The organism is Erwinia sp. ErVv1 (genome assembly GCF_900068895.1).
Classification (GTDB): domain Bacteria; phylum Pseudomonadota; class Gammaproteobacteria; order Enterobacterales; family Enterobacteriaceae; genus Erwinia.
Genome location: NZ_CDPK01000019.1, coordinates 1335 through 58581 on the forward strand (window position 1 = coordinate 1335; position 57247 = coordinate 58581).

Annotated in this window: 54 protein-coding genes and 3 pseudogenes (1 of these 57 running past the window's edge); 14 read left to right on the plus strand and 43 right to left on the minus strand. The window is 53.7% G+C overall.

Going from position 1 to position 57247, the window contains the following annotated elements; genetic code table 11:
- Positions 1–10: 10 nt before the first annotated feature.
- From A1830_RS21835 to A1830_RS19420, 3 genes and pseudogenes are all read left to right on the plus strand, one after another.
- A pseudogene (locus A1830_RS21835) lies at positions 11–607 on the plus strand (RHS repeat-associated core domain-containing protein); the annotation flags it as partial.
- A 24-nt stretch (positions 608–631) separates the two neighbouring features.
- Positions 632–967: a DUF7716 domain-containing protein gene (locus tag A1830_RS19415; protein ID WP_067709996.1), complete on the plus strand. Its 336-nt coding sequence runs from the start codon at positions 632–634 to the stop codon at positions 965–967.
- Positions 968–1925: 958 nt separating this feature from the next.
- Positions 1926–2678, plus strand: coding sequence for an NAD-dependent epimerase/dehydratase family protein (locus A1830_RS19420; RefSeq protein ID WP_067709998.1), 753 nt, complete (start codon positions 1926–1928; stop codon positions 2676–2678).
- A 142-nt stretch (positions 2679–2820) separates the two neighbouring features.
- Here the strand turns inward: A1830_RS19420 and A1830_RS19425 are convergent, their stop codons facing one another.
- On the minus strand, positions 2821–3285 hold the full coding sequence (locus A1830_RS19425; protein WP_067710108.1) for a winged helix-turn-helix transcriptional regulator: 465 nt from the start codon (positions 3283–3285) through the stop codon (positions 2821–2823).
- A gap of 129 nt (positions 3286–3414) precedes the next feature.
- On the opposite strand from A1830_RS19425, the gene A1830_RS19430 reads away from it, so the two are divergent.
- From A1830_RS19430 to A1830_RS19440, 3 genes are all read left to right on the plus strand, one after another.
- Positions 3415–4626 (plus strand): MFS transporter, encoded by a 1212-nt coding sequence (locus A1830_RS19430; RefSeq protein WP_231877681.1) that lies wholly within the window; start codon positions 3415–3417, stop codon positions 4624–4626.
- Positions 4623–5510 carry an EamA family transporter gene (locus tag A1830_RS19435; protein WP_067710003.1) on the plus strand — a complete coding sequence of 296 codons (888 nt, stop codon included), beginning with the start codon at positions 4623–4625 and terminating at the stop codon, positions 5508–5510. The genes A1830_RS19430 and A1830_RS19435 overlap by 4 nt, the downstream gene beginning before the upstream one ends.
- 244 nt (positions 5511–5754) lie before the next feature.
- Positions 5755–6318, plus strand: a complete 564-nt coding sequence (locus tag A1830_RS19440) for a DUF4142 domain-containing protein (RefSeq protein ID WP_067710005.1) — start codon at positions 5755–5757, stop codon at positions 6316–6318.
- 294 nt (positions 6319–6612) lie between these two features.
- Here the strand turns inward: A1830_RS19440 and A1830_RS22330 are convergent, their stop codons facing one another.
- On the minus strand, positions 6613–6891 hold the full coding sequence (locus A1830_RS22330; RefSeq protein ID WP_067710007.1) for a carboxymuconolactone decarboxylase family protein: 279 nt from the start codon (positions 6889–6891) through the stop codon (positions 6613–6615).
- A gap of 161 nt (positions 6892–7052) precedes the next feature.
- Between A1830_RS22330 and A1830_RS19450 the strand changes: the two genes are divergently transcribed.
- On the plus strand, positions 7053–7409 hold the full coding sequence (locus A1830_RS19450) for a MarR family winged helix-turn-helix transcriptional regulator (RefSeq protein ID WP_231877672.1): 357 nt from the start codon (positions 7053–7055) through the stop codon (positions 7407–7409).
- Between the two features lie 144 nt (positions 7410–7553).
- Here the strand turns inward: A1830_RS19450 and A1830_RS19455 are convergent, their stop codons facing one another.
- A complete protein-coding gene (locus A1830_RS19455) occupies positions 7554–8090 on the minus strand; it encodes a GNAT family N-acetyltransferase (RefSeq protein WP_067710011.1) in 537 nt (178 codons plus the stop codon).
- A gap of 251 nt (positions 8091–8341) precedes the next feature.
- Between A1830_RS19455 and A1830_RS21845 the strand changes: the two are divergent.
- A pseudogene (locus tag A1830_RS21845) lies at positions 8342–8449 on the plus strand (CGNR zinc finger domain-containing protein); the annotation flags it as partial.
- Positions 8450–8569: 120 nt separating this feature from the next.
- Here A1830_RS21845 and A1830_RS19465 read toward each other — a convergent pair.
- The 13 genes and pseudogenes from A1830_RS19465 to A1830_RS19520 all read right to left on the minus strand — a co-directional run bounded on the left by A1830_RS19465 (position 8570) and on the right by A1830_RS19520 (position 24064).
- The gene (locus tag A1830_RS19465; protein ID WP_067710014.1) at positions 8570–9763 is read right to left on the minus strand and encodes a zinc-dependent alcohol dehydrogenase; all 1194 of its coding nucleotides are present in this window, start codon (positions 9761–9763) and stop codon (positions 8570–8572) included.
- Positions 9764–9892: 129 nt separating this feature from the next.
- On the minus strand, positions 9893–10798 hold the full coding sequence (locus tag A1830_RS19470; RefSeq protein WP_067710021.1) for a manganese catalase family protein: 906 nt from the start codon (positions 10796–10798) through the stop codon (positions 9893–9895).
- A 1123-nt stretch (positions 10799–11921) separates the two neighbouring features.
- Positions 11922–12992: a hypothetical protein gene (locus tag A1830_RS19475; RefSeq protein WP_231877673.1), complete on the minus strand. Its 1071-nt coding sequence runs from the start codon at positions 12990–12992 to the stop codon at positions 11922–11924.
- Between the two features lie 51 nt (positions 12993–13043).
- On the minus strand, positions 13044–13250 hold the full coding sequence (locus A1830_RS24110; protein ID WP_369815728.1) for a FimD/PapC C-terminal domain-containing protein: 207 nt from the start codon (positions 13248–13250) through the stop codon (positions 13044–13046).
- Positions 13251–13260: 10 nt separating this feature from the next.
- A pseudogene (locus tag A1830_RS19480) lies at positions 13261–15570 on the minus strand (fimbria/pilus outer membrane usher protein); the annotation flags it as partial.
- Positions 15515–16303, minus strand: a complete 789-nt coding sequence (locus tag A1830_RS19485) for a fimbrial biogenesis chaperone (protein ID WP_231877675.1) — start codon at positions 16301–16303, stop codon at positions 15515–15517. The gene A1830_RS19485 and the pseudogene A1830_RS19480, both read right to left, overlap by 56 nt.
- Positions 16303–17010, minus strand: coding sequence for a fimbrial biogenesis chaperone (locus A1830_RS19490; RefSeq protein WP_067710023.1), 708 nt, complete (start codon positions 17008–17010; stop codon positions 16303–16305). Before A1830_RS19490 ends, A1830_RS19485 begins: the two co-directional genes overlap by 1 nt.
- Before the next feature lie 10 nt (positions 17011–17020).
- Positions 17021–17584 (minus strand): fimbrial protein, encoded by a 564-nt coding sequence (locus A1830_RS19495; RefSeq protein WP_067710025.1) that lies wholly within the window; start codon positions 17582–17584, stop codon positions 17021–17023.
- Positions 17562–18275: a fimbrial biogenesis chaperone gene (locus A1830_RS19500; RefSeq protein WP_067710027.1), complete on the minus strand. Its 714-nt coding sequence runs from the start codon at positions 18273–18275 to the stop codon at positions 17562–17564. Before A1830_RS19500 ends, A1830_RS19495 begins: the two co-directional genes overlap by 23 nt.
- Before the next feature lie 87 nt (positions 18276–18362).
- Positions 18363–18914 carry a fimbrial protein gene (locus A1830_RS19505; protein ID WP_067710029.1) on the minus strand — a complete coding sequence of 184 codons (552 nt, stop codon included), beginning with the start codon at positions 18912–18914 and terminating at the stop codon, positions 18363–18365.
- A gap of 771 nt (positions 18915–19685) precedes the next feature.
- Complete coding sequence (locus A1830_RS19510) at positions 19686–20303, minus strand: helix-turn-helix domain-containing protein (RefSeq protein ID WP_067710031.1); 618 nt, start codon at positions 20301–20303, stop codon at positions 19686–19688.
- Between the two features lie 1068 nt (positions 20304–21371).
- The gene (locus A1830_RS19515; protein WP_067710033.1) at positions 21372–22805 is read right to left on the minus strand and encodes a glycoside hydrolase family 32 protein; all 1434 of its coding nucleotides are present in this window, start codon (positions 22803–22805) and stop codon (positions 21372–21374) included.
- A 14-nt stretch (positions 22806–22819) separates the two neighbouring features.
- The gene (locus tag A1830_RS19520) at positions 22820–24064 is read right to left on the minus strand and encodes an MFS transporter (RefSeq protein WP_067710035.1); all 1245 of its coding nucleotides are present in this window, start codon (positions 24062–24064) and stop codon (positions 22820–22822) included.
- Between the two features lie 243 nt (positions 24065–24307).
- Between A1830_RS19520 and A1830_RS19525 the strand changes: the two genes are divergently transcribed.
- Positions 24308–25303 carry a LacI family DNA-binding transcriptional regulator gene (locus A1830_RS19525; protein WP_067710117.1) on the plus strand — a complete coding sequence of 332 codons (996 nt, stop codon included), beginning with the start codon at positions 24308–24310 and terminating at the stop codon, positions 25301–25303.
- A gap of 129 nt (positions 25304–25432) precedes the next feature.
- On the opposite strand, the gene A1830_RS19530 is transcribed toward A1830_RS19525, so the two are convergent.
- Positions 25433–25615 (minus strand): hypothetical protein, encoded by a 183-nt coding sequence (locus A1830_RS19530; RefSeq protein ID WP_067710037.1) that lies wholly within the window; start codon positions 25613–25615, stop codon positions 25433–25435.
- A 240-nt stretch (positions 25616–25855) separates the two neighbouring features.
- Here A1830_RS19530 and A1830_RS19535 point away from each other — a divergent pair, with 240 nt between their 5' ends.
- From A1830_RS19535 to A1830_RS19550, 4 genes are all read left to right on the plus strand, one after another.
- Positions 25856–26617 (plus strand): hypothetical protein, encoded by a 762-nt coding sequence (locus A1830_RS19535; RefSeq protein WP_067710039.1) that lies wholly within the window; start codon positions 25856–25858, stop codon positions 26615–26617.
- Positions 26618–26690: 73 nt separating this feature from the next.
- Positions 26691–27329, plus strand: coding sequence for a TetR/AcrR family transcriptional regulator (locus A1830_RS19540; protein ID WP_067710041.1), 639 nt, complete (start codon positions 26691–26693; stop codon positions 27327–27329).
- 156 nt (positions 27330–27485) lie between these two features.
- The gene (locus A1830_RS19545) at positions 27486–28868 is read left to right on the plus strand and encodes a D-arabinono-1,4-lactone oxidase (RefSeq protein ID WP_067710043.1); all 1383 of its coding nucleotides are present in this window, start codon (positions 27486–27488) and stop codon (positions 28866–28868) included.
- 18 nt (positions 28869–28886) lie between these two features.
- A complete protein-coding gene (locus tag A1830_RS19550) occupies positions 28887–29708 on the plus strand; it encodes a glycosyltransferase family 8 protein (protein ID WP_067710045.1) in 822 nt (273 codons plus the stop codon).
- 49 nt (positions 29709–29757) lie between these two features.
- Here the strand turns inward: A1830_RS19550 and A1830_RS19555 are convergent, their stop codons facing one another.
- From A1830_RS19555 to A1830_RS19660, 23 genes are all read right to left on the minus strand, one after another.
- Positions 29758–30195 carry a lysozyme gene (locus tag A1830_RS19555; RefSeq protein WP_067710047.1) on the minus strand — a complete coding sequence of 146 codons (438 nt, stop codon included), beginning with the start codon at positions 30193–30195 and terminating at the stop codon, positions 29758–29760.
- Complete coding sequence (locus tag A1830_RS23045; RefSeq protein WP_067710049.1) at positions 30179–30514, minus strand: phage holin, lambda family; 336 nt, start codon at positions 30512–30514, stop codon at positions 30179–30181. Before A1830_RS23045 ends, A1830_RS19555 begins: the two co-directional genes overlap by 17 nt.
- 70 nt (positions 30515–30584) lie before the next feature.
- On the minus strand, positions 30585–30971 hold the full coding sequence (locus tag A1830_RS23515) for a carbohydrate-binding protein (protein ID WP_231877676.1): 387 nt from the start codon (positions 30969–30971) through the stop codon (positions 30585–30587).
- The gene (locus tag A1830_RS19565; protein ID WP_082804216.1) at positions 30946–31782 is read right to left on the minus strand and encodes a lytic polysaccharide monooxygenase auxiliary activity family 9 protein; all 837 of its coding nucleotides are present in this window, start codon (positions 31780–31782) and stop codon (positions 30946–30948) included. The genes A1830_RS23515 and A1830_RS19565 overlap by 26 nt, the downstream gene beginning before the upstream one ends.
- A gap of 27 nt (positions 31783–31809) precedes the next feature.
- The gene (locus A1830_RS19570; RefSeq protein ID WP_067710051.1) at positions 31810–33045 is read right to left on the minus strand and encodes a glycosyl hydrolase family 18 protein; all 1236 of its coding nucleotides are present in this window, start codon (positions 33043–33045) and stop codon (positions 31810–31812) included.
- 519 nt (positions 33046–33564) lie between these two features.
- A complete protein-coding gene (locus A1830_RS19575; RefSeq protein ID WP_067710053.1) occupies positions 33565–34410 on the minus strand; it encodes an oxidoreductase in 846 nt (281 codons plus the stop codon).
- Positions 34411–34450: 40 nt separating this feature from the next.
- Positions 34451–36244, minus strand: a complete 1794-nt coding sequence (locus A1830_RS19580) for a thiamine pyrophosphate-requiring protein (RefSeq protein ID WP_067710055.1) — start codon at positions 36242–36244, stop codon at positions 34451–34453.
- A gap of 93 nt (positions 36245–36337) precedes the next feature.
- Positions 36338–36844, minus strand: coding sequence for an Lrp/AsnC family transcriptional regulator (locus A1830_RS19585; protein ID WP_067710057.1), 507 nt, complete (start codon positions 36842–36844; stop codon positions 36338–36340).
- Between the two features lie 138 nt (positions 36845–36982).
- Positions 36983–38299 carry a 4-aminobutyrate--2-oxoglutarate transaminase gene (gabT, locus tag A1830_RS19590; RefSeq protein ID WP_067710059.1) on the minus strand — a complete coding sequence of 439 codons (1317 nt, stop codon included), beginning with the start codon at positions 38297–38299 and terminating at the stop codon, positions 36983–36985.
- A gap of 118 nt (positions 38300–38417) precedes the next feature.
- Positions 38418–39545 (minus strand): M20 aminoacylase family protein, encoded by a 1128-nt coding sequence (locus A1830_RS19595; protein ID WP_197473377.1) that lies wholly within the window; start codon positions 39543–39545, stop codon positions 38418–38420.
- Between the two features lie 130 nt (positions 39546–39675).
- Complete coding sequence (locus A1830_RS19600; protein ID WP_067710061.1) at positions 39676–40602, minus strand: 2-hydroxyacid dehydrogenase; 927 nt, start codon at positions 40600–40602, stop codon at positions 39676–39678.
- Complete coding sequence (locus A1830_RS19605) at positions 40602–41447, minus strand: GNAT family N-acetyltransferase (RefSeq protein ID WP_067710063.1); 846 nt, start codon at positions 41445–41447, stop codon at positions 40602–40604. Before A1830_RS19605 ends, A1830_RS19600 begins: the two co-directional genes overlap by 1 nt.
- 8 nt (positions 41448–41455) lie before the next feature.
- Positions 41456–42787, minus strand: coding sequence for an NAD(P)/FAD-dependent oxidoreductase (locus A1830_RS19610; protein ID WP_067710065.1), 1332 nt, complete (start codon positions 42785–42787; stop codon positions 41456–41458).
- 66 nt (positions 42788–42853) lie between these two features.
- Positions 42854–44518: an ABC transporter ATP-binding protein gene (locus A1830_RS19615; RefSeq protein WP_067710067.1), complete on the minus strand. Its 1665-nt coding sequence runs from the start codon at positions 44516–44518 to the stop codon at positions 42854–42856.
- Entirely contained in the window at positions 44515–45366 is an 852-nt protein-coding gene (locus tag A1830_RS19620) for an ABC transporter permease (protein ID WP_067710121.1), read from the minus strand. Before A1830_RS19620 ends, A1830_RS19615 begins: the two co-directional genes overlap by 4 nt.
- A gap of 2 nt (positions 45367–45368) precedes the next feature.
- Positions 45369–46322, minus strand: coding sequence for an ABC transporter permease (locus A1830_RS19625; RefSeq protein ID WP_067710069.1), 954 nt, complete (start codon positions 46320–46322; stop codon positions 45369–45371).
- A gap of 29 nt (positions 46323–46351) precedes the next feature.
- Complete coding sequence (locus tag A1830_RS19630) at positions 46352–47953, minus strand: ABC transporter substrate-binding protein (RefSeq protein WP_067710071.1); 1602 nt, start codon at positions 47951–47953, stop codon at positions 46352–46354.
- A gap of 31 nt (positions 47954–47984) precedes the next feature.
- Complete coding sequence (locus A1830_RS19635) at positions 47985–49262, minus strand: NAD(P)/FAD-dependent oxidoreductase (RefSeq protein WP_067710073.1); 1278 nt, start codon at positions 49260–49262, stop codon at positions 47985–47987.
- Between the two features lie 20 nt (positions 49263–49282).
- On the minus strand, positions 49283–49951 hold the full coding sequence (locus tag A1830_RS19640; protein ID WP_067710075.1) for a haloacid dehalogenase type II: 669 nt from the start codon (positions 49949–49951) through the stop codon (positions 49283–49285).
- A gap of 240 nt (positions 49952–50191) precedes the next feature.
- Complete coding sequence (locus A1830_RS19645; protein WP_067710077.1) at positions 50192–51661, minus strand: aldehyde dehydrogenase family protein; 1470 nt, start codon at positions 51659–51661, stop codon at positions 50192–50194.
- Positions 51662–52037: 376 nt separating this feature from the next.
- The gene (locus tag A1830_RS19650) at positions 52038–53498 is read right to left on the minus strand and encodes an NAD-dependent succinate-semialdehyde dehydrogenase (RefSeq protein ID WP_067710078.1); all 1461 of its coding nucleotides are present in this window, start codon (positions 53496–53498) and stop codon (positions 52038–52040) included.
- A gap of 127 nt (positions 53499–53625) precedes the next feature.
- Positions 53626–54582 (minus strand): HTH-type transcriptional regulator Cbl, encoded by a 957-nt coding sequence (gene cbl / locus A1830_RS19655; RefSeq protein ID WP_067710079.1) that lies wholly within the window; start codon positions 54580–54582, stop codon positions 53626–53628.
- 232 nt (positions 54583–54814) lie between these two features.
- Positions 54815–55345, minus strand: coding sequence for an O-acetyl-ADP-ribose deacetylase (locus A1830_RS19660; RefSeq protein ID WP_067710081.1), 531 nt, complete (start codon positions 55343–55345; stop codon positions 54815–54817).
- A 181-nt stretch (positions 55346–55526) separates the two neighbouring features.
- Here A1830_RS19660 and A1830_RS19665 point away from each other — a divergent pair, with 181 nt between their 5' ends.
- Positions 55527–55736, plus strand: coding sequence for a SymE family type I addiction module toxin (locus A1830_RS19665; RefSeq protein WP_067710083.1), 210 nt, complete (start codon positions 55527–55529; stop codon positions 55734–55736).
- A gap of 284 nt (positions 55737–56020) precedes the next feature.
- On the opposite strand, the gene A1830_RS23520 is transcribed toward A1830_RS19665, so the two are convergent.
- The 3 genes from A1830_RS23520 to A1830_RS19675 all read right to left on the minus strand — a co-directional run.
- Positions 56021–56176 carry a hypothetical protein gene (locus A1830_RS23520; protein ID WP_231877677.1) on the minus strand — a complete coding sequence of 52 codons (156 nt, stop codon included), beginning with the start codon at positions 56174–56176 and terminating at the stop codon, positions 56021–56023.
- Between the two features lie 651 nt (positions 56177–56827).
- Positions 56828–57151, minus strand: a complete 324-nt coding sequence (locus A1830_RS19670) for a type II toxin-antitoxin system RelE/ParE family toxin (RefSeq protein ID WP_067710085.1) — start codon at positions 57149–57151, stop codon at positions 56828–56830.
- Positions 57148–57247 carry the end of a type II toxin-antitoxin system ParD family antitoxin gene (locus A1830_RS19675; RefSeq protein WP_067710087.1) on the minus strand. Its footprint extends 164 nt past the window's final position, so only the last 100 of its 264 coding nucleotides appear in the window; its start codon lies off the right edge, out of view; the stop codon is at positions 57148–57150. The genes A1830_RS19670 and A1830_RS19675 overlap by 4 nt, the downstream gene beginning before the upstream one ends.

Genomic DNA, 57247 nt, shown 5'->3' on the forward strand with positions numbered 1-57247 from the left:
CGCGCAGCAAACTGCCCTACACCATCAGCCACTGCGCTATGCCGGGCAGTACGCTGACAACGAGACCGGACTGCACTATAATCTGTTCCGGTATTACGATCCGCAGGTCGGACGCTTTACGGTACAGGATCCGATTGGGCTGGCAGGTGGCTGGAACCTTTATCAGTATGCGCCGAATCCGCTGGGCTGGATTGATCCGTGGGGATTAGCTAATAGGCCAAATAATGGTGAGTATCATATTTTTCATGATTATTCACTTGATCCGCAATATAGGTATTCTAGTGATGCAGTCCAATTTAACAGGGCCAATGTAGATTTTGTTCAGAAAATGGAAGCGGACCCGGAATTCCGAAAAGATATGCTTAACCGATATCCAAAACTGGATGACTGGCTCAAAAATGGAGATATGAGTAGAAGTCCTTCAGGATTAACATGGCATCATCATGAAGATATAAACAAACTGACTCTGGTTGATAGAGCAGATCATAGATTTAACCATGCTTTATATCATCCAACTGGTAAAGGTGGACGTGATATATGGGGAGGTGGAAAAGCTGGGCGACAAGGAAAGCTTGATGGCCCTGGTGGTAAGGAAATTTGTAGCTAAGACTTAAATATAAAAGAGGATACTATGTCGATTAAAGGTAACCATGTAAAATTGGATGACATAATAAAAATAATGATTGAAACGCGTTGCGAGGATGATAATTTTTGTATTTATGGTTTAGATGGAAAATTATTCGAAGACAAAGAATATTTGGTCTCCGGTTATCCGCAGGTAGATGAAAATGATAATGAAGTATATCCGCAGGACGCAGTTGCCAAAGGTTTATCATATATTTATTCTGGAGAGCAGTTTGCTGATGTAATCTTATCGGTAATGGAACAAAAACCTTCTGCGAAAAACCAAGATTTTATTGATGCTCTAAACTATTATCTTGAAAATGATGATTTTCTAGACCTTTGATATTTACCCAGACAGCCTGCACATAGTTTTCTATGCTAGTGGGCTGTAATATAAAACTTTTAACTCTTTTCCCAGCTCTATCACGAAGTATCTTGCCATTTAGGCAGGAATTAGTCATTCTATGTACAATCACTTGCAGCAAAATAGCAACGTCAGACGAAAAGAGTATTCAAATTCCCTTCGGTATAAAACTTTGCAAAAAAGGAAATGTTAATAAAATTATCTGTTAACTTGCACAACCCCCTAATCCATAAGATAAAATAATTTAAATGACCTCAGGATATTACGATAATAGAAAATTGGCTTGTGATTTTTCTTGTAACTATCACCCTAGTTTAATTATTCCAGGTGAAGGTAATTTCGCTAAAATATATGATTATGTATAGTTTTAAAAATTGGGTAGTGACGCTAATTTCGTGTTGATGTATTCTTTGCCCTTTGAGTTGTAAGCATACCCGTTTTAGTTCCACGCACTTTTTTAGATTTCCCGTTTCTCAGCCATCAAACGCATTTCGTACGCCATCCCTTTCGGCATGAATTTCGCCATGCTTGCTTCAAATGCATCCGCAATCCATTGTCAGCCGACAACGGTAAAAAGCAGAACGTGTGTGCTGGGGAGAGGCCGACACGTTTACTGAACGCTGGGTGTGCATACTTCCCGTCGGCCTGGGCATCACCAGGTGGTGTAGGTTTATTGATCAATAACTTTACGTCGTCTTAAGCTATCCGCATTTATAACCCTATTCTTCATCACCTACCGTCAGGGTCTGCCGTGAGCGAACAGCGTACGTATGCCTTAAAAAATTGTTGGGAAAGAACGTCTCACAGGCAAACCCTGCCCGCGAATTACTCGTTATAAAGCCCAGTCGACATACATTTTCAGGCCAATATGATATAGCTTTACTGCGTTTAGTTATCAACCCGACGATGCCGTTAATGAAATAAGGATCCCGACGTTATGACAGTGAAAAAAATACTTCTTACAGGTGCCAGCGGCCGTATTGGACGAACTTATTTTAAGGCGATGTGCAATACCTATGACTTCATCCTTACCGACCTGAACAGGCCGGATTATGAGATCAATTCTCCTCACCTCTTTTTACAGGCAGACCTTTCAAAGCCGAACGCGGCAGAGGCGCTACTGAATGCGTCGGAGCCTGACGCAATAGTCCACCTGGCAGGGATCCCTCACGCCGATGCCCCATTCGAACAGCTGTTGCCGGCTAACATTTTGTCCATTACCTGGCTGCTTGAAGCGGTTGCTGCCACATCTTGCCAACGCTTTGTTTTTGCCAGCAGTGCGCAGACGATTGAGGGTTATCCGGTTGATATACAAATCCATCCGGGTCTGCCCGTGGCACCAGCCAATATCTATGGCGTAACGAAATGCTATGGTGAGGCGCTCTGTTCCTTTTATGCCACTCAGCATGGGCTTTCCTGCGTAGCGCTCAGAATAGGCGCTTTTGAACCCAAAGATGCCGATGCGCTTAAGACTGCCCGGGATTACAGCGCCTGGCTCAGCCCGCAGGATGCAGTTAGCCTGATAACCAGCGCTATAGAAGCTGCAGATATAACCTTTTTTGTCGGCTATGGGATTTCAGATAACAGGTTTAAACGATTTGATCTGTCACATACCAGGAAGGTATTGGGTTATCATCCAGTCGATGATGCCTTTCGGGAATTTAAACCGGGTCCGGATCTGTTTAAATAACATATCTAGCATGAGAACGTCTTCATGCTTAAAAAATAAAGATAGCCGAAATTATGCTGCTGGCATGTAGCTTTGCCTGTAACAGTACCTGGCGCAAAACGGACGCTATCTCTGGTTAATTCTTCATCAGGAAATATTAAGGTCACTCTTGTTTTTTTCCTGATATCACGCGCTGACGATAACAATCGGCTGGCTCAAGTTTATGGCCCTGCAATGAGTATACTTCTAAAGGTTGCAAAGGCTCTCCATTCACATTATCCAGTAATACAGAATGTGTCTCGCCCTCTTTAAACATATAACGTTCGCCCCATTGCCGCATGGCGACAACAATTGGAAAAACAGAACGGCCCCTTTCGGTCAGGATGTATTCCTTATACGCGCTGCCATCTGAAGCAGGACAAATCTCAAACAAGCCGAGCTCAACCAGGTGCTTAAGGCGTGAAGCCAGAATATTTTTCGCCAGGCCCAGATTCTTCTGGAACTCACTGAATCTGCGTACATCATCAAACGCCTCACGAATGATCATTAAACACCAGCGCTCGCCTATCGATTCCAGGGTCCTGGCGACGGGGCATTCACTGGTTCTCAGCGATTCCTGCTTTGCCATCTTTACTCTCTCCATACTCACGCTTAGTGACGCCAGCATACTCTGCCTGAAAAGTAGTTGCAAAAAAAAACCGTTACTGATAATTATGCCCCTTTCTGGTTGCAAAAAAAAACCAAAAAGGAAACCAATATGTGCTGTGCAGCAGGTAAGGATTCTGGCTCCCGGGCAGACAGGCTTTCAGTAGAAGCTTCGATGCCATCATCTCGGATAGTATTTCTGTTTTCACTTACGTGTGCGCTGGCGGTGGCCAATGTTTATGCCACTCAGCCCTTACTGGAGTCGATATCCGCGAGCCTGCATGTCTCGCCCGGAATAATGGGCACTGTTGTCACCGCGACGCAGACAGGCTATGCAATAGGTTTACTTTTTCTGGTACCGCTTGGCGATCGGTTTGATCGTAAAAAGCTGGTTATTGCCCATCTGCTGCTTTCAGTTCTGGCGTTAACAGCGGCAGCGCTAGCACCTAATCTGATAACTCTGCTGTGCGCTATGCTGCTGGTTGGTTTGCTGGCTGTGGTAGCACAGCTGCTGGTGGCGTGGGCCGCAATGTTGGCAGCACCCGGGCAGCGTGGCCAGGTCGTTGGCAGCGTGACCAGCGGCATTGTGACGGGAATACTGTTAGCTCGCTTCGTATCAGGAACCATTGCCGATATGGCTGGTTGGCGGGCGGTTTATCTGACGGCAGCCTGCCTGATGTTGCTTATCTCCCTGGTGATGGCAAAAGTGATGCCTGCTACAGCAACGCAGTTGCCGCGTACCTCATACCTTTCCCAGATATTGTCTGTTTTTCAACTTTTCATCACTGAGCCGCAGTTGCGTAAGCGAGGGATTCTGACGCTGCTGATTTTTGCTGACTTCAGCATGGTATGGACCTCAATGGTTATGCCGCTCAGTGCTATGTCCCTGCCACATACTCAAATAGGTATGTTTGGTTTAGCGGGGATTGCCGGAGCACTGGCGGCTTCAAGAGGAGGTTTATGGGCTGATAAAGGCATGGGGCAACGCGCCAGCGGATTAGCACTGGCTTTACTGACATTGTCCTGGCTGCCCATCGCCTGTCTCCAGGTGTCTTTATTGTTGTTGGTTATCGGCGTGATCATGCTGGATTTCGCAGTACAGACGGTTCATGTGATCAATCAGAGCTTAATTATTGCTGGCAAACCAAATGCAGCCAGTCGGTTGGTCGGGGCATACATGTGTTTTTATTCTCTGGGCAGCGCGCTGGGCGGAATAGCCGCAACCCAGCTTTATGCGCTATGGGGATGGTATTCAGTCTGCTACGCAGGCGCATTCGTAAGTGCCTGTGCCCTAATTTTTTGGTTTGGAACCCGTCAATCATGAAATTACACCATTTGCTACTCGCCGTTTTGATCACCGCAGTCTGGGGCGTAAACTTTTCCGTTATTAAGTTAGGGCTGCACTCGATCGATCCTTTTATTTTGGCAGGTATTCGCTTTACCTTGTGTGCCATACCGGCGATGCTAGTTATTAAAAAACCGAATGTTCCATGGCGCTATCTTATTGGCTATGGTCTGGTTTTTGGTATTGGTCTATGGGGGCTGGTCAATCTGGGTATAAAAACCGGGCTCTCTGCAGGAATTGCCTCGCTTCTGCTACAGTTCAGTGCCTTTTTCACCCTCTTCTCTGGAAGCTGGGTGTTTAAAGAGCGCCTCAGCCGCTATCAAATTGCGGGTTTTGCTTTCTCATGTGCAGGATTACTAAGCATATTTTTTATCACTGATGGTTCCGTCACCCTCTCGGGGCTGCTTCTTGTGCTTATGGGGGCGATAGCATGGAGTATTGCCAACATTATTATCAAAAAAGCAGATACAAAACAGGTGTTTGCTTTTTTAGTTTGGTCCAGCGCCTTTTCTCCAGTCCCCCTTTTTCTGCTGGATGGGTGGGTGAATGGCACCTCTGGCTATAGCTCGCTATTCAATCATATTGATGCTCGTGCTGTGATATCCATACTTTTTCAGGTATATCCCAATACCTTATTTGGTTATTGGATATGGAATTCTCTGCTTAAACAATATCCCGTCTCCACGGTGGCCCCCCTCTCCCTGCTGGTGCCGGTTTTCGGCATTCTGGGCTCAACGGTGATATTTGGCGAAAACATCCCGCCGATGAAGATCGTCGCTCTGTTCCTGATTCTCATCGGGTTGGTTTTAGGTCTGTATGGCCAGCGGCTAAAGCGATATTTTTTTGAAAGGCGCATCGAATAAGGGGAGTTTTCCTTTATATTCTCAAGGTCTGCTATAGGCGAATAGTGGACCCTGGCCGCTGGGAGCGCGCTTATGAAATCAGGACATAAACTTCCGTCATTCCCGCCCTCCTCCGTTGAGAACCCTAACTTAAACTGCTTCAAATCGTTGATCCACTATACTGATCTTTGCAGGTGTCATTCACATACAAGGCTGAAGTTAATTACCTGAGACCAGCCTTACCCATGACCATCAGGAGAACAACATGCAAAAAGATAAAATCTTAAAAGGGTTGCTAACCGTTTCGGCAGTGGCAGCCATGTTCTGCGCTGTCGGCGTGCAAGCCCAGACGCCGCCGAGCGCCGCGCAGAATAGCGCCGCCAGTCAGAGCGGTACGAGCGCCAGGCTTAGCTCCGGTGACGAAAAGGCGTTGAAGGACATGGCGCAGGCCGATATCAATGAAGTCGCCGCCGCCAAAATCGCGCTGAGCAAAGCCCACGACAGCGAAGTTAAAGCATTCGCTCAGCAAATGGTCGATGACCATGGTGGTGCTCTGACCAAAGTACAGACAGTTGCTCAGCAAAAAGGCGTGGCACTGCCGACTGAGCCGGACGCCAGTCACAAGGCCATGGCCGCCAGGCTGGAAAAACAAAGCGGCGCCACATTTGACAAAGTGTATATGGAAAATGCCGGCACTAAGGACCATAAGATGGTGCTGTCGACGCTGAAGAGTGACGCCAGGAAGATTAAGGATCCGGATGTGAAGGCCCTGGCCGACGCGCACCTGCCGGTCGTTGAGCAGCACCTGAAGTCCGCCCAAAAGCTATAGATGTTACCAGGCATGCCAGCAGATAAGTAAACAGGTCGTTCGGTGAGCACGCAGTCCTGCGACCTGGACTGGGCTTTGTTGAAAGTATTGCGGCAAGTCACAGCGGGGTTGGGAGCGCTTTTCCTCACCGGGCTTGACGCGCTATTGGCGTGCTGCTTCGCGTTTGCGGGTCTAAAGATGATATTTACATGTAGAGTTTATTGATAACCTGGCGTGCAGGCAGTGTGCCTCTAATCCTGATGTAACAGACTGCACGATGAAAGGCTGCCGGAGAATCCCGCTCTTCATCCTCAGTTAAAGCACGGGTACAGGCGGCGCAAACTGGAGTGCCCCTGCTATGCGGTTCCAGGCATTAATAGCGCCTATCGCTGACGTCAGGAAGACTGTTTCCTGATGTGTAAAGGTGGCCTGGACATCTTCATAGAGTGAGTCCGGCACGTGTCGCTGAGACATCAGCGTGAGTGCTTCCGTCCATGCCAGAGCGGCACGCTCGCGCGCAGAGTAGATGCCAGCATCACGCCATGCTGCGACCAGATCAATTTTGGCAGAAGCCAAACCCGCTTTACGCGCCACATTAAGATGATACTGAATGCAGAACGCACAACCGTTTAGCTGAGATGCGCAAGGCAGGATCGCACAATATGTCGATACCCGTGCCGGGTGAGGGAAAGCGGGGTAAGAAAGGCCATATAGGCTATCTGCTACGACAGGCTCATGCTGTCCACAGGATGAGAATGGAAAACGCTCTGAAGCAAACGGGGCTAACACTGCCTCAGTTTTCGGTGATGACTATGCTCGCAGCCTATCCGGGAGCCTCCGGCGCAGAACTGGCTCGTTTGTCGTTGCTGACGCCCCAGACGATGAGCGTCATTGTCGCAAACCTTGAACGGGATGGAATGATTTGCCGACACCCGCATGAAGAGCATGGGAGAATTCAGGTCATTGAACTGACTGATTCAGGTCATGACACGCTCTTCAGGAGTAAAAAGGCAGTCAGATCATCAGAAACCGATCTGCTCATGGGGATGTCCCCTGAAGAGGAAAGTATAGTCAGGGAGTGGCTGGTGAGTATTGCTAAACTGCCGGTGTGACTATCCCTGGTATTTGCCTAAATGCCGGGTTATATATTTATTGCTGAGAAACAGTAAGGCTGACATACGTCCGCTATCAACGAGAAGCAAACACATGAAATGCACAAGTTTCGGCTTATTACGTCGGCAGATCACTCCTGACGCTTAAGTAGATTGGCCATTACTTTGCTCCCCTCTATGAAGTTGTAATTCATAAACCACGCATGGCACATCATAATGTTGCTCAACGGCTTTAAAAGTCATACCCAGCCGCTGCATTACACGTTGTGATGCGCTATTTTTGGGGTCGGCGACCGCAACTAAGTACGTCGCACCAACGTGCCCGGCAGCAAATTCAATGATTGCTCTCGCGGCCTCTGTTGCATACCCGTTGCCATGATAGTCTGCAATCAGGCGCCAGCCGATCTCTAAGGGGGCGCCCTCTACATTGGCTAAGTGCTGTAAGCAGGCTGCCCCAACAACCATACCTGACATTTTTTCTCTGATTGCCCACCAGGAAAAGCCATATGTTTCCCAGCGTTGCATGACACGATTGATACCATCCCATGTTTCATCAGGTGTCTTAACTTTACCATTGCTGATATAACGCATAATTTGAGGATCGCCTTCCATGATTCTCAAGCCCTCATAATGTGAAGGATGGTATGGTTCCAATTTGAGACGCTCAGTTTCTAAATCCATATCCCTAACCTCTTTGGATGCTTTACGTGGTAATACGATAAATCCTCTGCTGATAGTATTTCATTGTCATATACATATGGAACCTTTCCCGATGGGGAGTTTGGATTGTGCCGTTCGCGTTGAGGATATACCGCTCTGTGGGTGAGAATAGATCCAAGCTGAAGCTACTTACGTTAATTTACCCTAAAGTCTTGTGACCTAAAGCGCCAACGTCTGCCTGGGCCAGGAATACCTTTGCTAACTCCACCGGGCTGTTCCACGATCTTAGTAAATCTCACCGCCGCCGCTGGTGCAGCATGGCGACCTGCGGCAATCGCATGAAAGTGGCGGCATTTCGTTCAGGAAGAAAACCTGCATAAACTCCTTCCCGCCGTGCTTTTTGTAAAAATCATGAACCTGAAAGACTGGGTATTCAAAAAGCAGGCGTTCAGGCCCCTTTTCTCCCTTCATCCCCGAAGAGGCGGAGGCGCAATCGGTTATCAGAGCGTCGCCTGTGAGGGAGACATCCCCGGCACCAGGATGACTTTTCTGCACTCCTCCTGCCGTTTTGCAAAAATTTCATACCCGCGTGCCGCTTCCTCAAGTGGCAGATGATGGGTGACAATTTCTTCTGGTTTCAGGTGCCCCTGTTCGATCAGCGCCAACAGGTCAGGCAGATAAGCATGCACATGCGTCTGGCCCATTTTAAAGGTCAGGCCCTTATCGAATGCATCGCCAAACATAAAACTGTGAATAAAGCCGGCATACACTCCCGGCACACTGACAATACCACCACGACGAACGGCCGCTATGCACTGGCGCAGTACTTTCCCGCTGCTGCCCTCAATTTTAAGGGAGGTCATCACCGTTTCAGTCAGACTGCCTTTCGCTTCGAATCCCACCGCATCTATTACGGCGTCCACACCCCGTTTGCCGGCAGTATTTTCAATGATCCACGCGGCCGGATCGTCATTCCTGTCGAAGTTTACGGGGATAACGCCATAGCGGTCACGGGCAAAAGCCAGCCGGTAATCATTATGGTCGATCATAAATAGCTGTTCTGCGCCTTCCAGCCTGGCACAGGCTGCGCTCAGAAGTCCCACCGGTCCCGCACCATAAATGGCCACGCTTGAGCCTTTTTTTACCTGGGCATTCTTCACCGCCTGCCACGCCGTTGGCAGGATGTCTGACAAAAACAGGACTTTCTCATCCGACAGCGTATCGGGCACCTTAAACGGGCCGGTGTTGGCTTTTGGCACACGGACATATTCAGCCTGACCGCCGGGTATCCCGCCATACAGGTCGCTGTAGCCAAAAAGCGCGGCCGGAGGCGTGATATTTTTACGATTAAGCGCAGCCCCCTGCCCGCTGTTGGTATTCTCACAGGCCGCAAACTGATTGAGATGACAAAAAAAGCAGTCGCCGCAGGCAATCACGAATGGCACAACCACCCGGTCGCCCTTTTTGACGGCCGTCACTGCTGAGCCGGCTTCAACCACCTCGCCCATGAATTCATGGCCAAAAATATCTCCGTGGTGAGTACCCGGGATTTTTCCGTGATAAAGGTGGAGGTCAGAACCGCAGATAGCCGTAGCGGTCACGCGAAGAATAATATCGTCAGATGCTGTAAGCACCGGGTCAGGCATGGTATCCACGCTGACTTTGTGCGGACCGTGATAAGTCAGAGCTTTCATATTAATCCTGTCCTGTATGAGGTTACCGACAAACCTGGCGTTGAGCAGGCTCTCTGCCTGGGGGCCGCTCCAGAGCTGATACTGGAAAAAACGGCCCGGAGTGCAGGCAACGTATAATCACTTATACGTCTATTTTTTTGGTTTACGAGACGCTGTTGTTACGTTTTCAATGGGCGGGACGGCTCCTATGTCCGTTCCCGTTACCGGATTTACCTCCCGGTCGGAAGCCGTTCGTTTGGCCAGATCGTCAAGAGCCGCCTGCTGTTTTGCCGGAAGCTGAACGCTGGCTGTTCCGTCGCCGCCGTCTACAGCCGGCGTAGGGTTGGTAACATAGTCAAAGTTCTCGTCTGAATTCCAGCTGCCTCTTACTTCCCCACCTTCGGACATGTCGTAATACAGGGTGGCGTACTTCTCAATGGGTGGAAGCTTACCCGGTGGGAAGTTGTTCTGAATGGAGTACAGCGCTTTTTCAAACGAAATCTGATGTGCGACTTCACGCGTCATAAGGAATCCCAGGGCATCCTTCACGCCCGGATCGTCTGTCATGTTGATCAGGCGTTCATAAAGTATTTTAGCCCGCGCCTCGGCGGCAATATTGGAGCGAAGGTCAGCTGTCACCTCACCAATAGTATCAATGTAAGCCGCAGTCCAGGGAACGCCAGCCGAATTGGTTAAGGCGGGTCCTCCGCCATACAGCAGCGACGTCAGATGACTGTCGTTTCCGGCGCCGGTAATGGAGCGGTACAGGTCCCCTTCCTTCTCGGTACCTTCGGCCAGTTCACCCTTGACGCCTTTATTCAGCATTCCCACCAGAGAACCAATTATTTCAAGGTGACTCAGTTCTTCAGTAGCAATATCCATCAGCAGATCCTTCCGTCCCGGGTCTTCATCACCCAGTCCCTGAGTGAAGTACCGACAGGCCGCTGCCAGCTCGCCCTGAGGGCCACCAAACTGTTCAAGTAAAAGATTGGCCAGGCCAGGATTGGGGCCTGCCACACGTACGGTATATTGCAGTTGCTTAACATGTCTGAACATAGCTCACTCCGTATAAGGCGAACGGGTAATCGGAAAGGTGGCTGAACTGCCGCTGGTAGGTTTAGTTATTTTTTCGCTTCAACACCCGACGTTTACGGTCGGATCGTAAACTGCACCCTCACATCTGGAAGATGGGCCAGGTAACAGTGTGACTTTACTCATTCCTGCACGCGTATTTGCTCAACACTACGCATACTCATAAGATCACCTACCTGTTAAGGTCAGCTATGGGTGAGGCATAACTGGCTATCCCAGGATTCTCCGAAACATAACCAGCGGTTCCAGGCATTCTATGCGGCACTATAACTGCCCGATAAACCACGGTTAAATAAGTCTTCAAAGGTGTTAATTGTCATACCAGCCCCAGTAATAAAGGGTTTAAAAAAGAGCCCTCAAAAACATTTAAGCCAGAATGAAGTGTAGCCCGTTACAAAAAAACCGCTTTGCCGTCTGCAATTTCCATCTGATGCGGACCGGGTACGGAAAATTGCAGTGAAAAACCCATAAGCGCTTTTACAAAAATAAACCCAAACCGTGAAAGCTGCAAAAAAAAGCATGATTTTTATTCTAAGTTGATGTAATTCATCACAATGAACCCCCAAAAAAATATATTATTTAAAAAGCAGGAAAGGCTCTTTTTGCTTTAAATATTATTCTTTCCACTCTTAATTTTTACAAAATTGATACGTGATGCGGAAATCAGATTTTTGAATGTTAAGAATTAAGATTTTTCTCACGTGGTGGGGGTTCAGGGTGTAAGGGATATAGCTAAAAATTGCCCGCTATCTGGGAGACGGATAAGCGTCAGACTGGTATCAGTTTCAACCCGCTAAACGCCCTCAGGTAGGCTCGTGCCGATCCTGCAGGGCTTCAATCCCGGCTACGCCGAAGATGTGCACGCTGTTTTTGTCGGTGGATCGAATACCCCGGCCCGCGTCCGGGCCTTTGTCGCCCCCCCGTCAGCGCGACTCTGCAATCGCAACCCTGCCGGCACCGGCCTGTCCGTGAGGTCATGCCAGGGCGGATCCCGTCATAGCCAGAAATAACCGGCTGCAACAGCGGAAATGATGAGATACGTCAGAGTCCACCATGCCGTATGACCTCTAACGACATGGCAGTATCCTTAGTTGAAGGTAACAAGCATTTCCGTGGAGGCAGACACGGCGCCAGAAGGAAGCGCGTTACCGCCAGAACATAAACGCCAGGTGATTTGATTATTAAACGTGTTTATAAATTGCATAGGCATTCTTCCAATCTTAATGGCTTCATTATTAAAATTAATGCCTGAATTTGCGTTGCATGTTCCACTGTCCGTGACCCCGGGGATCTCTCCCGTGATGTAGCCGCCGCCCTGCGCTAACGCTAACCGATTTTTTGAACCCTCATATAAGCTGGTTAATGGGCGAAATTGAACCGAGATATTTGCAGTCACCAGGCTTGATTTTTGCGTGCACGTAACATTGAATGAATTAGTTTGTATACCGAGTTCAGTATTTGCCGTTAAGTTACGGGTGACCGTGCCAAAGTTAATCACGGTTGGAGTATTAACTGAGCACTCTATGGTACTTATACGTAAATCCATACTGGCAGGTAATATTGACTGATAGCGATCCCCTGTCCGGAGTACAGAGAAACTCGAGGCCCACATGGTGGGTATGGCAACGTTCGATGATGTCTGAGTCCCATCTGCAACTAAAACCCAGGTTCCTGTTATATTGACAACGCGGGAGCCGGAGGCGCTATAAAAATTACCCCCAGAGGTCATGCTGGGCGGTAAACACCACTCATAGCCGTTTGGCGAGGTCAGTTCTCCACTGTTCCCACCCCGGGTTTCAGGCAGGCCGATGGTCCCGGTGAAACTTTTTGTCGAACCGTCATAGGCCGTGTAAGTGGCCTGCCCCGTGGCCCTTGGAATAAGCCCTACCCCGGGGGCTATTTGTAACGCTTTATAGCCTGCAATCGTCGTCAAGTCGGTAGATGACATACATTTCGTGTTACTGTTGCCAATATTCATTAAACCATACGCGGAACCTAATGATGCGTGAGTCATTGCACCACTTAGGGTAACATTAAACGGCAGGCCCTCCCACAGTACACCCGATCCTTTTCCTATTGTAATCGTCTCGGCCGCACAATATTTAGGTACCGTCAGCGCTAAGCTCAGCGCGAAGAAATAAAATAATTTATTCTGCATAATACATTTTCCCATTTACTCTATTTTTTAAATCACGCCACCCGCGGACCATTAATGCGTTTCACATTGCACATTTAGGGATCTGATCGGATTATTTGAAGAAGGTGCAGGCTGCCCTTTCAGGCTGTATTTCGCCTGGCACTGTTGAGATTGACTCTGGCCCCATTTGGCCGTCAAATGCCCGGACTCGGACAAACCGCTTAAATACNCCTTTAGTCGGATATACATCCAGACTCGATTGGGTGATATCGACGTCATCAGGCAGCGTAGCGGGATTGAGGCTGATAGTATTGCGCTGATAATTTGACAGATAAGGAACGATGGCGTAACCACGTGAATTGGTCTCGACGTTACCGCTCATCACGCTGGTTCCTGCCGCCTCGGGGGCTTCCACAATAGCGACAGCGCTTCCGAGAGTCTGACTGAAGGTGACGCCATGGGGATGAACCACTACTCCACCGTTCGCGCTCATATTCAGAGATCGATATTGATCACTATAACCATAGCCCATGTTGACAGCGCCCTGACTGCCTTGATATCCCAGATTGAGCGTGCTGCTGTTATTATTATTTTTTGTGTTCGACCATCCCTGCATGACGTTATAGGAGAAGCGATTATCCAAGGCCGTGCCATTTATCCCGGCCTGCTGCTGCACCTGGCCCTGGTTATTATGTGTCATCTGGTAACTTGCATAACTCTGACTTGCCAGTGACGCAGGGCTGAATAAGCTCAGCGGCACCTGCATGTTAAAAGCAAGCTGACGGTTCTGAGGCCAGTTACCGTCGCCCTTAATGCGATCAATTGTGTAGGCAACACTATAGTTTACGCCTTTGAATCTGCTGGTATAGCCAGCAGAAAGCGTATTATTGACCTGCGTATTTTCCCAATAGTCATTTCGGGATCCGGATAAATAGACCGCACCGTAGTCTCCCAGTTGTTGGCTGACATGAATCTGGAAGTTTGAGCGCTGCCTGCCCATGGCCCAGGGAACCTGGTCATCATTAAGCTGATAACCGGTGTTATTATAATCAGCAAAGCTGTAATAATTTTTCGTAGAATAGCGATAAGCGGTTAAATCAACAGACGTCCCTGTTTCTAATAAACTCTTCGAATAACGAACGCGGTATGAATTCCCACTCTTACTGGGATCCTGACTCTGAAATTGTGTTTTAGAGGTGGTAATATCAGCAGACAAGGCACCTAATACCCCCAGCGACAGGCCACTGCCGAAAACAAAAGAGTTGTAGTCTTTAGCGAACAGGCTGCCTCCATACAAGGTAATATCGTATGGAAGGCCATAGATTAATGTGGCCAGAACAAAATCTGCTTCTCTTGAGCCATGAGTGATCCCACCGTTATAACGACCGGTGGTCACCTCATATTTATAGCCGCCAGGACGTTGCATTAAGGGCAAAGAAGAGAATGCTACTGTTTGCGTGCGGACACTGCCATCAGCCTCGGTAATTTTTACCGTCAAATCGCCCCCCTGGCCCGTTTGGTAGAGATCGTCAATTCGAAAGGGGCCGGGTGGAACAAAGGTCTGATAGACTACGTTGCCGTTTTGGGTCACGGTGACCCGGGCATTACTCTGCGCAATGCCGGTGATGAGTGGAGCAAAGCCTCTCAGACTGGTAGGAAGCATATCCTCACTGGAATTAACTTTGATTCCTTTAAATGGAATGCTGTCAAAGATATCGTTACCTGCATTGCTCTCACCCACTAAAAATTCTGAGCGTAAGGCCTGCAAGTCGCGTTGTAAGTAAGTGTTATTAAAACGCGTTTTCTGTTGGCTGGTATTATTATAACCCTTTGTATTATTATCATTATAGGTATAGGTCATATCACTACGCAGACGCCATGCATCCCAGTTCAGTCCGCCAGTAACGTTAGCGAATAAATTCGTTTGTTCACTGCCTGAAAAGCTATGCTGGCCTGATTGCCAATTTCTACCGCCATTTAATGTATAATTCATCAAAAATGCGGGCACACCTTCGTCCCAAAGGCTGGGATCCACATATCCTCTTGCCTTCGGCTGCATAACTATTTGCGGTATGCTTATATCGAGTCTCTGCTGTGGAAAGTCAAACTTAACCCTCGATTCAGGAATAACATCCTGTACATTTCCAATTTTTTTATCTTTCAGTAAATGCGCGATATTTGATATAGCATTCAGGTTAACGCCGATTTTATCAAGAAACTCGGGGGTTAACTCCGGGTAGACTTCCCCTCTCTCTCCTTTTGAAAATTGAATGTTGTGCTGCCCATAGTCATTTTGGTTAACATACACATTAACCATATACCTTCCCGGTGGGATCTGTCCTGGTTGCTCAAATGCGCTCAAATCAACCACGCCGGAGGGTGCGCCATTAATGGCTAATAAATTAGGATCAAAGTAATCTTTTGCATCAGCTGATAATATCCTGGATGACATCACCAAAACCACCAGTGTTGGTGATAAAGCAAGATGTAAATGGTTTTTATTCATTATTACAATGTCCACGTCTGACTTGTGATTTGTATGATTATTGCGAGGGCAACATCGATCGAACCCTGGAAGGGGTGCTCCATCCGTCTTCATCGATCAATTGCCAGGATACATCCCCTCTTGTATTTACAGGCAGGGGGTATCGCTGCTTTCCATAAGGCGGAACCATCATACGTAGCGCCTGTTTATCCAGAGAAAAACGTCCAACCTGAAGCGTAGAAAATGTTAACCAATAGGGTGTCAGGTTAGACGCGATAAGCGTATTTCCATCAAAATCAAATGTCAGTCTATCCGCCACGTCGGCTACCGCTCTTTTTTTCAGGCCTTCCGGGCGATAGAATATTTTCATATTCGTCACCACCGTCATGACTAACTGACCATCCTTCAGGGATCTCTCCTGGGCAGGAATGGCTTTCATTGAAATATAAAAAACAGATTCACGATCGGTCGGAAGAGGCTGATCGTTCCGGCGAATGCGCAAATCTAACGTCTGGTGGGGTTCTAATCGTGCGAGCGGAGGCGTGACAATAAATGGCATCGTTGATTCTCCACTATAATTAAGGTCAACACCCCCGGTATTCGGATCCACGGGTCGGATAAACGACTGAAAAAGAAATGGCGAGTCAGTTTTATTTTCCGCCTTAAGTGTCACGCCTTTTTTTTCTACCTGCGGGTAGATAACTCGCAGGACATAGAATGAGATGCCATTGCTCCCGGATTCAGTATAGGCTTTAGCCCTCGAAGAAATGCTCATAAAGAAGATGACTAATGCAGTTATTACCCATCGACTTAAAGGAAAATTAATCATTTTTAAATAGCAGCTCATCAGATTGTTATTTCGCACGTTTTCGAAAACCCACCATAGTCGTTAATGATGTTCCATTTAAGCGTTTGAACTTTTTCCTTAAATTGATATTGCTGATGACCGTGGGGAGCTATCATTGCCGACACATCATCAAGATTCACCGCTCTGTTATTGACTGAAAGCATACCCAATGTCTGATAATAAGGCGTTGGGTTATTAATCAAATACCCCTTACTGTTCCCTGTAATATTCAGATTACATTCATCCTGAATAGAGGATGATGCTAATCTTTCGGGGCGATAGAATAACTTCACAGCAAACCTGAACCCCACAGATACCTTAGCGTTACCCTTGTCCCGGTTTTCATCTTCGGAGTGGGAGGGCACTGCCAGAACCGATAAATAAAATACAGACTCTCTATCTGAAGGTAACGCCCCGTCTTGTTTGACCAGCCGTAGTATTTGCTGGCTGTCGCCTTCGAGTAAAGATAGCGGAGGCGTGACAATGAATGGAGCAGCCTTTAGCCTGTTTTTATCGTTATAGACCCGTGTTTGAATGAGGTAACTTTTGGCGCCACGGTTATAGACGGTCAATGTCTGCGCTTTTTCCCCCTCCGTAAATACCACTCGCGTCTGGCTCAGACTAATCCCGTTCTGCTGAGCGCTGGTTTTCGTGCTAACAGACAAAAAAAGAGCACTGATCAATATTATTCTTGTGATAGTTAACATTTTCATTCTCTCAGCGATACTCGAGATCAAACATGACGGTTGCAGATACCGTTCCCGGGGTCACCGTTGCACACCCCGTATTGCCGCCACAGCTCACTCCGGCATAAAACGTCAGACTTTGGTCGGGTGGCGTGATCCCTTTTTCACCAAATGCAATCGTACTTCCATCGCGTATCTCTGAATTTGAATAATCAGGCAAGGTACTACTTTGAACCAGCATAATCCCTGGGCCATTTTCAGCACCGTTGCTATTTCCAAATAACCACTTGCCATCCTGAAGACGTCCCGTTCCTGAAACCTTAATTGAGAAGGCGGTGCTTGCACTAACCGACACGCAATTCTGGATATTCAGCTGAAAGGGTTGTGCCGCAACCATTTTATTGGCTTTTAGCTGCGATGCCGACACGTCGCCTAATGAAAGCACACTCTTATTTACGCTAATTTCACAGGTCCCGTCCGTCAGAATTGCGGAGAAATTTAGGGTAACCGCTACAGCGGGTGGCATATAAATGACTGACAGGATAAGAAACAGACCAGATATCCATTTTTTTTTAAAAACGTCCTGTATGCGCATCGATACCCCCAACATCATTAATCGTCTCCCAGGATATATCTCCGGATTTAGCTGATGTTGGATAAACATAACTGCTAAATGGGGCAATCATTTTTTGCTGTGGGGTATCAAGCGCCACCCCTCTTCCTGCAATTTGCATACTGGCAAAACTGACAAAGTAGGGTGATTCATTACTTACTTTAAGACCCTTCAGGTCTCTGGAGAAAATGAGATTTTTCTGTGCTTCCGCCGATGTCACCTTTAAACCATCAGGACGGTAAAAAAGCTTAATTATGTTGCCGACACCGAACTGAGCCATGCCCCGTACTCCTGCCGTTTGCTGTTCTTTCGCGGGTGAAGAACTGGCTGGTATGCCGGCAGCGTTAAAATAGAAAACGGATTCGCGATCCTGAGGGAGCGCGCTTCCCTTAAAAGTGATACGAACCTGATTGGTGCTTTGCGGCTCTAATCGAAATAATGGCGGAGTGACAATAAAGGGTGCCGCGACCATTTTACTTTGTTCAGCACTCACGTTCGTCTGTACAAGATAAGGACTGTTCCTCATGGTGTTACGTAGCGTAACGCTAATGCTTTTTTCATTTTCAGGGTAGATCAGGCGCGTTGCGTTGATGCCAAAGCCTTCAGCCTGGGCTACCGTTGCCGATAAAAGGAGTATCGCGCTTGCTGAGCAGAAGCAAATATAGCGTGTCATACTTAACTCCAGAGTAAAAAAGCGAGCCGTTAAACCCGCTTCAGAATCAATAAAATGGCGTATTGAAAAGTAAAAATGCTCAGCTAATCAGTTATAAGCGAAGCTGAACAGGACGGGTGCATTTACCGCACCGATATCCGCAGTAGTGGATGTTGACGCCAGGCCAGCCTGCAAGCTTAATGTTTTACCATTCAGATCGGCTGAAGAAGGGTCGCTGCTTGCGGCGGTGGCTATCAGGATTTTGTCGCCGTTATTGAGATATGTTGTTGGCGCATTCGTTTGGCTAATCATGATCCCTGTATTGGTTCCGGTGCTGTTAAACATATTCGCGTTCCCACCCAATGTCTGACCAGAGACGACCAGGCTGGCAGTATCCGAGGCCGCTTTTGGCGTTTCACAGTTATTGATACCAACAGTGAATTTTTTTACGCTGGAAGTGACCGGTACTGCGACAGTGGTAAATTGCGATGGTGTGAAGTTGCCTAAATCCAGGTTATTGGTTGACAGGGAAACATCACAGGTTGCGGCAACAACGTTTGCCGTGATTGTAATCTGTGCGTTATTTGCCGCTGTAGCCGTGCCAGCCGCGGCCAAAAATAAACAGGCAACAGGTGCTGTTTTAAAAATTGAAATAGACATAGTGAATTTCCCTTTTATTCGTCTGATAAATCAAATTTAGTAAAAATGAACACTCTCGAAAATTCCGTTCGGGTTTAATGCGCTTCTGATAAAACACACAAAACCACAGTAGATTCGCGAGATCGAAAAAATAATACTTTACGTACAAGTTGATAGCAACGGGGCACCAGAGGGGGTTCCGCATACCCATTAAATACGTGTCAGAATCCTCTTATACGATAATATTCTGACAGAACCGTGGCTTTAGGATATTTCAAAGATCGAGAGAGCCACCAGCGGGTCGTTATCATTATATTCAGGCATGAGGCCTATCTTAAATTAGGACATTTCGCTTATCGTAGAATCAGGTGGTATAGGATATTTCCTTATTGAAGCTATTTAAAATATTTGTAAATTTGTGTAATAAGCAAACAGCGGGTATGTTTCCAGGAAAAAGCATTTTTCCCGGGCTAACAGGTGTTCACCGGCCGTCATCTGGGTAAAGGGCGAGTCATCACGACCCCATGTGAGACATTTCGCGCAGGAGACCCGTAGCGGTTAACGTTTCTAGAAGAGAGGCTCTTCTTATCAGTGTTGCGATAAGCCGTTGAGCAACAACAGGGAACAGTGACATCCGGCACGACATGAAAGCGGCGCCAGAATGGAGGAGTTTTAGGGGAGGCTACTGCGATTTTCCGCTTAGGGGGGTAATGGCTTCTTATAGAAGCAATCATCCTTAGGTGAGTAAGTGATGATTGCTTTCTATGATATTAATCAGGATAAGCGTCTTAGCTAACTACAGTTTACATCATTAATGTATAGGAGCTTCGCCCAATACTCTAAAACATTATTGACTTTATACTTTGACATAGCAGAGCGTAAGTGTGAGCTTACCGTTTTAACATTAATCCCGGTGAGCTTGCTTATCTCTTTATGGCTCATGCCCTTTTTTAAAAGCACTGATACCAGTTTTTCTCTATCTGTCAGCTGATCGAACTTAGTCTTCTCAAAAATCCCTCTCCGGTTATTACTGCCACCAAAGATGATATTACTTAAGACTCTTTTGACTTCTACTAAATTCAGATTATCGGTGAAAAATATTGCATTCTCGTAACCGCTTATCCCTTTGACAACATGTTTCATGTTCTCAGAGCAAAAGACTATTACGCCCGTGCTATCATCACCCAATGATGTTTCCCTTTGTGGCAGCTTCTCAAAAATACTCTTCGATGACAATACAACAATATCAATCCAATAGTAATCACTTGAAATACCATAATTAAGGATCTTTTTTGTGCTATCGCTATAGTTTGATAATGAATGCACTTCATCTAATAATTCATATAGTCCTTTTTTAAAAAATAGGTTTTCAGAATAAAAAGAGAATAATACATTTCCATACGCACGCATACTTTCAATCCTTCTTACTGCCAAGGGTTATTTTTATCAACTATTTTCAGGAATAGCAAGGTAGTGGAAAATCAATTATTCAAATATATATAGCTGCTTTTAATTCAGAAACAAAGATACACAGATGTGAAATTTACATGTTACCTGCTCATGGTTCAGATCTTTCTTAGAATGAATATGACTGCACTATGATTTTCCTGGATAACAAATGTTTAATAAATTTTAATAATAAGAATTTTCGTCCACGCTCTCTAATTTAAAAATTTAACGAAGAAATTAACCTCCAATGCTCAATAGGTGAAACTAATCAATATTTAGTAATCAATAGATAAAAAAATCGTCACATCCAGTTAACTTAAACACCTGCCCGGCTCGTCAGGACGCACATCTCCTCTTGTTTTTAATCACGATCCCTTTCAGACAGTGCATTCATATTTAGCCTCCAGATAAATTGGGATGATCCTATAGAGGTTTTGCGTATCAGCCTCCTCCTCCCCTATGACGCTGTGGACCGCAGGGTTGGTTCATCCATAAGAACCATGTTAACGTTAACATATTAAACGCAGCTAAAACCACATTCTTAATATCAACAGCTATACAATATTTTAACCAATCGTATAAAAAAATATATTAAAAAGGATTTCCTCAATTAAAACCACAAACAGAATAGCTTATCGACCCTGATTTTTATAATAGCCAGTATTAACACGCTAACGATCATAAAAAATTGTGGTATTCACCCTGTATAAAAAGGTTATTTACCCCCTTTATAGAATTTCCAAATCGCCACCACTCCCCTGCTCAGAATTCAGGTAAAGCGCAATGCCCTTTATAAGTACTGGATGATGAGCGGTAGCGCAGGCGGCCGTAAAGTAACAGCGTGAGATAAGCGGTAGCGCAGGCGGCCGTGAAGTAACAGCGTGAGAGGGCTGGGTGCCGTGGTGGCAGAAATGACGTGCTTAAATATTTATATTAATGTGCCGAAGTTGTGTCTACCCAGGCCACAGATAAACGCAGTGATAACTGTCCATCATTCATGCCCGGGTTATGTATGACGTCAAATGCTACTTACTCCAGCGCCCAGGCGCCTGCATCTGATAATGTCGCCGTTCCTTGCCAGGCGAACAAACTTAGCTCCCGGTGGTCAGCATCAGGGTAAATTCGGCTACTCAGGCATGCCTGACCGTCATTAACAAACACTTCTACTGAAGAGCTGTCGATAAATAAACGTAAAGCCAGAGCCGCGCCTGCCACTAAGGGTACGCTTCGCGTGCCACATAATCCGTGCTGAGGATAGCGGCGCTCCAGCACCAGACGCTGCATCTGGCTATCGACATAGACACGCAGGCCTTCCCCGAGGCTCAGACCAAACTGTTCCGCATCACAATTCGCGCAATCCCAGTGAAGTAAAACTTCCATGGCCTCCCCTTTCTTCGCCATCAGAACCGCCTGGTTTCTCAGAGTACTCACCGGCCAGGGGAACCAGGACTGACGCAAAGCTTCCACCTCTTTCGCTGGCCGCATCTGCAGGCGATTGTGCTCATTAAGGCTCAGTTCACGGGGTAGAGATAACATCCCCGCCCAGCCATCCTGTTGCTCCGGCAGCGGCGATTCCCACATATCCAGCCAGCCAATGACGATACGGCGGCCATCTGGCGTCAGAAAACTCTGCGGGGCGTAGAAATCGTGCCCGTGATCCATTTCGACAAATTCTTCCGTGCGGACAAACGGCTGGCCGGGCTGCCAGTCACCGACCAGATAGCCGCTCTGGAACAGGTTGCAGTTCTCAAAACCCTTCGCGGCCAGCCCCTGTGGAGAGAACATCAGGACGCGTTTACCCTCGAGGAGAAAGAAGTCAGGACACTCCCACATAAAGCCCATATCGCTTTTCGCCTGGTCCAGAATGCCCTCTTCCTGCCACTCACGCAGATCGGCCGATCGGTATAGCCGTACTTGCCCGGTGTCGCCAACGCGTGCACCAACGACCATGTACCAGCTATCCCCTTCGCGCCAGACCTTAGGATCGCGAAAGTGATGCAGGCCGGCAGGCGTATCCACGATAATCCCCTCCCGCCTAAAGTGAACACCATCGCGGCTGGTTGCCAGGCACTGTACCTGATAAAGATTCTCGTCGTTTCTGGCATCGCCGTGAAATTTATGCCCGGTGTAAATGAGCGCCAGGGTGTCGCCATCAACCACCGCCGAGCCAGAAAAACAGCCGTCTTTGTCTTCCGTTCCTTCCGGGGCCAGGGCAACGGGTAAGTGCTCCCAGTGAAGCAAATCTTTGCTCCGCGCATGTCCCCAGTGCATCGGTCCCCACTGGGTGGAATAGGGATGATGCTGGTAAAAAGCGTGATACCAACCCTCAAACCAGATCAGGCCATTAGGATCGTTCATCCAGCCCGCTCTTGCGGCCAGGTGATAGCGCGGGTACCAGCGCAGGTTTAACCTCGCGTGTTTAGCCTGAAGTTCCTGTTCAGCGTGAGCAATTGAGTAGGTCATAGTCTTCACTTATTTTATTCAGCCAGGAGAACGTTACGGCCCTGCGGATCCCCGGAGGGTTTACTGGATCGCAACAAGAAGATGGAAATAAAGGTGATACCGAATACCATCAGCCCCATAAACAGATAGGACTGAGCAAATCCATATTTTTCGTAGCTGTAGCCTGCCAGGGGCGATAACAGGGTAGCGACCACTGAGCTCGTACAGGCAAAGCCCACCAGATAGAGCGTGGCGGAGAGTCGTTTATCGAAGTTAAGGCTGTTGTATTTGAAAATAGCGATTAACAGAATTGGGAGTTCAACGGCATGTAGCAGCTTAGTGATGGAAATAAGCAGCGGACCTTCCACTAACCCGGAAGCGATCATACGCATTGCCATCACCATTCCAGCGAAAATCAGGCCATTTTTGGCCCCGACACGATTAACCAGCCATGGCGCACAGAACATGCCAGCGGCCTCCAGGAGCACCTGAAACGAATTCAGATAGCCGTACATGGCGTTGCCTTCCTGCTGTGTGGGGAACTGTGAGGTAAAATAGGCCGGAAACTGCTGATCGTAGACGCTGTAAATACAGGTCCCGACCACGAAGAATATCAGGGCCCTGAAGCGCGGCAGGGTTAGCAGCCGTAAGGCATCTTTCAGCGTGACTTTCCCGCCTGACACCGCCTCCTGCATCGCGTGTGATGCCGAAGAGACGCGTAAGCGTATCAAAAGCATAAAGAAGATCAGGCCGGAACAGCTGGCGACTGCGAAGTTTACTTTCGGGTTGATATTGAACAATAGCCCGGCGAAAAATGTTGCCACGGCCCAGCCCAGCGATCCCCACATTCTTGCTTTTCCGAATTCAAACTGGCTCTGACGCGCGACACGTTCGGTGTAGGATTCCAGTACACCAACACCGCCATTGAATGTCAGACCGATATAGACACCACCAAAGAGACTTCCGAGAAAGACGTTCAGTTTCAACAGGAAGCCAAAAAGCAGATAGGCTGGGCCGGATAAGATCAACAGTGCCGTGATAAACCAGAGTAAATTTTTACGCAGACCAAGCTTGTCCTGAATAAAACCATAACAAACTTGCACGCACAGCGTGGACAGCGAGATCACTGAAAAAAGGATCCCGATCTCCCCTGCTTTCAAACCGACTTCCTGATGCAGCCAGATAGAGAGCAGCGAACCTGTAGCAGACCAGGCCACAAAGAAAAAGAACAACAGCGCGCTGAGTATCAGATAACTGTGAGAGTGGCGGGTTTTCATCATGGCAATCTCATACTAAAGGGATGCGTAAATGATAACGTTAACATGAAATAAAATGCATGCTGTTTTACTGTAATTTTGGATACCACTCACAAAAGTTAACGTTAACAATGGCACTATGAGATTATAATCATCCTTCCTTACGCTGAGCAAACCTCACGCTCAGGCCAGGATTACGTATGATCCTTTTACAACCCAGGTATGTTTTATAGCCTGTTGCGTCGTGACAAATTTGGAGCAAAAAGAATGGCATCGCTGAAAGATGTGGCAAAACTGGCAAACGTATCGCTGATGACAGTTTCCAGGGCATTAAACTCTCCCGAACGCCTGAAGCCTGAGACCCTGTCTCGCGTACAGTCCGCTATCGACGCGACGCAATACGTGCCCGATTTATCGGCAAAAAAAATACGTGGCGCTCACGCCATTCCAAATACCATCGGCGTGTTGGCTCTTGACACTGTCACCACCCCTTTTTCCGTGGAAATCACCCTTTCCATCGAAGAAACGGCTCGTGCCCATGGCTGGAACAGCTTTGTGGTTAACATGTTTTCTGATGACAGCCCGGAAAATATCGTCGATCTGCTGCTCTCACATCGGCCGGATGGCATTATCTATACAACAATGGGATTGCGACAGGTGCCATTACCCGAGAAGCTGTTAGGCCTCCCCTGCGCGCTGGCCAACTGCGAAAGCCTGCATCAGCCGGTCGCGAGCTATATTCCAGGTGATGAAAAAGGGCAATATTCTGTGGTGCAGGCACTCCTGTCCGCAGGCTATCGTCGTCCCCTCTGTTTACACTTGCCCGTAAACCATCTTGCTACCGCCAGACGGCGTAAAGGTCTGGAAAAGGCCTGCAGGGAAGCCGGTATCGATCCTGATAAGCTTGACCACTGTTACATGGAGTATGGCGATGAACACTACCGTGATATTCCCGACATGCTTATGGCGCATATCCACCACGGCAGAGCTCATTTCGATTCCGTGGTGTGTGGGAACGATCGTATTGCGTTTATGGTCTATCAGACACTGCTGTCGCAGAGGTTGAGGATCCCGCAGGATGTCGCGGTAGTGGGCTACGATAATATGGTGGGTATTGGCCATCTCTTCCTGCCCCCGCTCTCAACGGTGCAGCTGCCCCATTACGAGATTGGACGCCTTAGCGCGCTGCATATCATCAACGGTGAGACGCATCGGAAAACGGTAGAAGTTGAAAGCCCATTGCTATTTCGGGAATCGGTGTAGCAATATGTCGTTTACTGTCACGCTGCTATACCGATAGCCTGACCGCATCTCACTTACGCGGCGTACGAATGCTGCGCCAGAGTGCACAGTTCATTCCAGTAGCAAAACCTGACGGTCAGCTGGTAGCGGCTATTTTTCATAGATCTCCCGCGTACGGTAGTAGCTCATTTCAAAACCATACAGCTGACTGACGGGCAGTAATGACTCGGCGATCCGGGACGCATCTATACCTTCATCAGAACGCGCCGCTGAAAACACCCGACTCAGGATAGTGGAAAACGAACGCCTGACGCTTAGTAAAACTCGCTTCATGGTCTGCTCCTGCTGTGACAAGTAACATGCTGTGCGGTAGAGCTGATTTAACCTCAACGGGCAGAATGGGGGAAATATCTTATTGTTCGGAGAATAGCCAGAAATTGGCTTAGGGCGGTCTGGGCATTCTCCTGAAAAGGGCCTGCCCCTGGCAATCTTGCCGCCATCTTATGCCATACTGAGATCTTTCAGGCAGAGCCATGTCTGCTCTTTGCCTATTTCCCGATAATGAGATTTTCCATGAGTAACTTCCTCACCCCCGCCGCCGCTTACCTGAACCGACGTAACGAGCTCCTGGCCGAACGCTCGGTGGTAGACTCTCCGGTGGTGATACAAACGGTTAATAAGGCCCTGATGGCCAGCGAAATCGCCATGGCGACTTTCCATGACCTGGAAACGCTGCGATCCCTCCAGCTGCGTAAAGCCAGGCCGATTGAGCAACACAGCCTGCGCATCCAGCAGGAGTTGCAGCACTTTGAATTGGCCAGCAACGAGCTGGTATTGACCGATACCGCCGATGAGGCTGCTTACCTTTGCTACCAGACCGCCTTTTTTCAGCTGAACGGCACCTTCCCCTGGCAGTATGCCAGCCTGCAAAGGGTACAAAATGAACTGTTTGCAACGACATTCACCCTGTGGCAGGAAACGCTGGAGGAGCTGTTCACCTCAAAGCATCGCCGCCTGCTGTTCGTCCGGGTTGAGAAAATTCTGGCCTTTTCCATCAGTAAAATCCCCGTGCTGGGCGAAGCAATGGATGTCTATCGGCAGCTGGTGACCGCCATGCAGACCAGCCACCAGCGTGCGCAGGAGACAGACGACTATTTCCGATCGCTGGAGAGCTACAGCGATGCCGCTACGCTGTGCAGCCGCAGCATCCTGATTTTCTGTTTTACCACCGAAGCGGTACTGCGCGGTCGCCCCCTGCCGGATGAAGCGCAGCTAAATAAGAGAATTAAAACCCACCACCAGAGCGTGATTGAAGGGACCCACCCCTACTTTTAATCGCCAGTAGTGATAGTATTACCCACCCTGTCACCCCATTACGCCCTGCAAAACCTGGACTGACCCATCTTTTATGCCCGCAACTGAGAAAAGAAAAAATGACCCGCAGGGGTTAAAGCTGCGCATCCTGGCCGGTGCACTCACCACCTTTGCGGAATTTGGCCTGCAGGGCGCGCGCATGGAACAGATCGCCACCCTTGCCCAGACCACCAAGCGAATGGTGGTGTACCATTTCGCCACAAAAGAAAACCTGTACATACAGGTGCTGGAATCGGTGTATCAGCAGATCCGCAGCCATGAAACCGGCCTGAAACTGGCTGATTTACCCCCTGAAAAAGCGATGGCGAGGCTGGCCGAGGCAAGTTTTGACTATCACATTTCCCATGCGGATTTTATGCGGCTGGTCTGTAGCGAGAACCTGATGCGCGGGCGTTATATCAGTCAGTCCACGCGCCTTAAAACACTGAACCAGAGCGCGCTTGAGGTGCTTGATGCCATTCTCCTGCGGGGTAAAGCCGCAGGCGTCTTTGATACCGAGGCCTGCGCCGTTGATGTTCATCGCCTGATCAGCAGCATCTGCACCCACAACGTGTCTAACCGTTACACTTTTCACGCGCTCTTTGGCGGCAGTGAAAGCGAAGAGCAAAGCATTGCGCGCAATCGCCAGCTGGTAGTAGATGCCACGCTTCGCTATCTGCGCCCACGAGGATAAACCTGTACAATAAATTCAACCCTGTACAGTTTTTACCTGTCCGTGGCTGTATTTTAGGGGGCGGATCGGCTACGCTTGAGAGGAGTGAATATAAATTCAACCTCTGCGCCTTTGTGCTTAATCCCCCTGATATTGTCCAGATCAAAGGAGCTGTCAATGACATGCGAAAACCCTGGTTACCCACTCCGTAAGCCTCATTTGAGCGAAAACGATTCCCGGCTGTGGAACTGGGCACAAAATGGCCCTATTGCTGATAAACGTGCCGTGCAATCACCTCAGACTGAGGCTGAGCTGCAAACGCTGGTGGCGGCGAGCGAAGGAAAGATTCGCGTTACGGGCAGCAAAATGTCTCCCAGCCGGATGCTAAAGGTGGCCGGGCAGCAGGATACGCTGGTTGACCTGAGCAACCTGAGCGGTCTGATTGCGATTACCGACGATAGCGCCACCTTTGCGGGCGGTACGCCGTTACATGAAGTGTATGAAATGCTGACCGGTATAGGCCGCATGCTTCCCTCCTCGCCGGGCGTGATTGCTTCCCAGACGCTGGCGGGTGCCCTGGCAACGGGTACCCACGGGCAGGGTTTGCAGCAGAGCTCTATCGCCGATGAGGCGCTAAGCATCCGCATGGTGCTGGCCGATGGCAGCATTGCCGAGTATAACCGCGACCACCGTTGGTTCCCGGCGGTCCAGCTTGGACTGGGCGCATTGGGTGTGGTCACCCAGGTCACGCTGCGTACTCAGCCCCTGACCATCTACACCTGTTTCAAAAACGCCGTCAGCGCCGACAGCCTGGAGCAGGATTTGCTGGACTGGAATCATGACTATGCGCTCAGCAAAGCCTGGTGGTTCCCCAATGAAAACCAGGTCCACGTCTGGACGGCCCGCGAGGCCAGCGACGTTGAGATCCGCCAGTATCGTGATAACAACGAAGAGTTAGTAACCCAGGAAGAAACCAGCGATGCGATGAATGAAACTATCGATCAGACGCTGGAGCATATGCGTAGCGACACGAAAATCGTTGACGAGAACGGCAAGCCATTTCGTACCGTCACGCGTTTCAAGGATTTTTCCGACGTTACCGGAGACGTTTATCAGGTCTTTTGCCGGGGCATTGCCACCCCGCAGATTAACGTTGAAATCGGCATTCCACTGGCGCGAGCGCCTGCGGTCATTGCTAAGATTAAGGCCTGGCATACTGAAACCCAGCCGCATATGCACTATCCGATTATTTTACGCTGTACCGGCCCGTCATCCTCATGGCTCAGCCCGTCAGCACCAGAAGCGACCTGCTTCTTTGGCTTTGTGGTCTATTATGCCGAGGACGGTTCCCTCTCTGAAGAGGGCGTGAACTTTCTGCAGGCGGTGGAGAAGCTGCTGGCTGCAGAGGGAGGCAAACCGCACTGGGGGAAATATTTCGACGCGTCGCTCTATGACTGGCCAGCCCTCTACCCCGAGTGGCCTGCCTTCCTGGAGGCGCGGGAAGCGCTGGATCCGCAGCATAAATTTGAAAACCACTTTACCGCAGCTTTATTTGACTGATTATAAAGGAGAAGGCCAATGAAGGCATGGGCAACCCTGTTAACACAGTCGGGCTACGCCGTCGGCGTCAGGGCGCTATCAACGTCTTTGAAAAAGGCCGGCAGTATCTACCCGCTGGTGGTGATGGTGACCGAGAATATCGACGTCGCGACCCGGCAGTCGCTTGAAGACCTGGGCTGCCGGGTGCAGGAAGTGCAGGCGCTCAGCCCGGACAGCAGCCTGAAGCACAACTATGCCAATGCGCGCTTTTCAGAAGTGTGGACCAAGCTGGCTGCCTGGAAACTGACCGACTACGATCGCATTGTTTTTCTGGATGCCGATATGCTGGTGACCCAGAATATGGATGAGCTGTTCTCGCTAACGCTGGAAGAAGAAGGGATTGCGGCCTGTCACGCCTGTCGCTGCAACCCCAATAAGATTGCCAGCTATCCGAAAAGCTGGCGGCCTGAAAACTGCTTTTACAGCTACTGTCGGGGCCTGGAGCATACGGAAGAACCGGCGGAAGTCGACAATTACCTGAACGGCGGATTTCTGGTGCTTACGCCCAGCCAGGCGGTATTTGATGATATGGTACACCGATTATCCGAACTGGATGATTTATCGCGCTATCTCTTTGCCGAGCAGGACTTCCTCAACGATTACTACCATCAGCGCTGGAAGCCGCTTCCCTATATCTATAACGCGTTAAAGACGCTGCCTTTCCAGCATGCGGCAATGTGGGATCTCGCCGAGGTTAAAAATATCCACTTTATTCTCGATAAGCCCTGGGAAAAAGCGCCGGATAAAAACGACCGGTACTCTGCGTTGAATGCCCTGTGGTGGGAAATTTCTGCCAGTTGACGACAGATAAATAGAGGTTGATGAGGTGGAGAAGTTAGCGCTCCACCTCTCAGGACATAAAAAGCGCCCGCTCGCGCTCCCGGCGCGGTAGCAAAATATCCTTCGCACTGCCGGCACGCTTCCACATCAGGAAAGCATCGGCTGCGCCCTTATAATCCCCGACGTTCAGCCTTTTTCGCAGCGTTGAATCTCGAAAAGCACCAATGCCAATATTAAATATCAGACTGCACAGGGCATCGTATTGATTTTGATTCATCGCCGCGATGACATCTTTATTAATCGCCCTTTCAACCGTGCGCAGATCCATCAGTAAGAGTTCAGTCGATTTTTTGGCGTCAATTCTCATCTCTTTATGCACGGGGAGACCGTCAACACTCCCGGTGTGGCCTACGCCTATCGTCCAGATGCCCACCACATCACGATAGCTGACCAGCCGCTCGCCCTCTTCCTGTTTAATAAACCTGATACCTCTATTGCTTATTTTCATCGTCGTCGGCTCCAAATCGTTTATATAAGATGCCCGTAATAACATTGCGAATTCTTTCCACCCCTGAGAAACCAATAATTCCTCCCACCAGCGTGGCCGCACTGTCTGGCAGACCCAAATGCTCCAGTGAGCTACAGACGGCCAGGGTAAATACGCCACAAATGCAGGTGCTGGAAATTATTTTCCACCATGATTTGCCATCATAAATTCCCATAAAAAAAGCGATCAGCATTCCCGACAGGGCAGAGAAAAAGGTGGGCAAATATTCGACTATCCACTTTGCGCACTCTTCCAGAATAAAATTTATCGTGGAATTCATCGCGGCCTCTGAACAGTCATACCGTTCTGGCCCGGTCAAAGGGCCAGAACGCGGAGTGATTACCGAAAACCTATTTAATTTCCCGCCACAGCGTCGGTGCCAGACCGGGTGCCCACTCCGGCGAATGGGCAATATGCGTTTGCAGGCAGGTCCAGTTACGCCCGCCATGTGAAACGTTATCACCGGCATTGAAGCGTTCACCCAGAATCCAGGCAGGATAAACGTTACCCCCGCCGGTATCCTTATCAGCCAGCGTGGTAACGGCGAGAACATTACTGGGGACGGAGAGCTGGCCTTTGACGTCGAGTGCCGCCACAAAGTAGCGCAGCGAGGTTTCAGGCCGCAGACCGGCGTCGCTGTAGCTTTGCTGGGACAGGGGAACCCGTGCAATCTCATGGCCTTCGCGATAAACGATATACTCCAGCAGCGCGTTAACGCTGGTGGAGGCCGTCCACATCAGATCTACCCGCGTTGACGTGACTGCCATGCTNGTAAATCAGCTCGCCATCGCGATAGAGCCGATACGCTGCGGCTGCCGTTGATGAGGTATTCCAGCTGAGCGTCACGCTGTCAGAGGTAATGTTATACGCACGCAGCCCCGCAGGTGCCGCCGGCACATCCTCACCGGGCTGACTATCGCCGGTGAAATCCAGATCGATAACATGATAAAAAGCGTTACCGGTATTCGCCACTTCCCACACCGCCAGCAGCACATGATAGCCCTGCCGCTGGGGAAGCATCACATCGTGAACCGTTGGCTCCGGCGGCGTAAGCGCTGCCCCATGGCTCCAGTGGGGCTGCTCGGTTAATTCAACCTTAAAGAAGGGCTGACTTTCAAACTGGGCGCGACTGAGCGGTAGAGACGGGTCCCATCCCTCACGGGTGATAAAATAGTTCCAGCGTCGGGTGGTATGCACGGCGCTGTAAGCCCAGGATATTGTCAATAATTCAGAAGAGAGGACTGCGTGTTTTTTCCAGTGGCTGCCCGGCGCATCGAGGAATTCTGCATTACCCTGATTGGCGCTGGCAATTTTACCGTCTTTGGGCGGGGTAGCGTTGGTTGAATCGGTTGAAGCAACAGCATCAGTCAGGCCCGACTGAACGGCAGGGAAAAATTTTCCCGCTTCGCGCTGATTCAGCTGACCGTTATCGATCAACCCTTCCTCCCAGGCGAACCAGGCACGGGATGCCGGTGAAAATACGTGGCCATGACGCGTATTGCCGTGCGATTTTGCGGTACTGATAATCGGTGTATTCGTATTAGACATAATTTTACCTTTCAGTTGAAATACGGCTCAGATCAGGTTCCAGAGCGAGTAGGCAAGATTCGGCTGCCAGAAACTGTTGGATTCATGCGGCATCACACAGAGGTAGTGCTGATGGTTCCATCTGACCCGGTCGTTATCCAGGTAGCGGATGCCTGCCTGCCACTGCGGCCAGTCTGGATCGGGCGTTGGGTCCGGTGTGGGATCGGGTGTTGGGTCAGGCGTAGGGTCGGGTGTGGGATCGGGTGTTGGGTCGGGATTGGGTGCAGGATCGGGTAGCGGACCAGACAGATAGCCATAGCGCTTAATAAATTCACCACCGTAAGCCACGCCGGAACTTGAGTAGCCCTCATCCCAGTTGACCGACCAGGTCATTAAGCCCGCAATCGACAGACCGGCTAAATCAAGACGGCTGAAGGCGCGTGTAAGGTCACCCGCATCAGCAACATAGCCGGTTGCTGCGGCATCATTATTCGCGGGCAGGCCAATAATAAATTTTTCCGGCGGGATCCTGATAAATTCTCCCTTACCGGTGACGAGGCTTTCCGTCAGATAAAAGAGAAAATCCTCTTTTACACTGTCATTATCCTGCGCCAGATAGCCTAAACCGTAGACGTGAAGACCATCGGCTCCCTGGTTGTAAAACTGCGGTGCCACATAATCGTAATATCCTTCAAGCTGGTTGATATAAGGCACATAACTTCCGGTTTTGCGCAGGTAGGGGAATTCCGGCGCCATACTAATAATGAAATGCTTACCCTGCCGACGAAAATAATCTTTTACCTGCTTAAGTGCCGCCGGGATAACGATCTGATTATCCGCTCCAGCGATCGCCGTCTGCTCAAGGTCAATATCAAGCCCATCAAAGCCATATTGATTCGCCAGCGAGATAATACGGTCGATCAGGGCGCTTTCATCCGCCTTTCGCAGTGCGATGTGCGCGTCGGCTCCGCCTAATGAAATAAGGACTTTACGCCCCTGGGCATGTACAATATCAACCTGCTGGCGAAATTCCTCCGCGCTCCCTTTATAAGGTTTAAAGTCAGGAATATTATCGCTTCCCGACAACACCTTCATAAAGGCGACGGCAATTACGTTGTACTGAAGTGGCACCTGAGACAGCAGCATCTCACTAAAACGGCCACGCTGATAGCCGATGCCATCCCCTGTACCCCAGTTATGCCAGAAGCCGATAATAACTTTATTTGCACTTTTAGATGCAGCAGGAGCGGTTGAATATGCCGACGCTCCAGTGGATTGATTCATAAAACCTCCAGGTCAGTAACAGAGTAAATAAAAAATATTTTTTAGCTCTTAATAACAGGAAATGCATTTAGCAGCAGAGTGAAATTTTGCACATCCACCTGGAAAAGTATTACTCGCGGGGAGGGGGATTTTCAACTGCAATAAATTCACAAACCATAAATCTTAAAAACATTAATTCATTCTTATTTGCTGGCAGCCCAGTCAACAGAGGCTTCTGAAGCCAAATGGTAAATAAAAAAATTCCGTACTGGCGGATAAAAAAACAAAAATAGTTGCCATCCTAAATAAAAAGATATTAAGCAATAAATTCTATCGGCTATAACGGGGTTTTTATGCCAGGCCTGCTGACTGAGCGTTAATTATCAGCAAATGTATATCGGGATGACGTGACTTAATTTAGCGTCAGCGCCAAAAAAATTTATGGCAAATAAAGATAAAAAAAACCACCGCGGCATACCTGCCCGGTGGCTGTGACGGCGCGCAACAGGCGCTGCTGACGCGCGACCAGCGTTCAGTGGCTTATTTCGGGAAGTCCGTACCGACCGACATCTCTTTCCAGGCTTCTATTTCGTTCAGACGCGACTGAAGCTTCGTGGTCACCGCATCATAGCCCCATGCGCCCATGACCAGATGGCGCGGCGGATTTTCCGCTTCGGTCAGGGCAATCATCGCCTGAGCAGCGCGGACCGGGTCGCCCGGCTGCTTGCCGCTGCCTTCAGAGGTGCCTTTCAAGCGCACGCCTGCGGTTTCGGCATAGTCAGCGAGGGTATTCGGCGTCTGACGCAGCGAGCGACCCGCCCAGTCGGTACGGAATGGCCCGGGCTCCACGCAGGTGACGGCAATACCCAGCGGGCCTACTTCCGCCAGCAGGGCATCTGACCAGCCTTCAACAGCGTGTTTGCTGGCGGAGTAGTAGCCAGAACCGGGGAAGCCGATCTGTCCGGCGACGGAGGTAATGTTAATAATGTGGCCGCTTTTCGCCTTGCGCAGGACGGGCAGCACCGCGCGGGTCATCGCAAACAGGCCAAACACGTTGGCGTCAAACTGCGCGCGAATTTCATGCTCCTCGCCCTCTTCCACCGAGGACTGGTAGCCATACCCGGCGTTATTAACCAGCACGTCGATAGTGCCGAACTTATCAACAGCAGCCTTAACTGCCTGCTCAATCCCGGCACTGTCGGTGACGTCCAGCGAGACGGCCAGCGCACGATCTGCCACACCGGAAACCAGATCGCTGACCTTCGCTTTATCGCGGGCGGTGACCACGACGTTGAAGCCTTTTTTCAGCACTTCTTTTGCCAGTTCGCGGCCAAAGCCGGTAGAACAACCGGTAATAAACCAGACGGGATGGGTGTTTGTGATCATGGGATATCCTCAATTAATATGATTGTGCGTAAATGGTACATCACGGCTTACCCGGCATCACCTGATTGAGCAGCTGGCTGGCGGTATCTGCCAGCACCCTGCCCGCGCCGCGATCGCCTTTTACCATCGACGCCATAAAGGCCTTTGCCTGCTTCAGGGTGATATGCGGCGGCAGCGGTGCCACCTCCGGATCGGTTTTCACTTCCAGCACCACCGGACGGTCTGCGGCCAGCGCCTCCGCCCAGGCCGCGCTTAGCTGCTCCGGATCGTCCACGAAAATCCCCTTAAGCCCCAGAGATTCAGCAAACTGAGCGTAATGCACGTCGGGGAGCTGCTGCGACGCGGCGAAACGCGGATTGCCCTCCATCACCCGCTGCTCCCAGGTGACCTGATTGAGATCCTGATTGTTGAATACGCAGACCACCAGCTGCGGCGTGGCCCACTGCTGCCAGTATTTCTGAATGGTGATAAGCTCCGCCATATTATTCATCTGCATCGCCCCGTCGCCCACCAGCGCTATCACCAGCTTTTCAGGCTCGGCAAACTTGGCCGCAATGGCGTAGGGTACCGCCGCCCCCATGCAGGCCAGTCCCCCGGACAGGCTGGCGCGCTGGCCCTGCTTCACGCGATAGTCCCGGGCGAACCAGTTCGCACAGGAGCCGGAGTCAGAGGTCACGATGGCGTTGTCCGGCAGCAGCGGCGACATCTCCCACACCACGCGCTGTGGATTCACCGGGCTGGCAGACGCCATGGCCCGCTCCTCCATCACCTTCCACCATGCCTGTACCTGTACGGCGATATCCTCCTGCCAGCTGCGATCCGTCTTTTGCTCAAGCAGCGGCAGCAGCGCGCGCAGCGTTTCGGCCGCGTCACCGTGCAGGTTCACCTCCGTCGGATAGCGCAGCCCGAGCATCGCCGGGTCGATATCAATCTGCACGCCGCGCGCCTGTCCCTCTTCGGGCAGGAATTCGGTCCAGGGGAAGCCGGAACCGATCATCAGCAGCGTATCGCAGGACTTCATCATCTCCGCCGAGGGTTGCGTGCCGAGCAGCCCCACCGAGCCGGTGACAAAAGGCGCATCGTCGGGTAACACGTCCTTGCCCAGCAGCGCCTTCGCCACGCCTGCGCCAAGCAGGTTTGCCGCCTGCACCACCTCGACCGCCGCCCCGCGTGCGCCTGCGCCAATCAGTATCGCCACGCGCTTACCGGCATTCAGCACCTCTGCGGCACGCTGTAGGTCTTTCGGGTAGGGAATGACGCGCGGGCGCTGATAGCCCACCGCCGAGTGGGTAAAGCCGTGGGCGTGAACGGGTTCTTCCCAGGGTTCATCCTGCACGTCCTTGGGAATAATCAGTACCGCTACGCCATTTTGCGCTTTCGCCAGGCGCACGCCGCGATCGACCAGATGACGCAGCTGTGAGGGCGTGGCGGTCTCCTGCACAAAACTGGCCACGTCGGAAAATACCCGATCGAGGTTCAGTTCCTGCTGATAGCTGGAGCCCCTTGCGGTGGTTTCAGCCTGTCCGGCGATGGCCAGCACCGGCGCATGATCCATTTTCGCATCGTACAAACCGGTCAGCAGATGCGTGGCACCCGGTCCACCGGTCGAGAGGCAAACGCCCATTTCGCCAGTAAACTTGGCGTGACCGACCGCCATAAAGGCCGCCATCTCCTCATGACGCACCTGGATAAACTCTATCCCTTCACCGCGTTTTTCTGCCCTTTGCAGCGCGCCCAGCACGCCGTTGATGCCGTCGCCAGGATAGCCATAAATACGCGTCACGCCCCAGGCTTTGAGGCGCTCAACGAAGAAGTCACTGGTTTTTTTGCTCATTATTAGCCTCGTGTTTTTTTAGCACAGGCTGTTAATGATAGTAGAGTCACCCCGACGCGCTGCGATATCCGCTCCGGCGCGCAAAGGTTAGGGTCAGTATTCGACCTGGGTATGACGGGAAATAAGCGAGCGCAGCGGCACGCTGCTTTTAATAATCGGAGATTTGATCACAATGTAGCTGAAGTACTTATCAATACCGACTTTGGCATCCAGCAGCCCTTCTATCACTTCCTGGTAGTGCTCAATACTGCGGGTAATAAAGCGCAGCAGATAGTCATAGCCGCCGGTGATCAGGTGGCACTCCATCAGCTCATCTACCTCACTCAGCGCCGCTTCAAAGCGCATAAAGTCTTCGCGACGATGGCCGGCCAGCGTAACCTCGGTAAATACGGTGACCGAGTCGGTAATTTTGGTCAGATTGATATGCGCCTCATAGCCGGTAATAAAACCGGCCATTTCCAGGCGCTTTACGCGCTGCAGGCAGGGGCTGGGAGAAAGGCCGACGGCATCGGCGAGATTGACGTTGCTGATGCGGCCATCTTTCTGTAGCTGCACCAGAATATTGATGTCAATGCGGTCGAGTTTCATTAAACCGTTCATAGCACCCTCAATGTGGCAACATTGTTAACCGATACGATGGTATAGCATGCTTTCCGCCAGCCGCGCCAGCGTTTTACCGCGCGGCGCGGGCGTCGCCCCTTGGCTGTAATCCCTTATAAATCAACAAACAGGGAGGATTCAGCCCAGCCTGCCGGTGGCGCGGGCTAGCGCTATATCAACGATATGCAGCGCCTCTTCCAGCTGAGAATCACTGGTGACCAGCGGGGCCAGGAAGCGGATGGTATTGCGCTGCACGCCACATTTGATCAGCAGCAGCCCCTCCTCACAGGCGCAGTCGAGGATCTTCTGCGTCAGAGCCGCATCGGGCTGACCGCTTTCGACGTCAATAATCTCTATCGCCCGCATAAAGCCGATGCCGCGCACGTCACCAATGCAGGCATACTTTTCTGCCAGCTGATGCAGCCGGGCGTTAAGCTGTTCACCCAGCTGACTGGCCCGCGCCAGCAGGTCGCCCTGCTCCAGCAGATCCATTACCGCCAGCGAGGCCGCGCAGGCCAGCGCATTACCGCCATAGGTGCCGCCCAGTCCGCCGGGCAGCGGCGCGTCCATGATTTCCGCCCTGCCCACGACGCCGGATATCGGCAGGCCGCCGCCGAGGCTCTTGGCTACGGTTATCAGATCGGGCAGGATGCCGGTATGCTGGAAGCCGAACATTTTGCCGGTGCGGCCAAAACCGGTTTGCACCTCATCGCAAATCAGCAGTATGCCGTGACGCTGGGTAATTTCCCGCAGCGCCTGCATAAATGCCGGAGAGGCAGGCAGGAAACCGCCGTCGCCCTGTACCGGCTCGATAATGATCGCCGCCACGCGATCCGGACTGATTTGTACCGCAAACAGCGTATCCAGCGCCGCCAGGCAGGCCTGCTCGCTGATGTGATGGAAGGGATTAGGGAAAGGCACGCGGTAGATGTCGCCGGGAAAAGGCCCGAAATTTTGCTTATAGGGCTGGCTCATGCCGGTCAGGGTACAGCCCAGCAGCGTCCTGCCATGAAATGCGCCGTCAAAGGCGATAATGCCGGGGCGGTTACTCCATGCGCGGGCGATTTTCACCGCATTCTCGACCGCTTCTGCCCCGCTGGTAAACAGCACGCTTTTGAACGCCTCGCCATTACCGACGGCCTGATTCAGCCGCGTCGCCAGTTCGATATAGCCCGGATAGGCTGCGACCTGAAAGCAGGCGTGAGAGACCTGTTGCAGCTGATCGCTGACCGCCTGCACCACCGCCGGATGGTTATGTCCGACGTTTAACACGCCGATCCCGGCAACAAAATCCAGATAGCGGTTCCCCTCCACGTCCCACACTTCCGACCCTTTGCCCTTTGCTATCACCACCGGATGCGCCGTGACCACCCCGCGCGGAACCTGCTCCTGCCGTTTATCCAGCAGCAGGGCGTTATCAGAAAATGTCTGCTGCTCAGCCAGTAAATTGTGCATCTCTCTTCCTCATCGCATGTCGTTATGGGGTTAAGTATCGCAATAAACTTTTTTGTCCCGCTGCTGTACTGCGCGCGACAGCAGCATTACCTGTTGAAATGGGGAGCGAAACAGCGCATTACGTTTTCAGGGCCAGCCTGTCCCTGACCACTTCGCAAAACCAGCGGATACCCAGCGGGATTAGCGCATCGTTAAAGTCATAGGCGGGATGGTGTAGCGGACGGCTCTCTGCCGATCCCAGCCAGAGGTAGGCGCCAGGAACCGCCTGCAGCATAAAGGAGAAATCCTCCGAGGTCAGCGCAGGCTTATCCGCCACCGACACGCGCAGCCCGGCACGTTCCGCGGCGCGCAGTGCCACCTGCGCTTCGGGCGCCGCATTCAGGGTCGCCGGATAGTATCGCTGATAGGATACCTCCGCGTTCAGCCCCTGCGCAGCGGTAACGTGGGTCGCCATTTCGCGCAGGCGGCGTTCGATAATGTCCTGCACGCCGGGATTAAAGGTGCGCACCGTGCCGGTGATGTCGGCCTCGGCGGGGATCATATTGTGCGAGAAGCCGCCCTGAATGCGGGTGACCGTCAGCAGCGCCGGTTCGCAGGGATCCACCGCGCGGGCGATGAGGGTGTTCAACTGCACCACCAGTTCGCTGGTCGCCAGCAGGGTATCCGGGCTGAGATGGGGCTGGGCGGCATGGCCGCCGCCGCCGGTAACGCGGATATCAAAGCGGTCAGCGGCGGCCATTATCGCGCCGGGGCGGGTTTGCGCCGACCCCAGCGGCAGTTCGGGCCAGTTATGTACCGCATACACGGCATCGCAGGGGAAACGGCTGAACAGCCCGTCATCGATCATCGCCTTCGCCCCTGCCAGCCCCTCTTCGGCGGGCTGAAAGATAAAAATCACCGTGCCGTCGAAATCCGCCTCGCGGGCCAGTCGATCGGCCGCGCCCAGCAGCATCACCGTATGCCCATCGTGGCCGCAGGCGTGGCAGCGGCCCGGATGCTGGCTTTTCCACGGCTGCCCGCCGGCGTCTTCCATCGGCAGGGCATCCATATCGGCGCGCAGGCCGATAACCCCGGAACCCCTGCCGCGCCGCAGCACGCCGACCACCCCGGTTTTGCCGATGCCGCGATAAACGTCAATCCCGCGTGCGCTCAGAAATGCGGCCACTATCCCGGCGGTACGGTGCTCGGCAAACCCCAGCTCCGGGTGCGCATGCAGATCCCGGCGCAGGGCGACCAGCGCTGCGATCTCAGCGTCAGCTGCCCCGTTCAGCTCCCTGCTGCCTGCCTCAACCGTACCGCTCAGCCCTGCGTTATTTATTCCAGCCGCATCGCTCTTATGCATGTCACTCTCCACCCGTTGCTCCTCGCTCTGCATTTCAGTACCCCCGCGCCCGATCGACCCGCCCGACCATCGGCTCACCGCGCTGGTGGCGGCGAATATTGTCCAGCAGCGCCCGCACCGCGCTTTCTGCCCGCGTCTGGCTGGCGATATGCGGCGTCAGCCAGATGGCGGGATGCTGCCAGAATGGATGCTCCGGCGGCAACGGCTCCGGGTCGGTGACATCAAGCACCGCTGCGCTCAGCTGCTGGCGCTCCAGTGCGGTCAGCAGATCGGCGTGGTTAAGTTGCCTGCCGCGCCCCGCCTGCACCAGCGCGGCACCCGGCGGCAGCTGGCTGAACAGCTCAGCGTTAAGAATGCCCTCGGTACGGGCCGTGAGCGGCAGCAGGCAGACCAGGATATCGCTGCGGGCGAGAAAATCGCCCAGCTGCGCATCGCCCGCATAGCTGCGCACGCCGTCGACCTTTTTTTCCGTCCGGCTCCACACCGCACAGTCATAGCCCAGCGCCACCAGCGGTCCGAGCACCGCCAGGCCGAGCGTCCCGGCGCCCATCACGCCCACCCGACAGGCCGCCGCCCCGGTAACCGGATGCGCCTGCCACCGCTGCTCCCGCTGTTGCGCCAGGTAGCGGGGCATCCCGCGATGCAGGCCTAGCACGGCGAAGGTGACGTACTCCACCATGCCCTGCGTCAGGCCCGGTTCAATCATCCGCACCACCGGCAGTTCAGGCGGCAGCCCGGCGTAGTCGAACTGGTCGGCACCGGCCCCCACCGAGAACAGCGCTTTCAGATGAGGAAACTGCTGCATCAGGTTGTCCGGCGGCTGCCAGGCGATTAAATAGTCCACCGCCTGCGCATCCCCAATGTCAGGCCAGACCCGAAAGGTCGCCTCCGGTGCCAGTCTCGCCACCAGTTCCGCCCACTGGCGTCCCCGTTCGGGCTCAGATTTATAGACGATATTCATCAGGCCATCGCCTGGGACATCAGTCCGAATGCCTGCATCTCCTGCGGCTGCCAGGGTACGCCGCGGATCATGGTGACAGGCCGATCGACTTCGATCAGGCCCAGCGTGGTGAGCCACTCTCCCAGCCCGCTGGCCGCATCGGTGTCAATCCGCACAAATTCACCGCTTAACTCAGCCAGCAGCGCACTTATCAGCAGCTTCGCGCGGGTGAGATCCTGACAGATAATGGGACCCACGGCATAGCCGTGTCCGAAGCGGCGCAGGCAGGCAAAGCCGGTCGCAGTACCCTGCTCTTCCAGCACCTCTATGCGCAGAGCGGCATCGTCCAGCAGCAGCCGAATCAGCCTCTCACGCTGCTGCCCGTGGGCGCGCGCATCCAGCCGGATTAGCGCCGGGGCGTCATCGGGGCAGGCGGGCCGACGTCGCTGCCCCCCGCCCGGCAACAGCGGGGTCACCCGCTCCAGCGCGCGGCACTGATGCTGCGCGACGGCACCGACGCCCGCGAAGCCAAGCTTCTGGTACAACACCCTGCCCGCCTCGGTGGCGTGCAGCCGGACCTGATACCCTTCCAGCTTTGCCAGCGCCGCCTGCATCAGCGCCTTACCAATGCCTTTGCCCTGCGCCTCATCGGCGACAATGACCAACCCAACCGTGGCGGCATCGCTGCCCCAGCGCCAGAAAAGCGTGGTGCCAAGCAGCACTCCATCCTGTTCCGCGACCACGCCCTCTCCCAGCTGAAGCGCCTGCCGCCAGTCTTCGCGACGGTGCGGCCAGCTCAGCCGCTGGGTCAGGCCAAAGGCGGCGTCCAGATGGCTCTCATTCATTGCGTTAATCTGCATCGTCATCCTGCTCCCTACATCATGCCCGGCGCGTTAAGGCCGGATCCGTCAATCAGCCGTGAATAGCGAAACGGCGTGGGGTCCACCACCGGGGTGGCATCGATCGCCAAATCGGCGGCCAGGCGACCCGCACCCGGGCCAATACCAAAACCGTGCGCGCTGAAACCCGCAGAGATAATCAGCCCCGGTAGCGTCGGTACCGTTGAAATCACCGGCACCGCATCGGGGGTATTGTCGATCATCCCGCCCCAGGCCTGTTCGACGCGGATCTCGCCCAGCGCCGGGTACTCTTTGCGCATCGCGGCGATGCCTTCCGCCACCATCGCCCTGTCGGCGGCCGGGTCGAGAATGCGCACTTTCTCAAACGGCGAAACCCGGTCAAACTGCCATCGCGCCAGCGACTCCGGGCCGCTAATAAAAGGCCCCAGCCCCAGTTCCAGGCTGAGGTTTTTACGGCGGGATTTAAAGGTCGGCCAGAACTGACGCGCATAGCGCAGCCCCTGCGCACCCGGTGACAGGCGACCGCGACCGGAGACGGAGACGGTATAGCTGCCGTCCAGCTGGGGGCGGCAGGCAAAGGTGGGTGTATAAAGCGGCACGCGGATCGCCTGCTCAACCGGTGTGGTGCGAAACGCCGTGCCGATGACGTTGCCGAGCGGCAGGTCAATGCCGTGCCGTCGGCAGAACATCGAGGTCCAGGCTCCGCCCGCGCAGATCACCCTGGGCGTTTTTATCAGGCCGCGTTCGGTGATCACTCCGCTGACCTTACCGGCAGAGATATCCAGCCCGCGCACCGCGCACTGCTGAAAAACACCTGCGCCCAGCCGCTGCGCCGCAATCGCCAGACCGGCCGAGGCCAGCGACGGCTCTGCATGTCCATCCGTAGGGGACGAGACGCCGCCCAGCCAGCGGCTGGTGCTGCCAGGAGTCATCGCCTTCGCCTGCGCGGCGGTAAGGATGTCGCTGCGCACGCCGTAGGCTTTCGCCATCTGGCCCCAGCGATCCCAGGCGTTAATGTCCTCCTGGCTGCTGGTGGCATAGACCAGTCCGCTGCGGCGAAAGCCCAGCTCCTCGCCGGTCTCCTCGCCCAGTTCCTGCCAGCGCTGGAGCGCGTAGATAATCAGCGGCAACTCGCGCTCGTCGCGGTTCTGCTGGCGGCACCAGCCCCAGTTGCGACTGGACTGCTCACCGCCGACCAGGCCCTTCTCTATCAGCACTACGCTGACGCCCTGCTTTGCCAGCTCGTAAGCGGCGGCCGTGCCGGCAATACCGGCGCCAATCACCACCACATCCGCCGACTCGGGGAAAAATCGGCTGTCCTGTACGTATCGAATCGGTGCGGGCATCTTCTCTTAACCTCGTCTTCGCATCATAGTGTTAACTCATCATCAGCTGCGGCATTTTGCCCGCCGTTAAAGCGCAATATCGCTGGCATCGTGCTCGTCCAGCCAGCCCTGTCGCAGCTCCGGCACCGCCCGCTTCAGTCGCTCGTAATAGAGATCGGTGGAAGGCTTATCGTAGTCGGCCCGCGCCACCTGCGTCACCATCCGGCCACTTTTCACCACGATAATTTCGTCACAGACCGACCGCACCGCATGCAGATCGTGGCTGATAAACAGCACCGACAGCCCCAGCTCGCGGCGCAGCTCGGTGATCAGATCGAGGATCGCCGCGGCCACGACCGTGTCCAGCGCCGAGGTCACCTCATCGCAGAGGATCAGGTCGGGTTCAGCCGCCAGCGCGCGGGCCAGATTCACCCGCTGTTTCTGGCCGCCGGAGAGCGCCCAGGGGCGTCGCCACAATACGCTGCGCGGCAGCCGGACCAGTTCAAGCAGGCTAAAAAGGCGCTGCTGGAGCGCGGCACCGCGCAGCCCGTGGAACAGCTTCAGCGGTCGGCTGAGAATTTTTTCAACGCTGTGCGCCGGGTTCAACGCGGTATCGGCCATCTGGAACACGTACTGAATGCGCCGCAGCTCATTCTCCGGGCGCTGCCGCAGCGCGCTGGCAATATAGTGGCCGTTAAACAGCAGATGCCCCTTTGAAGGGGGATTCATCCCGGCAATGGCGTGCGCCAGCGTGGTTTTGCCCGAGCCGGATTCGCCAATAATGCCGATCGCCTGCCCGCGATAGAGACGAAAATTAATGTCGTGCAGAATCGGGATTTTCGGCTCACCCTGCGCATTGAGCGGGCCATAGCCCGCCGACAGGTCGCGCACCTCCAGCAGCGGCTGGATGCCTGACTCTTCCGGTCGCCACGGGCTGGGCCGGGGCTTCTGTCTCGCCGCTTCCAGCAGCTGCTGGCTATATTGTGCCCCGGGCGCGCGGAGCAGGTCTTCAGTGGTGGCATATTCAGCAACCCTGCCTTTCAGCAGCACCAGGATGCGATCGGCCATCTGAGCCACTACCGCCAGATCGTGACTAACGTAAATGGCGGTCATGCCGCGCTGGCGCACCACGCGCCGGAATGCCTTAAGCACTTCAACCTGCGTGGTCACGTCCAGCGCGGTAGTGGGTTCGTCAAGGATAACCACCTCGGGGTCGCCGATCAGCGCCATCGCGGTCATCAGCCGCTGTAGCTGCCCGCCGGAGACCTGGTGCGGATAGCGGCTGCCGATGGTGTCAGGATGAGGCAGCGCCAGTTCGCGGAACAGCGCGATGGCTTTCTCCTCGGCTTTGGCACGGCTCATCACCCCGTGGATCACTACCGGCTCCACCACCTGATCCATAATTTTCATCGCCGGATTAAACGACGCCGCCGCGCTTTGAGCGATATAGGCCACTTTATTACCGCGAAACTGACAGAGCTGTTTTGCCGTCAGCGCGGTGACGTCGGTTCCCGCCACGTGGATATCGCCCTCCGCGATGCGGCAACCATGGCGGGCATAGCCCATCAGCGCCAGCGCGATGGTGGTTTTGCCCGATCCTGACTCGCCGATCAGCGCCAGCACCTCGCCCTTCTGCACGGAAAAGCGGATATCGGAAACCAGCGAAATCTCCTGCCCCTCATCCGACCGGGCAGTGACGCGGAGATGGTTTACCGCGACGACAGGTCGTGCCGTGTGTGCCGTTACCGTCATGCTACCCCCTTCGCCTGGCTCAGCGGACGCATTGCCTGAAGGCTGTCGATAAACAGATTGGCACCGATGGTCAGGCTGGCAATAGCCAGCGCGGGCATCAGTACCGCCGGAGACCCGTCAAACAGCCCCTGTAAATTCTCACGCACCAGCGTCCCCCAGTCCGCATAAGGCGGCTGCACCCCCAGGCCAAGGAAGCTCAGGCCGCTGAGCAGCAGAACGATATAGACAAAACGCAGGCCGAAGTCGGTCAGCATCGGGTGCACCATGTTGGGCAGGATATCGTGAAGCGCAATATAAATGCGGCTCTCACCGCGCAGCCGCGACGCCTCAACGTAATCCATTGAGCGCAGGTTGGCCGCCATCGCCCAGGCGATACGGTAGGCACCGGGCCAGTAGGTAAAGACGGCGGTAACGATCAGCATCGGCAGCGAGGAGCCGAAGACCGCCACGATCATCAGTGCGAGGATTTTGCCGGGCAGCACCAGCATGGCGTCGTTGATCCTGCCGAGGATCTCCTCTAACCAGCGTCCCGCCACGGCGGCCAGCAGCGCCAGCAGCGTACCGATCAGGCTGGCCAGCAGCGCCGCGCTGAGCGCCAGGCCAATCGAGTAGCGCGCGCCAAAGAGGATGCGGCTCAGCATGTCGCGCCCGAGATAATCAGTGCCGAACCAGAAATCCCTGCTGAATCCGCCGAGCATCGGGCCTGCGCCAATGTCCTCCAGATTATGCGGGGCCAGTGCGGATCCAAACAGGGCGAGAAATATCCAGATCAGGGTCACCACCAGACCCGCCCGCCCGCTGCCGCTGAGCGACAGAAAGAAACGCCAGGGAAGTGTGAAAACGGACATCATCAGCCCCTCCCTTTGGGATTAAAAGCAATGGTGAGGATATCCGCCAGCAACAGCAGCAGCAGATAACAGACGGCGAACAGCATGACGCAGAGCTGCACCACCGGCAGATCGCGGTTGCTCACCGCATCCACCAGCTGGCTGGCTACGCCGGGATAGCTAAAGATGCTTTCGATAATAATGACCCCGCCAAACAGGTAAGAGAGACTGAGAGAGATGGCATTAGCAATCGGCCCGACCGCATTCGGCAGCGCATGGCGCAGTATCGCGCGCAGCGGCGACACGCCTTTTAGCAGCGTCATCTCCAGATAAGGGCTGTCCATCTGGTTAATCAGCGCCGAGCGGGTCATGCGCGCCATCTGTGCCACCAGCACGCAGCAGAGCGTCAGCACCGGTAGGGCATAATTCCGCAGGTAGCTGAGAAGGTCAGCCGGGGGCGTGCCGGGCGACATCGCGGGTACCCAGTGCAGCCTGACGGCAAAGATAATCACCGCCACGGTCGCCACCAGAAACTCCGGCACCGCCACCACCGCCAGGGTCGCCATCATCAGTCCGCGATCGAAGCGCGAGCCGCGCTTCATTGCCGCCGTCAGCCCAATCAGCAGCGCCAGCGGCACCGACACCAGCGTAGTCAGCCCGGCCAACTCAAAGGTGGCGGGCAGGCGGTGGGCCACCAGCTGCGATACCGGCAGATGACTGGCAAACGAGGTGCCGAAATCGCCGTGCAGCATACCGGTCAGCCAGTGCAGATAGCGCATCAGCAGGGGCTGATCCAGCCCGAGCTGCTGCCGCAGGGCCGCGACCGTTTCCGGGGTGGCACTCTGGCCCAGTACCATCTGCGCCGCGTCACCCGGCAGCAGGCTGGTGATAAAAAACACCACCGCCGAAACAATCAGCAGGGTAAGCGCACCCGCCCCACAGCGGCGGGTAATCAGGAGGAGCATATAGCGGTTCATCGCCGTTCTCCTTTATGGATTAGCGGTTATCAGGAAAGCCAGGCGAATTCGTGGAAGCGATAGCCCATCATCATGCCCGACGGCCAGGCCTCCACCCCTTTCACCCGGCTGCTGTGCCCATCCAGTGAGCTGATAAAGGTGGGAATAATCGTGCCGCAGTGGTCGTAAATCAGCGCCTGCATATCGCCGTACATCTGTTTGCGCTTTGCCTGGTCGCGTTCGCCGCGCGCCGCCACCACCAGCTGGTCGAACTGCGGGTTTTTCCAGCCGGACTCATTATTGGGGGCGTCGGAGAGGTAAAACTGTGAGAAGAGCAGATCGAGCGTCGGGCGCGGGTTGATGGAGCCGTAGCCGAGCGGATCTTTAGTCCAGTGCGTTGACCAGTAGCCGTCGTAGGGAACGCGCCGTACCTGGAAATTCACCCCGGCCGAACGGCCGAGCTGCTGAATAAGCTGTCCGCCCTCCACCGATCCCTCGATATTCTGGGTGGTGATAATCTCGGCGCTGGCGCCCGCCATCCCGGCTTTTTTAAAGTGAAAACGCGCCTTTTCAACGTCCATTGGCCGCTGGGGGATCGCCTTATTAAACAGCGGATGCCACGGCGGCACCGGCGTATCGTTCGCCACCTCGCCAAAGCCCTGCATCACGGTTTTCACCATAATCTCGCGCGGCTGGAGATACTTCATGCCCAGCACGAAATCCTCACTGCTGCCGGGCTTCATATCGGTGCGAACAATCAGGTTGGTGTACATGCCGGACTTGCTCTCCAGCACGCCAAACTGGCCGGACTGGCGCAGACGCTTAACATCATTAGCGGTAAGCGTGGCAACGATATGCAGATCGCCGGACATCAGGGCGTTAACGCGGGCGGCCTGATCGGTAACGCCCATCAGCTCCACCTCGTCCAGGTGCGGCAGGCCAGGCTTCCAGTAGTGGGGGTTCTTCACCCCGACCGTACTGACGCCGGGCGTAAAGGATTTGCACTGATAAGGGCCGGTGCCGACGGCCCTATTGAAATCCTTCGTGCCGTCCTGAAGGATTAAAAACGGGCTGGTCGCCAGCACGGTAGGTATATCGAAATTAGGCTGGGTCAAAACCAGCTTCACTTCGGTGGGGCTGACGGCGGTGATGCTGCTGAACTGCTTCGCCTGGTTAATCGCTGTGGAAGCAACGGCGGGATCTTTATGGCGGCTGAGCGAAAATACCACATCCTGCGCGGTCAGCGCTTTGCCATCGTGGAAGGTGACGCCCGGCCGCAGTTTGATCTGCCAGCTGATACCGTCGCTGCTTTCAATGGATTCGGCCAGCGCGGGCTGGGCGACCAGCTTTTTATCCAGCTCGGTCAGGCCGCTGTAGAACATAAACTGGCGGGTGTAGTCACCGCTGTTGTTGCCCTTTGCCGGGTCCAGGGTGTCGGTCGCCGAGGCATTCGCCACCGCCGCACGCAGCCTGCCGCCCTTTACCGGCGTCTCAGCGGCGGCGCTTATCGCCGGGAACGCCACCAGCCCGGTACTCATTACCGCCCCCGCCGACAGCAGCTTCATGATGCTGCGGCGCGACAGGGAGACCTCATTAATCGCCTGGCTTAAGGACGGGTTAACACGACCAAATTCTTTGCGAAATTTACTCATCTGCACACCCTCAAAGTCGAACGTTAGAGGCTCAGGAGATCAGATCCCGAGCTTTGTAATACAGCCCCGCCACCGGCAGGAACCAGGGTTTTCCAAAGTAGCCGGGTACGGCGGGCCAGCTGTCGCGCTGCCAGGGGTTAGCGGACGCTTTTTCGGCAATGATGTCGGCCATCACGCGGCCCATCCATACCGACATCTGGGTGCCGTGACCGCTGTAGCCCAGCGAATAAAACACCCCCTCCTGTTCGCCCGCATGCGGTAGCCTGTCTGCCGTCATATCCACCAGGCCACCCCAGCAGTAGTCGATTTTTGCCGACGCGAGCGCAGGAAAAATTTTGCTCAGGCCAGCCTGTAACACCCGGCCGCTGCGCGCATCGGAGGTGGGATTACTGATGGCGAAGCGGGCGCGGCCGCCGAACACCAGGCGCCGATCGGCGGTGGTGCGGAAATAGTTGCCGATATTCAGGGAGGTAACGCAGGTGCGGTTAGTGGGCATCAGCGCGTGAAGCTGTTCAGGCGGCAGCGGCTCGGTGACCACGATAAAGCTGCCTACCGGGACAATGCGGCGCTGGAACCACTCAAAGGGGCCGACGTTCGAGCAGCCGGTGGCCATCAGCACTTTATCGGCGAGGATCTCACCGCCGGGTGTGCCGACCCGATGTCGGTATCCCTGGAGACGCGTCAGTCGGGTAACCGGCGTATGCTCGAAAATCTCAGCGCCGCTGCTGACCGCCGCCTGCGCCAGGCCCACGCCAAATTTCCCCATATGCATCTGCCCGCCGCGCCGCTGAATCAGCCCGCCGTGAAAGGCAGCCGAGTTGACCTCCCGCCGCACCTCGTCGGCCCCCAGCAGTTCGACCTCGGGATCGACGGTGCTTTTCAGCGCCTCGTAGGTGGCCTTCAGCCCGGAAAAGTGCGCGGGCTTGCTGGCGAGTTTAATTTTGCCGCAGCGCAGAAAATCACAGTCGATCTGCTCCTCTTCCACCAGGCTCTGCACGTAGTCAACCGCGCTGGCGAAGGCGCGATAGTAGCGGCTGGCCTGCTCAACGCCCCGGCTGGCCACCAGCGAAGCGAAGTTCTGCGATACGCCGGTGTTGCAGTGGCCGCCGTTGCGGGAGGAGGCCTGGCTCATCACCGCCCCGGCTTCCAGCACCACCACCTTAAGTCCGCTGCGCGCCAGACTGAGCGCCGCAGAGATACCGGTAAAACCGCCCCCAATCACCACCACATCTGCCGTGGCAGGTAGTTCACCCTGCGACGCGCCGGTAAATACCGGGGCCGTGACCTGCCAGAAAGATTCCAGTTTCATGCCCTGCTCCTGGTAAAGGGTTACAGACCCACCACGGCCGGAAGGCCGCCAATGTCCTGGATTTCGGTATAGCCATAGGCGGGATTGGCCGGATCGTGCCCGCGGTTAACGAACACCGTATGGGTGATCCCCAGGTCAAAGGCGGTCATCAGGTCATAGCGCAGGCTGCTGGAGACGTGAAGGATTTCGTCAGGCGCACAGTTGAGCTTGCTGAGCATGTACTCAAAGCCCTTCATCTGCGGCTTGTAGGCACCCACCTCTTCGGCGGTAATCGTCATATGGATCGGGGCGCCCAGCCGGGGAACGTGATGCTTAATCAGCTCGTCTGTCGAGTTCGTCAGCAGCACCAGCGGAAATTCAGTAGCGACTTTCGCCAGGCCAGCGGGGACATCCGCATGTGGCCCCCAGCTGGCGCAGGCGGTCATGATCGCCGCGCAGTCCTGCTCCGTGCACTCCACGCCCCACTTGTTACAGGTGCGGTAGAGCGCATCGCCTACCACCTGGGGATACAGCTTAAATGCGCCCAGCACTTCGTCCCGGCGATAGTAAGCAAAATCGGTGGTGAAGGCGGTCATCTTCTCCGGGCTGACGCGGCTGGCGAAGCGGGCCGCCGCCGCACCCGCCATATCAAAGTTGATCAGCGTGCCGTAACAGTCAAAGGTGATAAATTTCGGTTTGAACAGGGCCATGGTGCATCCTCCTGGGTTTCAGTGACTGAATGTTGAACGTTGCCCGGCACAATGCGACCGGCTGACGGAGCGGTAACGGTTGATAAATGACATGCTGACTTCGCTGACGAACGCGCAAAGCTCGCCCATCACGCGCCGAAGACTTTTGTCAGGCGCTCAGAAGTCGTTCAGCACGCGCCGACGACTTTTGTCAGGCGCTCAGAAGTCGTTCAGCACGCGCCGACGACCCTTAGCAGGCGCTTAAAAATCGATCAGCACGCTTTTGTAACGCTGGCAGGCTTCAAATGCCTGTCGGCCCAGATCTTTGCCGATGCCCGATCCCTGAAAGCCGCCGGTGGGAATAATGAAGTCGCCGGAGCGGCCGTAGCGGTTAATCCATACCGTACCCGCGGCAATCCCACGCATCGCCCGCATCGCGCGGTCAAGATTTTTGGTGTGTACACCCGCACACAGGCCGTAGGTGGCATGGCCTGCCAGCGCCAGCCCCTCCTCTTCCTCATCGAATATCTGCACAGTCAGGACCGGGCCAAAGATCTCCTCCTGCACCGCGGGACTGTCGGGCGAGACGTTGGCTATCAGCGTCGGCTGCCAGAAACAGCCCCCACCCGTGTCAGCAAATCGCTGGCCGCCCACCAGGATTTCACCGCCTAGCCGCCGGGCCTCCGTGACGATCTGCTCCACTTTCGCGGCCTGACGGCCATCAATCATGGGGGCATAGCGGCTGTTCTCGTTCCAGGTGACGCCCGGCGTAAAGCCCTGACAGAGCGCAGTCAGCCGTTCGATCAGCGCCGCGGCAATGCCACGCTGGACGATCAGGCGGGTACCGGCCACGCATGCCTGACCGCCGTTGGCGGTAAAACCGCGCAGGATCCTCAGCGCAACCTCCTGCACATCACCCGCGTCGTCAAAGACCAGCTGCGGGCTTTTGCCACCCAGCTCCAGCGTAACCGGCTTCATCCCATGCCAGGCGGCCTCGCTCATAATGCGTGCGCCGGTCTGCGTTGAGCCGGTAAATGAAATTTTTCGCACCAGCGGATGCGCCACCAGCGCGCTGCCGGTTACCGCACCGCTGCCCTGTACGATGTTCAGCACCCCGGCTGGCAGCCCGGCCTGCACCGCCAGCTCGGCGAGCCGTACGCTGGAATAAGGCGTCAGCTCGGACGGCTTGAGCACCACCGCATTGCCTGCCGCCAGCGCCGGACCACACTTCCAGGAAGCCATCGACAGCGGGAAATTCCACGGGGTAATCGCGGCAATCACGCCGTAGGGTTCCGGGATCAGCATCCCAAGGCTGGCGTGCCGGGTCGGCAGCAGGTCGCCGCTGTATTTATCTGCGCACTCGGCATAGAACCGAATCGCCTCGGCGGTGAACGGAATTTCGTGATTAACGACATCATGGATCGGACGGGTGGAACCCAGTGCCTCAAGCTGCGCGAGCGGCAGGTCGTTTGCTATCAGATCGGCCCAGCGCCGCAGTACCGCACCTCGCTGGCGGGGAGGCGCGCTGGCCCACCCACTCTCCCTGACGGCCCGATCGGCGATGGCAACGGCTTCATCTACCTGCGCGGCGTCGGCGTCGGCCAGTTCGCCGGCCAGCAGCCCGTCGGAGGGGCGCTTTACGGCGAATCCTTCCCCCTCTCCACGTCGGTGCTGGCCGTTAATATAGTGGCCTTCTGGCAGTGCAATCTTTTCAGGATCGAAACTTAGCATTAATAAACCTCTATATTTACCGGACCTGTTGCCCATGCGATCCCGCCTGTATTTAGCCTGCTAACTAAATAACCGTCCGGCGGTTCTGGCCTGAATTAACTAATGCAGTAAGCATGCCAGTCCGTAAAAAAATATAAATGCGTAAACCCTGGCTGAAAAAAATTTTATGCCGTAATTAGCGGCTAAATCTCACTGATTAGCCGCATCCGTAAGCAGATGATTTTTATTGTTTTATAAACGCACCATTGCAGAGCAAATGCGCCTTTTCCTGCACCAGATATGAGAAAACATCAGAAATGCATGGCCGCAATATAATAAAAAAAAGCCCGCAGCAGGTTAACCAGTGCGGGCGCGTAATAGTTTTTCACGGCTAACGTTAACTCAAACTCCCGAAATGAAAGGCCTTAATTTCAAGATATTCGTCCAGACCATGATGTGCGCCTTCGCGCCCCACGCCGGACATTTTTATGCCGCCAAAGGGCGCCACTTCCAGGGAGATGGCGCCGGTGTTATAGCCCACCATGCCAAATTCCAGCGCCTCACCCACGCGCCACGCGCGGCGCAGATCTTCAGTGAAGAAGTAGGCCCCCAGGCCATAAGGCGTATCATTGGCCATGGCGATGGCCTGATCTTCCGTGTCAAAAATAAACAGCGGGGCGACCGGACCAAAAGTTTCTTCACTGGCAATGCGCATGTCGGGAGTGACGTTACCGAGCACCGTGGGGGGAACAAAGGTGCCAGGCCCATGACTGACGCCGCCCATCAGGAGCGTGGCACCCAGGCCGAGGGCATTTTCAATATGGGCATTAACCTTGCTCACCGCCGCCGCATTGATCAGTGGCCCAAGGGTGGTGCCTGCCTTAAAGCCATCACCGACGGTAAGGCGGCTGACCTCTTCCAGCAGGCGCCGGACAAAGCGGGGATAGATGCCGCGCTGAACCAGTATCCGGTTGGCGCAGACGCAGGTTTGTCCGGCGTTGCGAAATTTGCTGACCATCACTCCGGCGACGGCAATCTCCAGGTCGGCGTCATCGAAGACGATCAGCGGCGCATTACCGCCCAGCTCAAGGCTGAGACGCTTAATGCTGTCTGCGCTTTGCTGCATCAGCAGCTGGCCCACGCGGGTGGATCCGGTAAAGGAGATTTTACGCACGGTGCGGCTGGCGGTGAGTTCGCCACCAATGCCCTGCGGCAGGCCGGTAAGGATTTGCAGAACGCCGGGCGGGATGCCCGCGCGGATGGCCAGCTCCATTAGCGCCAGCGCTGAGAGAGGCGTCAGCTCAGAGGGTTTAACCAGAATGGGACAGCCAGCCGCCAGCGCCGGGGCGACTTTCCGGGTAATCATCGCAATCGGGAAGTTCCACGGGGTGATGGCCGCCGCCACGCCGACCGGCTGCTTGATGACCAGGATGCGGCGATCGTTTCCCGGCGCGGGGAGGGTTTCGCCGTAGATACGTCGGGCCTCTTCGGCAAACCACTTCACAAAGCTGGCGCCGTACAGCACCTCCCCTTTCGCTTCGGCCAGCGGTTTACCCTGTTCAGCGGTCATAATCACCGCCAGGTCATCGGCATGGTCGAGGATCAGCTGGTGCCAGGCTTCCAGCCGCTGCGCGCGCTGGGCGTTGGGCGTTTTCGCCCACTCGTGCCGGGCGGCCTCGGCAAAGGCGATGGCGATGGCAGTCTCCTCCGCACCCAGAGCCGGGATGGTAGCTATTCGCTCGCCGGTGGAGGGGTTAATAACGGGCAGCGTTTCACCGTTATCGGCGTCGCGCCAGCCGCCCCCAAAGAAGGCCTGCTGGCGCAGCAGCAATGGATCGTTTAAACGTTGAGTAAGCATGTCGTCCCCTTATAAGTGTTATTTCCACTCTAGCGGAGGGCCGGGAACGAATGCTGCGCTATGTACAGGGCGGTCCACGGGCTAAACGCCCATTTTCAGCCCCAAACAAAATTTTATGCCGTGGGGGTCAGATCTGGAAATCTATAACCGGCTCCTCCTCGCTGGCGGAAAGCGCCTGACGCTTGATCTCCTCCAGGGAAAGGTTGGCATTACAGAGTTCCAGGAACTGCCAGACATAGTTACGCTGTAGCTGCCCGCGCTTCAGCCCCAGCCAGACGGTATTCGACTCGAACAGATGCTTCGCTTCCAGCCGCGTCAGGGACGAATGCTCATCCAGCTGACAGGCCTGATCGGCCAGCACGCCGACGCCCAGACCCAGCTCCACATAGGTTTTCACCACGTCTGAGTCCTGGGCGCTTAATACGATATCAGGCTTAAGGCCCGCCCCGTGGAAAGCGCGGTCAACCCGGGAACGCCCGGTGATGCCCTGGCGATAGGTGATCAGCGGATAGCGGCTCAGCGCGGCCAGGGACACCGGCTGCTGCTGCTCAAGCTCATGCCCCTTAGGTACCAGCAGCGCGTGGTGCCAGCTAAACCAGGGGAAGGCCGCCAGCGACGGATTATTAACCACCTGTTCGCTGGCGATCCCCACATCGGCCTCACCTGCCACCAGCATCGAGACGATTTCCTGTGGCGATCCCTGATTCAGTTCGAGCCTGACGTTGGGATAGAGCGCACGGAAAGCTTTAATTACCCTGGGCAGGCTGTAGCGCGCCTGGGTATGGGTGGTGGCGATGGTCAACACGCCGCTGGACTCATTGGTAAAGACATCGGCCAGCCGTCGCACCTTGCCCGCCTCATCCAGGATGCGCTCGGCGATGGTAAGCAGCGCCTTACCCGGTTCGGTCATGCCCAGCAGGCGCTTGCCGCGCCGGATAAAAATCTCAACGCCCAGTTCATCTTCCAGATCGCGGATATGGCGGCTGACACCGGACTGGGAGGTGAACAGCGCGTTTGCCACTTCGGTAAGATTAAACTCGCAGCGTGCCGCTTCCTTAATAATTTTAAGCTGTTGAAAATTCACGCGCGTCCCTCCCTCTGTTAACTGATATTTCACATCATGTTAAGGAGGCATACTCATAGCAACAAATAATAAAAAGAGGTTTTATATGCTTTTTAGTGCTAAGGGAGTGGGTAAAGAGACAGGTGGAGAGATACAGATAACCTGCACGTCGGGCGGGAGGATGCATAAGCTGGAGCGGTATCAGGCGCTTTTACGCCGCTTTCACGGCGGGCCACCTGCAGAGATACCGTTCTCAACAATAATGATCTTTTTCTAATGCCTTATAAATAGCGTAATTCTCCCTTTCAAAGCAGACGATAATTATTTTTTCAATATTATGATAATTTATCAGGCCGCTGGCGATCGTTTTTAAGGCGATTTCTGCGGCTTTCTGTTTCGGGAATCTGTAAATCCCGGTGCTGATATTCGGAAAAGAGAGGGTCTTTATATGATTATCCTCTGCCAGCCGCAGGCAATTGATATAACAGTTTGCTAAAAGTGCATCCTCGTTATTTCCACCCTGACTCCAGTGGGGCCCGACGGTATGAATGACATATTTGGCAGGCAGGTGCCCCGCGACCGTAATCACGGCGTCGCCCACGTTACAGCCCCCCTGTTTGGCCCGTATAGCCTGACAGGCTTCAAGTATTTGTTTCCCTCCCGCGCGATGGATTGCCCCATCCACTCCCCCACCTCCCAGGAGAGAACTGTTAGCCGCATTAACAATCGCATCAACGGGAATTCGAGTGATATCCCCCTGGATGATTTCTATTCGATTATCCATCGTTTGAAGCCCCCGGTAAGATCATTTTCACAAGGAAGGTGCTTATCTCAGCGCCTGAGAAGTGGTTTAAGTTTAGGGTAATAATTCGGGTTTAACAGTAACAGACGTTGGCTGAACGCGGCAGGAGTGAGTTCGCACCTCATCCCGCCGCTAACCACAACAACTTTACGAGATAGTTATCATGGCTGCGCAACATCATAAATCTGAACAGGTTTCAACCAAAGCCCGCCGTTATACCATGGGTTATGGCCGGGTTCACATTAAGCTCCAGCCGTCACCGTCGATCACGCTGCGGGGCCACTGGATGGGGGCGCTGGGTTTTGAGACGGGCAGGAAGATTGAGGTGATTTGTGAGCAGGGCGAGTTGATCATCCGGCTGGCTGAGGAGTAAGCGGCAGGTAAAACTATCCCGGCCTGGTGGCCTGGGTTTGCGTATGTTACCGGGGATTTGAAGGCGAGACCGGTTTCTCTTTCGACATGAGGCATTGCCCCACACCAATAATAATCCCGCATCCGATTGATATTTCAATGCCTCTGATTAAGTGATTTCGATCAAAATCGAAATCACTCACTAAAAAATAGGATGCCAGAGATATAAGTAATCGACCACCTACAAGAGTAATGAAAAGACCAACTATCCACGAAGTGACCAATAAGACTAAGAGCTTAATTTTCTTATTTTGCATCACTCTTTTTCTCCAATTTTTGCTGAACTTTTTCGGCTGGATTCTTTGCGGAACTTCCAGGATATTCAGAACCGGCAGATTCAGCGACTGCCCCTGCTATTTTAGGTATAGTGAATTGAGGAATTGTAGCTTGTAGTCGCTCCACACCTTTTCCTATGGTAGCACCTCCAGGGTTCCCAAGCCTGCATCGGGGATCGGAGCTGTAGCATCTTCCCCTGCAATTTAGCGCCTGTATAAGCACCAGTAACCTTGCTACATCAGTAAATAGAATCCTTTACCCTGAGTTAGTCCGCTGATACCTGTGGCTATAAGCGCATCCGTAGCACTGAAAAGCCCCCCACTGTTTAACTGATTGAATACATTTGTCTGGCCGCCGCAGACAGACGCAGCCGGGGGAGCATAAAGCCCTTTAAGCGGAGGCCGTCAGGCCGGCCTGCCTTATTGCTGTTGCCTGAACACGATGATCAGGCCAGCGCCACCAGGGATAGCGGCCCCACCCCGGCGCGGAACGGGGGGGCGCACGTCATAATGTGTATTATACGCATACGGCCCTCACGATAACGGCGGGCCGGGGGCCGGGCGCTGAGGCTGAGCGGGACGGGTGCGTATAATACCCACACATCATGTTTAATGGCCGGGCAGCGGCCACGCCTGAACCGCCATATTGTGCGCCGCCTGTACCGCTGTATGGCCATTTACCCTCGCGCACACGGGACGCGATGAAGGCAGAGCCCCGCACGGACGCGGTGCTTTGCCGCACAGCGAACAACTCAGCTCACAGACGGCTCCGCTAACTTTACGGGCTGTCCGGTGGCTCTGATGCTCCGTCCGGTTCTGTGAACAGCGTTATAATATCCCGTGAGCCATGCAGCAGCCTCTCTATACGCACTTCAGTATCAAGCACCCTGAACACGATGAGATAGCGCCCGTAAGCACAGCTTCTGACGCACTGCCCCAGCTCGGGTCTTTCTCTGTAGATGCCCGGTGATTCCCCTATCAGCAGGCACTGCTGATACAGCTCTTCCGTGAAGCTCACTGCCCGTACCGGGTTATCCTGCGCGATATAGTCACCTATGGCTTCCATATCCTGCTCTGCCAGTGGTGATATACCCAGTTTCATTTCGTCTGCTCACCTTCGCCCATGCGTTGGTATTTGCGTGACAGACGCCCGAACACCTCTTCAGCACTTTTGCTTTCACCGCTGTTTATCCCTGCG

What these genes read in the sequence shown, in the direction of transcription:
- A1830_RS19415 (WP_067709996.1), top strand. Translation starts at nt 632, where the DNA reads ATGTCGATTAAAGGTAACCATGTAAAATTGGATGACATAATAAAAATA.
- A1830_RS19420 (WP_067709998.1), top strand. Translation starts at nt 1,926, where the DNA reads ATGACAGTGAAAAAAATACTTCTTACAGGTGCCAGCGGCCGTATTGGA.
- A1830_RS19425 (WP_067710108.1), bottom strand. Translation starts at nt 3,285, where the DNA reads ATGGCAAAGCAGGAATCGCTGAGAACCAGTGAATGCCCCGTCGCCAGG.
- A1830_RS19430 (WP_231877681.1), top strand. Translation starts at nt 3,415, where the DNA reads ATGTGCTGTGCAGCAGGTAAGGATTCTGGCTCCCGGGCAGACAGGCTT.
- A1830_RS19435 (WP_067710003.1), top strand. Translation starts at nt 4,623, where the DNA reads ATGAAATTACACCATTTGCTACTCGCCGTTTTGATCACCGCAGTCTGG.
- A1830_RS19440 (WP_067710005.1), top strand. Translation starts at nt 5,755, where the DNA reads ATGCAAAAAGATAAAATCTTAAAAGGGTTGCTAACCGTTTCGGCAGTG.
- A1830_RS19450 (WP_231877672.1), top strand. Translation starts at nt 7,053, where the DNA reads ATGGAAAACGCTCTGAAGCAAACGGGGCTAACACTGCCTCAGTTTTCG.
- A1830_RS19455 (WP_067710011.1), bottom strand. Translation starts at nt 8,090, where the DNA reads ATGGATTTAGAAACTGAGCGTCTCAAATTGGAACCATACCATCCTTCA.
- A1830_RS19465 (WP_067710014.1), bottom strand. Translation starts at nt 9,763, where the DNA reads ATGAAAGCTCTGACTTATCACGGTCCGCACAAAGTCAGCGTGGATACC.
- A1830_RS19470 (WP_067710021.1), bottom strand. Translation starts at nt 10,798, where the DNA reads ATGTTCAGACATGTTAAGCAACTGCAATATACCGTACGTGTGGCAGGC.
- A1830_RS19475 (WP_231877673.1), bottom strand. Translation starts at nt 12,992, where the DNA reads ATGCAGAATAAATTATTTTATTTCTTCGCGCTGAGCTTAGCGCTGACG.
- A1830_RS19485 (WP_231877675.1), bottom strand. Translation starts at nt 16,303, where the DNA reads ATGAGCTGCTATTTAAAAATGATTAATTTTCCTTTAAGTCGATGGGTA.
- A1830_RS19490 (WP_067710023.1), bottom strand. Translation starts at nt 17,010, where the DNA reads ATGTTAACTATCACAAGAATAATATTGATCAGTGCTCTTTTTTTGTCT.
- A1830_RS19495 (WP_067710025.1), bottom strand. Translation starts at nt 17,584, where the DNA reads ATGCGCATACAGGACGTTTTTAAAAAAAAATGGATATCTGGTCTGTTT.
- A1830_RS19500 (WP_067710027.1), bottom strand. Translation starts at nt 18,275, where the DNA reads ATGACACGCTATATTTGCTTCTGCTCAGCAAGCGCGATACTCCTTTTA.
- A1830_RS19505 (WP_067710029.1), bottom strand. Translation starts at nt 18,914, where the DNA reads ATGTCTATTTCAATTTTTAAAACAGCACCTGTTGCCTGTTTATTTTTG.
- A1830_RS19510 (WP_067710031.1), bottom strand. Translation starts at nt 20,303, where the DNA reads ATGCGTGCGTATGGAAATGTATTATTCTCTTTTTATTCTGAAAACCTA.
- A1830_RS19515 (WP_067710033.1), bottom strand. Translation starts at nt 22,805, where the DNA reads ATGACCTACTCAATTGCTCACGCTGAACAGGAACTTCAGGCTAAACAC.
- A1830_RS19520 (WP_067710035.1), bottom strand. Translation starts at nt 24,064, where the DNA reads ATGATGAAAACCCGCCACTCTCACAGTTATCTGATACTCAGCGCGCTG.
- A1830_RS19525 (WP_067710117.1), top strand. Translation starts at nt 24,308, where the DNA reads ATGGCATCGCTGAAAGATGTGGCAAAACTGGCAAACGTATCGCTGATG.
- A1830_RS19530 (WP_067710037.1), bottom strand. Translation starts at nt 25,615, where the DNA reads ATGAAGCGAGTTTTACTAAGCGTCAGGCGTTCGTTTTCCACTATCCTG.
- A1830_RS19535 (WP_067710039.1), top strand. Translation starts at nt 25,856, where the DNA reads ATGAGTAACTTCCTCACCCCCGCCGCCGCTTACCTGAACCGACGTAAC.
- A1830_RS19540 (WP_067710041.1), top strand. Translation starts at nt 26,691, where the DNA reads ATGCCCGCAACTGAGAAAAGAAAAAATGACCCGCAGGGGTTAAAGCTG.
- A1830_RS19545 (WP_067710043.1), top strand. Translation starts at nt 27,486, where the DNA reads ATGACATGCGAAAACCCTGGTTACCCACTCCGTAAGCCTCATTTGAGC.
- A1830_RS19550 (WP_067710045.1), top strand. Translation starts at nt 28,887, where the DNA reads ATGAAGGCATGGGCAACCCTGTTAACACAGTCGGGCTACGCCGTCGGC.
- A1830_RS19555 (WP_067710047.1), bottom strand. Translation starts at nt 30,195, where the DNA reads ATGAAAATAAGCAATAGAGGTATCAGGTTTATTAAACAGGAAGAGGGC.
- A1830_RS23045 (WP_067710049.1), bottom strand. Translation starts at nt 30,514, where the DNA reads ATGAATTCCACGATAAATTTTATTCTGGAAGAGTGCGCAAAGTGGATA.
- A1830_RS23515 (WP_231877676.1), bottom strand. Translation starts at nt 30,971, where the DNA reads ATGTGGACGGCCTCCACCAGCGTTAACGCGCTGCTGGAGTATATCGTT.
- A1830_RS19570 (WP_067710051.1), bottom strand. Translation starts at nt 33,045, where the DNA reads ATGAATCAATCCACTGGAGCGTCGGCATATTCAACCGCTCCTGCTGCA.
- A1830_RS19575 (WP_067710053.1), bottom strand. Translation starts at nt 34,410, where the DNA reads ATGATCACAAACACCCATCCCGTCTGGTTTATTACCGGTTGTTCTACC.
- A1830_RS19580 (WP_067710055.1), bottom strand. Translation starts at nt 36,244, where the DNA reads ATGAGCAAAAAAACCAGTGACTTCTTCGTTGAGCGCCTCAAAGCCTGG.
- A1830_RS19585 (WP_067710057.1), bottom strand. Translation starts at nt 36,844, where the DNA reads ATGAACGGTTTAATGAAACTCGACCGCATTGACATCAATATTCTGGTG.
- gabT (WP_067710059.1), bottom strand. Translation starts at nt 38,299, where the DNA reads ATGCACAATTTACTGGCTGAGCAGCAGACATTTTCTGATAACGCCCTG.
- A1830_RS19600 (WP_067710061.1), bottom strand. Translation starts at nt 40,602, where the DNA reads ATGAATATCGTCTATAAATCTGAGCCCGAACGGGGACGCCAGTGGGCG.
- A1830_RS19605 (WP_067710063.1), bottom strand. Translation starts at nt 41,447, where the DNA reads ATGACGATGCAGATTAACGCAATGAATGAGAGCCATCTGGACGCCGCC.
- A1830_RS19610 (WP_067710065.1), bottom strand. Translation starts at nt 42,787, where the DNA reads ATGCCCGCACCGATTCGATACGTACAGGACAGCCGATTTTTCCCCGAG.
- A1830_RS19615 (WP_067710067.1), bottom strand. Translation starts at nt 44,518, where the DNA reads ATGACGGTAACGGCACACACGGCACGACCTGTCGTCGCGGTAAACCAT.
- A1830_RS19620 (WP_067710121.1), bottom strand. Translation starts at nt 45,366, where the DNA reads ATGTCCGTTTTCACACTTCCCTGGCGTTTCTTTCTGTCGCTCAGCGGC.
- A1830_RS19625 (WP_067710069.1), bottom strand. Translation starts at nt 46,322, where the DNA reads ATGAACCGCTATATGCTCCTCCTGATTACCCGCCGCTGTGGGGCGGGT.
- A1830_RS19630 (WP_067710071.1), bottom strand. Translation starts at nt 47,953, where the DNA reads ATGAGTAAATTTCGCAAAGAATTTGGTCGTGTTAACCCGTCCTTAAGC.
- A1830_RS19635 (WP_067710073.1), bottom strand. Translation starts at nt 49,262, where the DNA reads ATGAAACTGGAATCTTTCTGGCAGGTCACGGCCCCGGTATTTACCGGC.
- A1830_RS19640 (WP_067710075.1), bottom strand. Translation starts at nt 49,951, where the DNA reads ATGGCCCTGTTCAAACCGAAATTTATCACCTTTGACTGTTACGGCACG.
- A1830_RS19645 (WP_067710077.1), bottom strand. Translation starts at nt 51,661, where the DNA reads ATGCTAAGTTTCGATCCTGAAAAGATTGCACTGCCAGAAGGCCACTAT.
- A1830_RS19650 (WP_067710078.1), bottom strand. Translation starts at nt 53,498, where the DNA reads ATGCTTACTCAACGTTTAAACGATCCATTGCTGCTGCGCCAGCAGGCC.
- A1830_RS19660 (WP_067710081.1), bottom strand. Translation starts at nt 55,345, where the DNA reads ATGGATAATCGAATAGAAATCATCCAGGGGGATATCACTCGAATTCCC.
- A1830_RS19665 (WP_067710083.1), top strand. Translation starts at nt 55,527, where the DNA reads ATGGCTGCGCAACATCATAAATCTGAACAGGTTTCAACCAAAGCCCGC.
- A1830_RS19670 (WP_067710085.1), bottom strand. Translation starts at nt 57,151, where the DNA reads ATGAAACTGGGTATATCACCACTGGCAGAGCAGGATATGGAAGCCATA.